The sequence below is a fragment of the Edwardsiella hoshinae NBRC 105699 = ATCC 33379 genome, from assembly GCF_000474215.1.
In the GTDB taxonomy this organism is placed as follows: Bacteria; Pseudomonadota; Gammaproteobacteria; order Enterobacterales; family Enterobacteriaceae; genus Edwardsiella; species Edwardsiella hoshinae.
Genome location: NZ_BAUC01000029.1, coordinates 1 through 56,607, shown reverse-complemented (window position 1 = coordinate 56,607; position 56,607 = coordinate 1). Strand labels below are relative to the sequence as shown.

48 protein-coding genes and 1 tRNA gene are annotated in these 56,607 nt (G+C 54.7%); 31 read left to right on the top strand and 18 right to left on the bottom strand.

The genetic code is table 11. The features are described from left to right. The 5 genes from flgJ to EHO01S_RS12865 all read left to right on the top strand — a co-directional run. The coding region (gene flgJ / locus EHO01S_RS12890) for a flagellar assembly peptidoglycan hydrolase FlgJ (protein ID WP_024524343.1) at positions 1-652 on the top strand (652 nt) is incomplete at its 5' end. Positions 653-834: 182 nt separating this feature from the next. Next, positions 835-2,493, top strand: coding sequence for a flagellar hook-associated protein FlgK (gene flgK, locus EHO01S_RS12885; RefSeq protein ID WP_024524342.1), 1,659 nt, complete (start codon positions 835-837; stop codon positions 2,491-2,493). A 14-nt stretch (positions 2,494-2,507) separates the two neighbouring features. Next, a complete protein-coding gene (gene flgL, locus EHO01S_RS12880) occupies positions 2,508-3,473 on the top strand; it encodes a flagellar hook-associated protein FlgL (RefSeq protein WP_024524341.1) in 966 nt (321 codons plus the stop codon). Positions 3,474-3,820: 347 nt separating this feature from the next. Continuing rightward, complete coding sequence (rclC, locus tag EHO01S_RS12870) at positions 3,821-4,408, top strand: reactive chlorine resistance membrane protein RclC (protein WP_024524340.1); 588 nt, start codon at positions 3,821-3,823, stop codon at positions 4,406-4,408. Between the two features lie 64 nt (positions 4,409-4,472). Further along, positions 4,473-5,327: a cysteine hydrolase family protein gene (locus tag EHO01S_RS12865; RefSeq protein WP_024524339.1), complete on the top strand. Its 855-nt coding sequence runs from the start codon at positions 4,473-4,475 to the stop codon at positions 5,325-5,327. Between the two features lie 77 nt (positions 5,328-5,404). Here EHO01S_RS12865 and EHO01S_RS12860 read toward each other — a convergent pair whose 3' ends face one another. The 4 genes from EHO01S_RS12860 to pncB form a co-directional block, all read right to left on the bottom strand. Beyond that, positions 5,405-6,598, bottom strand: a complete 1,194-nt coding sequence (locus EHO01S_RS12860; protein WP_024524338.1) for an amino acid aminotransferase — start codon at positions 6,596-6,598, stop codon at positions 5,405-5,407. Between the two features lie 236 nt (positions 6,599-6,834). Continuing rightward, entirely contained in the window at positions 6,835-7,938 is a 1,104-nt protein-coding gene (gene ompC / locus EHO01S_RS12855; RefSeq protein ID WP_024524337.1) for a porin OmpC, read from the bottom strand. Between the two features lie 323 nt (positions 7,939-8,261). Next, positions 8,262-9,662: an asparagine--tRNA ligase gene (gene asnS, locus EHO01S_RS12850; RefSeq protein WP_024524336.1), complete on the bottom strand. Its 1,401-nt coding sequence runs from the start codon at positions 9,660-9,662 to the stop codon at positions 8,262-8,264. Between the two features lie 208 nt (positions 9,663-9,870). Beyond that, entirely contained in the window at positions 9,871-11,076 is a 1,206-nt protein-coding gene (gene pncB, locus EHO01S_RS12845) for a nicotinate phosphoribosyltransferase (protein ID WP_024524335.1), read from the bottom strand. 402 nt (positions 11,077-11,478) lie between these two features. On the opposite strand from pncB, the gene pepN reads away from it, so the two are divergent. The 14 genes from pepN (at position 11,479) to EHO01S_RS12775 (ending at position 27,367) form a co-directional block, all read left to right on the top strand. Continuing rightward, positions 11,479-14,097 carry an aminopeptidase N gene (gene pepN, locus EHO01S_RS12840; RefSeq protein WP_024524334.1) on the top strand — a complete coding sequence of 873 codons (2,619 nt, stop codon included), beginning with the start codon at positions 11,479-11,481 and terminating at the stop codon, positions 14,095-14,097. 164 nt (positions 14,098-14,261) lie between these two features. Further along, positions 14,262-14,660, top strand: coding sequence for a VOC family protein (locus EHO01S_RS12835; RefSeq protein ID WP_024524333.1), 399 nt, complete (start codon positions 14,262-14,264; stop codon positions 14,658-14,660). A 352-nt stretch (positions 14,661-15,012) separates the two neighbouring features. Then, complete coding sequence (gene dcuC, locus EHO01S_RS12830; protein ID WP_024524332.1) at positions 15,013-16,380, top strand: C4-dicarboxylate transporter DcuC; 1,368 nt, start codon at positions 15,013-15,015, stop codon at positions 16,378-16,380. A gap of 924 nt (positions 16,381-17,304) precedes the next feature. Next, positions 17,305-18,264, top strand: coding sequence for a nucleoside hydrolase (locus EHO01S_RS12825; RefSeq protein WP_024524331.1), 960 nt, complete (start codon positions 17,305-17,307; stop codon positions 18,262-18,264). Between the two features lie 24 nt (positions 18,265-18,288). Beyond that, positions 18,289-18,903, top strand: a complete 615-nt coding sequence (locus EHO01S_RS12820; protein WP_024524330.1) for an ECF transporter S component — start codon at positions 18,289-18,291, stop codon at positions 18,901-18,903. 64 nt (positions 18,904-18,967) lie between these two features. After that, positions 18,968-19,765: an energy-coupling factor transporter transmembrane component T gene (locus EHO01S_RS12815; RefSeq protein WP_024524329.1), complete on the top strand. Its 798-nt coding sequence runs from the start codon at positions 18,968-18,970 to the stop codon at positions 19,763-19,765. Beyond that, complete coding sequence (locus EHO01S_RS12810) at positions 19,762-20,646, top strand: energy-coupling factor ABC transporter ATP-binding protein (RefSeq protein WP_051355220.1); 885 nt, start codon at positions 19,762-19,764, stop codon at positions 20,644-20,646. Before EHO01S_RS12815 ends, EHO01S_RS12810 begins: the two co-directional genes overlap by 4 nt. A 2-nt stretch (positions 20,647-20,648) precedes the next feature. Then, positions 20,649-21,461 (top strand): energy-coupling factor ABC transporter ATP-binding protein, encoded by an 813-nt coding sequence (locus EHO01S_RS12805; protein WP_024524327.1) that lies wholly within the window; start codon positions 20,649-20,651, stop codon positions 21,459-21,461. A gap of 48 nt (positions 21,462-21,509) precedes the next feature. Next, entirely contained in the window at positions 21,510-22,148 is a 639-nt protein-coding gene (locus tag EHO01S_RS12800) for a YczE/YyaS/YitT family protein (protein WP_024524326.1), read from the top strand. Between the two features lie 136 nt (positions 22,149-22,284). After that, positions 22,285-24,396 carry a sialidase family protein gene (locus tag EHO01S_RS12795; RefSeq protein WP_081702260.1) on the top strand — a complete coding sequence of 704 codons (2,112 nt, stop codon included), beginning with the start codon at positions 22,285-22,287 and terminating at the stop codon, positions 24,394-24,396. Between the two features lie 315 nt (positions 24,397-24,711). Next, entirely contained in the window at positions 24,712-25,722 is a 1,011-nt protein-coding gene (gene pyrD / locus EHO01S_RS12790; protein ID WP_024524324.1) for a quinone-dependent dihydroorotate dehydrogenase, read from the top strand. A 173-nt stretch (positions 25,723-25,895) separates the two neighbouring features. After that, on the top strand, positions 25,896-26,450 hold the full coding sequence (locus tag EHO01S_RS12785; RefSeq protein ID WP_024524323.1) for a cell division protein ZapC: 555 nt from the start codon (positions 25,896-25,898) through the stop codon (positions 26,448-26,450). Positions 26,451-26,642: 192 nt separating this feature from the next. After that, complete coding sequence (locus EHO01S_RS12780) at positions 26,643-27,020, top strand: YMGG-like glycine zipper-containing protein (RefSeq protein ID WP_024524322.1); 378 nt, start codon at positions 26,643-26,645, stop codon at positions 27,018-27,020. A gap of 17 nt (positions 27,021-27,037) precedes the next feature. After that, positions 27,038-27,367, top strand: coding sequence for a YmgD family protein (locus tag EHO01S_RS12775; protein ID WP_024524321.1), 330 nt, complete (start codon positions 27,038-27,040; stop codon positions 27,365-27,367). A 174-nt stretch (positions 27,368-27,541) separates the two neighbouring features. On the opposite strand, the gene EHO01S_RS17615 is transcribed toward EHO01S_RS12775, so the two are convergent. Continuing rightward, positions 27,542-28,300, bottom strand: a complete 759-nt coding sequence (locus EHO01S_RS17615; protein ID WP_232238212.1) for a potassium channel family protein — start codon at positions 28,298-28,300, stop codon at positions 27,542-27,544. 309 nt (positions 28,301-28,609) lie between these two features. Here EHO01S_RS17615 and rlmKL point away from each other — a divergent pair, with 309 nt between their 5' ends. The 6 genes from rlmKL to rmf all read left to right on the top strand — a co-directional run bounded on the left by rlmKL (position 28,610) and on the right by rmf (position 36,631). Then, complete coding sequence (gene rlmKL, locus EHO01S_RS12765; protein ID WP_024524320.1) at positions 28,610-30,727, top strand: bifunctional 23S rRNA (guanine(2069)-N(7))-methyltransferase RlmK/23S rRNA (guanine(2445)-N(2))-methyltransferase RlmL; 2,118 nt, start codon at positions 28,610-28,612, stop codon at positions 30,725-30,727. 3 nt (positions 30,728-30,730) lie between these two features. Further along, positions 30,731-32,641 carry an ABC transporter ATP-binding protein gene (locus EHO01S_RS12760; protein WP_024524319.1) on the top strand — a complete coding sequence of 637 codons (1,911 nt, stop codon included), beginning with the start codon at positions 30,731-30,733 and terminating at the stop codon, positions 32,639-32,641. Positions 32,642-32,727: 86 nt separating this feature from the next. Beyond that, on the top strand, positions 32,728-33,987 hold the full coding sequence (pqiA, locus tag EHO01S_RS12755) for a membrane integrity-associated transporter subunit PqiA (RefSeq protein ID WP_024524318.1): 1,260 nt from the start codon (positions 32,728-32,730) through the stop codon (positions 33,985-33,987). A gap of 3 nt (positions 33,988-33,990) precedes the next feature. Beyond that, positions 33,991-35,628: an intermembrane transport protein PqiB gene (gene pqiB / locus EHO01S_RS12750; RefSeq protein ID WP_024524317.1), complete on the top strand. Its 1,638-nt coding sequence runs from the start codon at positions 33,991-33,993 to the stop codon at positions 35,626-35,628. Continuing rightward, a complete protein-coding gene (gene pqiC / locus EHO01S_RS12745; RefSeq protein WP_024524316.1) occupies positions 35,628-36,194 on the top strand; it encodes a membrane integrity-associated transporter subunit PqiC in 567 nt (188 codons plus the stop codon). The genes pqiB and pqiC overlap by 1 nt, the downstream gene beginning before the upstream one ends. A 263-nt stretch (positions 36,195-36,457) precedes the next feature. Continuing rightward, positions 36,458-36,631 carry a ribosome modulation factor gene (rmf, locus tag EHO01S_RS18400; RefSeq protein ID WP_005292881.1) on the top strand — a complete coding sequence of 58 codons (174 nt, stop codon included), beginning with the start codon at positions 36,458-36,460 and terminating at the stop codon, positions 36,629-36,631. A 132-nt stretch (positions 36,632-36,763) separates the two neighbouring features. Here rmf and fabA read toward each other — a convergent pair whose 3' ends face one another. Both fabA and EHO01S_RS12735 read right to left on the bottom strand, forming a co-directional pair. After that, complete coding sequence (gene fabA, locus EHO01S_RS12740) at positions 36,764-37,282, bottom strand: bifunctional 3-hydroxydecanoyl-ACP dehydratase/trans-2-decenoyl-ACP isomerase (protein WP_024524315.1); 519 nt, start codon at positions 37,280-37,282, stop codon at positions 36,764-36,766. 68 nt (positions 37,283-37,350) lie between these two features. Further along, positions 37,351-39,099 carry an AAA family ATPase gene (locus EHO01S_RS12735; RefSeq protein ID WP_172462881.1) on the bottom strand — a complete coding sequence of 583 codons (1,749 nt, stop codon included), beginning with the start codon at positions 39,097-39,099 and terminating at the stop codon, positions 37,351-37,353. A gap of 203 nt (positions 39,100-39,302) precedes the next feature. Between EHO01S_RS12735 and matP the strand changes: the two genes are divergently transcribed. Beyond that, positions 39,303-39,761, top strand: coding sequence for a macrodomain Ter protein MatP (matP, locus tag EHO01S_RS12730; RefSeq protein ID WP_024524313.1), 459 nt, complete (start codon positions 39,303-39,305; stop codon positions 39,759-39,761). A 456-nt stretch (positions 39,762-40,217) separates the two neighbouring features. Here matP and ompA read toward each other — a convergent pair whose 3' ends face one another. Both ompA and sulA read right to left on the bottom strand, forming a co-directional pair. Further along, positions 40,218-41,273: a porin OmpA gene (gene ompA, locus EHO01S_RS12725; RefSeq protein ID WP_024524312.1), complete on the bottom strand. Its 1,056-nt coding sequence runs from the start codon at positions 41,271-41,273 to the stop codon at positions 40,218-40,220. A 365-nt stretch (positions 41,274-41,638) separates the two neighbouring features. Then, on the bottom strand, positions 41,639-42,142 hold the full coding sequence (gene sulA / locus EHO01S_RS12720) for an SOS-induced cell division inhibitor SulA (protein ID WP_024524311.1): 504 nt from the start codon (positions 42,140-42,142) through the stop codon (positions 41,639-41,641). A gap of 221 nt (positions 42,143-42,363) precedes the next feature. On the opposite strand from sulA, the gene EHO01S_RS12715 reads away from it, so the two are divergent. After that, positions 42,364-42,987: a TfoX/Sxy family protein gene (locus EHO01S_RS12715; RefSeq protein WP_024524310.1), complete on the top strand. Its 624-nt coding sequence runs from the start codon at positions 42,364-42,366 to the stop codon at positions 42,985-42,987. Between the two features lie 22 nt (positions 42,988-43,009). Here EHO01S_RS12715 and yccS read toward each other — a convergent pair whose 3' ends face one another. Together yccS and EHO01S_RS12705 are read right to left on the bottom strand one after the other, a co-directional pair. Further along, a complete protein-coding gene (yccS, locus tag EHO01S_RS12710; RefSeq protein ID WP_024524309.1) occupies positions 43,010-45,148 on the bottom strand; it encodes a YccS family putative transporter in 2,139 nt (712 codons plus the stop codon). 13 nt (positions 45,149-45,161) lie between these two features. After that, the gene (locus tag EHO01S_RS12705; protein WP_024524308.1) at positions 45,162-45,608 is read right to left on the bottom strand and encodes a YccF domain-containing protein; all 447 of its coding nucleotides are present in this window, start codon (positions 45,606-45,608) and stop codon (positions 45,162-45,164) included. A gap of 201 nt (positions 45,609-45,809) precedes the next feature. Here EHO01S_RS12705 and helD point away from each other — a divergent pair, with 201 nt between their 5' ends. After that, the gene (helD, locus tag EHO01S_RS12700) at positions 45,810-47,864 is read left to right on the top strand and encodes a DNA helicase IV (protein WP_024524307.1); all 2,055 of its coding nucleotides are present in this window, start codon (positions 45,810-45,812) and stop codon (positions 47,862-47,864) included. Positions 47,865-47,925: 61 nt separating this feature from the next. Here the strand turns inward: helD and EHO01S_RS12695 are convergent, their stop codons facing one another. Together EHO01S_RS12695 and EHO01S_RS12690 are read right to left on the bottom strand one after the other, a co-directional pair. Then, a complete protein-coding gene (locus EHO01S_RS12695; protein ID WP_024524306.1) occupies positions 47,926-48,384 on the bottom strand; it encodes a methylglyoxal synthase in 459 nt (152 codons plus the stop codon). A gap of 118 nt (positions 48,385-48,502) precedes the next feature. Then, entirely contained in the window at positions 48,503-48,994 is a 492-nt protein-coding gene (locus tag EHO01S_RS12690) for a YccT family protein (protein WP_024524305.1), read from the bottom strand. A gap of 192 nt (positions 48,995-49,186) precedes the next feature. Here EHO01S_RS12690 and EHO01S_RS12685 point away from each other — a divergent pair, with 192 nt between their 5' ends. After that, positions 49,187-49,609: a CoA-binding protein gene (locus EHO01S_RS12685; protein WP_024524304.1), complete on the top strand. Its 423-nt coding sequence runs from the start codon at positions 49,187-49,189 to the stop codon at positions 49,607-49,609. Positions 49,610-49,653: 44 nt separating this feature from the next. On the opposite strand, the gene hspQ is transcribed toward EHO01S_RS12685, so the two are convergent. Next, positions 49,654-49,974, bottom strand: a complete 321-nt coding sequence (gene hspQ / locus EHO01S_RS12680) for a heat shock protein HspQ (RefSeq protein ID WP_024524303.1) — start codon at positions 49,972-49,974, stop codon at positions 49,654-49,656. A 114-nt stretch (positions 49,975-50,088) separates the two neighbouring features. Beyond that, positions 50,089-51,288, bottom strand: coding sequence for a 23S rRNA (cytosine(1962)-C(5))-methyltransferase RlmI (gene rlmI / locus EHO01S_RS12675; RefSeq protein ID WP_024524302.1), 1,200 nt, complete (start codon positions 51,286-51,288; stop codon positions 50,089-50,091). 191 nt (positions 51,289-51,479) lie between these two features. Between rlmI and yccX the strand changes: the two genes are divergently transcribed. Continuing rightward, complete coding sequence (gene yccX / locus EHO01S_RS12670) at positions 51,480-51,758, top strand: acylphosphatase (RefSeq protein ID WP_024524301.1); 279 nt, start codon at positions 51,480-51,482, stop codon at positions 51,756-51,758. A gap of 27 nt (positions 51,759-51,785) precedes the next feature. Here yccX and tusE read toward each other — a convergent pair whose 3' ends face one another. Both tusE and yccA read right to left on the bottom strand, forming a co-directional pair. Continuing rightward, positions 51,786-52,115 (bottom strand): sulfurtransferase TusE, encoded by a 330-nt coding sequence (tusE, locus tag EHO01S_RS12665; protein ID WP_024524300.1) that lies wholly within the window; start codon positions 52,113-52,115, stop codon positions 51,786-51,788. Between the two features lie 126 nt (positions 52,116-52,241). Continuing rightward, positions 52,242-52,904 carry an FtsH protease modulator YccA gene (yccA, locus tag EHO01S_RS12660; RefSeq protein ID WP_024524299.1) on the bottom strand — a complete coding sequence of 221 codons (663 nt, stop codon included), beginning with the start codon at positions 52,902-52,904 and terminating at the stop codon, positions 52,242-52,244. A 315-nt stretch (positions 52,905-53,219) separates the two neighbouring features. Between yccA and EHO01S_RS12655 the strand changes: the two genes are divergently transcribed. After that, a tRNA-Ser gene (locus EHO01S_RS12655) sits at positions 53,220-53,307 on the top strand. A 578-nt stretch (positions 53,308-53,885) separates the two neighbouring features. Here the strand turns inward: EHO01S_RS12655 and EHO01S_RS12650 are convergent. Next, on the bottom strand, positions 53,886-55,175 hold the full coding sequence (locus EHO01S_RS12650; RefSeq protein WP_024524298.1) for an MFS transporter: 1,290 nt from the start codon (positions 55,173-55,175) through the stop codon (positions 53,886-53,888). Positions 55,176-56,607 lie beyond the last annotated feature (1,432 nt).

Below are 56,607 nucleotides of genomic sequence, written 5' to 3'. Positions count from 1 at the left end.
TCAGCCGGCGATCCCCGCCAGTGTCGGGGTGGCACCGCTAGCGTTGGATGGCGAAACCATCAACAGCATGCCGGTAGCGGCGTTGGCGCAGGTGATGCGCCGCGCCATGCCGCGTATTCCGCAGATGGGGTCGCCGCTGCCACAGCCTAACAGTAACGGTGAGTTTATGGCGCAATTGAGCCTGCCAGCGCAACTGGCCAGCCAGCGGAGCGGGATCCCGCATCAACTGATCATGGCGCAAGCGGCGTTGGAGTCGGGGTGGGGGCAACGTGAGATCCCGACAGCACAGGGGGGCCGTAGCTATAACCTGTTCGGCATCAAAGCCGGTAAGAACTGGAATGGCCCGACGACCGACGTCACCACCACCGAGTATGAGAACGGCGTGGCAGTGAAAACGCGTGCCCGCTTCCGGGTGTACGGCTCCTACTTTGAGGCGATCAACGATTATATCGGTTTGCTGACCAGCAATCCGCGCTATGCCGCGGTAGTCAATGCCGATACGCCGGAGCAGGCGGCTCACGCCCTACAACGCGCCGGGTATGCTAGCGACCCACACTACGCCAGCAAGTTGGTGCAGTTAATCGGCCAGATCAAACAGGCCGGGCAGCGGGTGGTACAGGCGTATACCCACGATCTGGCGAACCTGTTCTGATGTGTAGCGCGCCGTCTTGAACGTGTCCCAGCCGCGGGGCGCCTTCAGCGACGAAGCGTGCCGCGCACCAGGGAGCGGCGGGGGAAAAAGATTCAAGTTTTCTCCCGGTCTGCCGATAGAGAAAATAACAGTAAAAGCCTGTCGTTCCTGGCGGCGGGCTTTTTTAGCGTATAGGAAACCGCATGGCCAACTTAATCAATAACGCAATGAGCGGACTGAGCGCCGCGCAGACGGCGCTGGCTGTCACCAGCAATAATATCAATAACGTGTATACCGCCGGTTATAACCGCCAGAGCGTCAGCTTTGTCGAAAACAACGGCACCAGCACCCCGGCCGGTTTCATCGGCAACGGCGTGGTGGTCAGCGGGATTAACCGCGAATATAACCAGTTTGTCGTGAATCAGCTGCGTCAGGGGCAGAGTACACTGGCGACCACCACGACCTACCATCAACAGATTTCACAGATTGATGATCTGCTGGCCGATAGCACCAATAGCCTGTCCGCCAACATGCAGAACTTCTTTAAAAACCTACAAAACCTGGTCAGTTACCCGAGCGATTCTGCGGCTCGTCAGACGGTAATATCCAATGCTAACGGCCTAACTGCCCAGTTTAAGAGCACCGATGCCTATTTGCGTAACCTAGAAAGCAACGCAAATCAAACGGTGAGCAATAACGCCGAGCAGATCAACGACTATGCCAAGCAGATAGCCCATCTGAATAACCGCATCTCCGAGTTGACCGGGGCCAGCGGCGGTACCGCACCGAATGATCTCTTGGATCTGCGCGATCGGATGGCCAGCGAACTGAATCAGATCGTCAATGTCGATATCAGCATGCAGGACGGGGCGATGAACGTCTCGTTTGCCGGTGGTCTCTCGCTGGTACAGGGCGGGGACGCCTACAGCGTGAAGGCGGTACCGTCCAGCAGCGATCCATCACGTACCACGCTGGCTTACGATCGTGGCAATGGGTTGAGCGAGGTGCCTGAAGCGCGTATCAGCGGTGGCAGCCTGGCCGGTGTCTACCGTTTTCGCAGTGAGGCGTTGGATAACACCCGTAACCAACTGGGGCAGATTGCGCTGAGCATGGCGAATGCCTTCAACCAGGTGCAGGCGGAAGGGGTGGATCTCAACGGCGATAAGGGCGGTGATCTGTTCGGTTTCGCACAACCGGAGAGCCTGTCTAACCGGAATAACACCTCTGATGCCTCATTGTCGGCCAGCTACGATAATATCGCCGAGGTGCAGGCCACCGATTACCGCGTCGACTTTAAAGGCGGCAAGTGGAATATCACCCGTCTGGCCGATGGTAGTCAGCAGACCGTTGCGCCGGTGACTGAGGGCGGGCAGCAGGTGCTGAAGTTTGATGGCTTAAAGGTCAACATCAGTAAAACGCCAGCGGATAACGACAGCTTTAAGCTGCGTACCACCTCGACCGTGGTTAGCGGTTTCGAGGTCAAGATTAGCGATCCGGCGAAGATCGCTGCCGCGAGTCTGGCCTCGGGTAGCGGTAAGGATCCTGAGGTTGGTGACAACACCAACGCACAAAAAATGTTGGATTTGCAAAATAAAAAACTGGTCGGCGGTAAGGCGACGCTGAGCGGCGCCTATGCTGGCTTAGTGGGAACGATCGGTAACCAGACCAATAGCGCCAAGGTTGACAGCAAGGCACAAGAGAATGTGGTGAAGCAGTTGACCAAGGTACAGCAGTCGGTCTCCGGGGTGAACCTGGATGAGGAGTACGGCGATTTGGTACGTTTTCAACAGTATTACATGGCGAATGCGCAGGTCATCCAGACTGCCACGTCGATGTTTAATGCGTTGCTGGATATTCGATAAGGGGACATTCCGCCATGCGTCTAAGTACCAGCATGATCTATCAGCAGAATATGAATGGCGTTCTCGATGCCCAGTCCGAATGGCAGCGCATCGGCGCGCAGATGGACAGCGGTAAGCGAGTGATCGTTCCCTCGGACGATCCGCTGGCCGCCTCTCAACTGGTTGGCCTGAACCAGGCTAAGTCGATGAACGAGCAATATGGCATGGCCCGAGGTTATGCCCGCCAGAGTACCTCGATGGAAGAGAGCGTCTTACAGCAGGTAACCAACGTCTTGCAGAATGCGACGCCGGTCTTGGTTGACGGGATGTCCTCCGGTACCAAGAGCGATGATGACCGTGCGGCGATTGCCACTCAGTTGGAAAGTATGCGCGATCAACTACTTAATCTGGCGAACAGCACCGACGGCAATGGGCGTTACATCTTCGCCGGTTATAAGAGCGATGTGGCCCCATTCACCAAAGATGGCACCGGGGCGGTGGCCTATAAGGGGGGCAATAAGGCATTGACCCAGCAGGTGGATGCGGCGCGTACCATGACCGTCAGCCATACCGGTAAACAAGTCTTTCTGACGGCCTCCAGCAACCCGATCAAAGAGCCGGATGGCTCGGTGAATAACGATATTTTCTCCTCCTTGCAGCAGGCGATCACGGCCCTGAAGACCCCGTTAGCGGGAGCCGATGAGGCCACCAAGCAGAAAGTGGTCGATGGTTTGGATTCCGCCAACCGTGGCCTACGCAATTCATTGAATAATGTCTCGCAAGTACGCGCGGAGCTGGGGACGCAGTTGAATGAGCTGGATTCGCTGGATGCCATCGGCGATGAAAATGCCATTACCTATAAGACCCGGATCAGCAATGTACAGGATGTGGACTGGACACAGGCCGCCAGTGAGTACGCGTTGCGTCAGGTCTCGTTGCAGGCTTCTTATAAGGTCTTTTCCGATATGCAGAGTATGTCGCTGTTCCAGATGGCGCGCTAAGCGTTCGCACCACGGATGACAGCGCAGACGCGGCCTTGGGCCGCGTTTTTTTTGCTGCTTACACCCGATGAGGCCCGCGGCGCGCTAACGGCCATCGGCGCAGTGCGTCGTACGCGTATCGGTCAGTGTTGAGGGGGAGCGGCGTAGGGAGACGGTAAGCACAGACGTGAGGGTAACCGGTGTGGCGCTTCGCTGGCACGTCGCATGGCATGAAAAGAGTGGGAGTGATCACAGCCAAGCCGGCCTGAGACGGGGACGCAACAGGCTGAGACGTAATCACATGTTGTTACTTCCGCGCCTTGGGTATAACGGATGAGGTTTATTTATCCCCTTAAGGAGCTCCTCTTATGTCGACACTTTACCAGCGCTTAGCACATCAACAGGCGCTTGCGGCCACGCTCTGTCGCCTGGCTATCGCCTTGGTCTTTCTTTGGATTGGTCTGTTGAAGTTTATTCCTTATGAGGCCGATAGCATCGTGCCTTTTGTCGCCAATAGCCCGTTCATGTCCTTCTTCTATAACGATCCGGCTAATTATGCTCAGTTTATGAATCACGAAGGCGAGCTGATCGAGGCGAATCGGGCTTGGCATCAGGCCAATAACACCTACGGCTATTCCACGGGGCTGGGAGTGATCGAGGTGCTGTTCAGTCTGTTGATCCTGGCACACTACATTTCGCCGCGTATTGGCTTCTGGGGCGCGACACTCGCCTTTCTGACCCCCTTCGTCACCCTGACGTTCTTGATTTTTACGCCGGAAACCTGGGTGAGCGGCGCGGACGCCCATACCGGATTCCCCTATCTCTCCGGTGCCGGGCGGCTGGTGTTGAAAGATGTGATCATGCTGGCAGCCGCCTTTGTGGCGATGGTGCATTCGGCCCACTGTATCGCCAGCGCATCCCGTCCAAGCCAGGTGCCGCTACGCGCCCCGGCATGAGGGCCTCCTCGCCAATGCCGGGGAAACGTTCGCACACCATGACCTATCACCATAAGGAAAGCGTATGAAACAGAATCCAGCGTTACAGTCGCAGCCGGAACAGCCAATGGCGCGTCGCGCCGCGATCGGTAAGGGGGTCAGGCTAGCGGTCGCCGGGGTAGGCTTGGCGGCCGTGGGGCCGACGTTGGTGCAAGCCGCCAGCGGCGAAACGGGTAAGGCCGATCCCTATGCGGAGCCGAAGGAGTATGGTTTGCCACGCCGCGGAGTCAACTTGCAGAAGTCACAGGTGGCGTTGGTGGTGGTTGATCCCCAGGTCGACTTTCTCAGCCCTAACGGAGTCGGCTGGGCGGTGCTGAAAGAGAGCGTGACGCAGAATAATACCGTCGCGCATCTGGAGGCGTTGTTGCGCCAAGCTAAACGTCAGGGGATGCTGGTGGCGGTTTCCCCTCATTATTACTATCCCTACGATCATCAATGGCAATTCGGCGGGCCGGGCGAGCACTTTATGCACAACAGCCATATGTTTGATCGCCAGGGGCCATTGACGCTGGAGGGATTCAGCGACTCGGGGGCGGATTTTATGCCGCAGTTTAAACCCTATATCTTGGATGGCGAAACCATCATCGCCTCACCGCATAAGATCTTCGGCCCAGAAAGTAATGATTTGGTGCTCCAGCTGCGTAAGCGTGGGATCTCGCAGATCCTGCTGGCCGGGATGGCCGCTAACCTGTGTATCGAATCGCATTTACGCGAGTTGGTGGAGCAGGGCTTCGAGGTGGTGGTGGTGAAAGATGCTACCGCGGGACCGCGTGCCCCAGAGGGCGATGGCTACCAGGCGGCATTGATCAACTACCGTTTCATCGCTAATGATCTGTGGACGACGGCGGAAACACTCAAGCGCATGGCGGCCTTGGGCTAATGGCCGGAAGGCCAAACATGGGGTAGAAAAACGGCGGGGCGCCCTGTGACGGCCCGCCGTATGCGTGCTTGTCGCGCTTATTTCAGCACGGCGACGATGGCTTCACACAGCGGCGCCATGTTGTCCGGCGTCATGCCGGCGACGTTGACGCGCCCGGAGTTGACGGCGTAAACCGCGAATTCTTCGCGTAGGCGGCCGACTTGCTCCTTGCTCAACCCGCTGAAGGAGAACATGCCATTCTGGCGAGTGATAAAGCTAAAGTCCTGTTCGGCCCCTTTCTCTTGCAGGGTGTTAACGAATAGGTGGCGCATGCGCTGGATCCGTTGGCGCATGTCGGTCAGCTCTTGTTCCCACATGGTGCGCAGCGCGTCATCGCCCAGGATGGTGGCGACGATGGCACCACCGTGCGCCGGCGGATTAGAGTAGTTGGCTCGGATCACCGCCTTGATTTGGCTGAAGGCGTTGGCGGCGCTACCGCTGTCGGCGGCGATCAGGGTACAGGCACCGACACGCTCGTTGTACAGGCCGAAGTTCTTCGAATAGGAGCTGCAAACGATCAGTTCGTCGTGGCGCGCGGCAAAGATGCGCAGTCCTAGCGCGTCCTCCTCCAGACCGTTGGCGAAGCCTTGGTAGGCGAAGTCGAACAGCGGCAACCACCCGTTGCAGCGCGACATCTCGGCCAGCATCTCCCACTGCTCAGCTGTCGGGTCGATACCGGTGGGGTTATGGCAGCAGCCGTGGAACAACACCACATCGCCAGGCTGGGCCTGAGCCAGGCTCTCTTGCAGTGCGGCAAAGTCTAGGCAATGGTGTTCGGCATCGTAATAGGCATACTCACGCACCTCGAGGCCGGCGGCGGCGAAGACGCTCTTATGGTTCGGCCAACTGGGATTGCTGACCCAGACACGTTTGGCGCAGGTTTTGTTTGCCAGGAAGTCGGCGGCGACGCGCAGCGCACCGGTACCGCCCGGCGTCTGGGCGGCGTGCGCCCGGTTAGCTAAGAGAATCGGGCTCTCCTGACCCAGCAGCAGCTCCAGCGTCCGCTGGCCGAAGGCGGCGATGCCATCGATACTCAGGTAGTTTTTGCTGGTTTCATGCTCCAGCAGATACTGCTCAGCTTTTTTTACGCTGGTTAGTACCGGGGTATTACCACTTTCGTCTTTGTAGACGCCGATGCCTAGGTTGATTTTATGCGGGCGCGCATCGGCGCGAAACAGGTCGGCCAGCCCCAAGATTGGATCGGCGGGTGCAGCAGGGATGTTTTCAAACATGCGAGAGCTTCCATGTGTCCAGTTTAAGCCAGTGAAACGACAGATTACCGCTATGGGCAACCCTTGCCAACCGTTTGGCTGAAAAAGACGATAAAGTGGCGCTCAAGGGGAAGATGGCGGAATTAATGCTGTAAAAACAATTAGCAACGGCACATATTCAGACGGAGGGTGCCATAAAAAAGCAGGGCCGTAGCCCTGCTCTTGATACGCTTACACAGCCTGAGGCCGCGTCGAGATTAGAACTGGTAGATCATACCAACGCCAACGATATTGTCGGTGCTGATACCGTTGGTTTTGTAGAACTGGTCGTTGCTATCCAGCAGGTTGATCTTGTAGTCAACATAGGCGGACATGTTTTTGTTGAAATAGTAGTAGGAGCCCAGATCCAGGTATTTAACCAGATCTTTGTCTACGTTAGCCTTATCACCCAGTTGCTTGCCTTTAGACTGCAAGTAGGCGATGGACGGACGCAGACCGAAGTCGAACTGGTACTGAGCCACGGCTTCGAAGTTCTGGGTCTTGTTAGCGATACCATTGTCACCGTACGGGGTCATGTTCAGGGTTTCGGCGTACATGGCGGCTACGTAGACGTTGTTGGCGTCATACTTCAGACCGGCGGTCCAAGCCTGAGCCTTGTCACCGCTAGCGATGAGACCGCCAGCGCGTTTCTGATCCAGGGTACGGTTAGAAGAAGAGAACGCCGCTGCGGCGCTTACGCCCCAGCCGATGTCATAGGAGGCAGACATACCGAAGCCGTCGCCGTTCTGTTTGGATTTACCACGGTTATCGTTGTCGTTTTTACCCTGATACTGCAGGGCAACGTTCAAACCGTCAACCAGACCGAAGAAACCGTTGTTACGGTAGGTAGCCACGCCATTGGTACGGCCGGTCATGAAGTTGTCGGAGTTGGCGTAGGTATCGCCACCGAAGACCGGCAGCACGTCGGTCCAGGCTTCGACGTCGTAGACCACGCCATAGTTACGGCCGTAATCCAGGGAGCCGTAGTCGGCGTATTTCAGACCGGCAAAGCCCAGGCGGGTCTTGTTGCCTTCCTGACCGATAGTTGGGTCGCTGCTTTCAGAGTTGTTGGCCTGGAAGTTGTATTCCCACTGGCCGTAACCGGTCAGTTCGCTGTTGATCTGGGTTTCGCCTTTGAAACCAAAGCGGGCATAGGTAGCATCGCCGTTGTCACCCGCATTGGAGCTGAATGTGTGACGGGCGTCGACTTTACCGTACAGGCTAACTTTGTTGCCGTCTTTGTTGTACATCTCAGCCGCGTTGGCCGCGCCAGCAACCAGCAGAGCCGGGATTACCACTGCAAGAATATTGCGTTTCATCATTGTTACCCTCATTGGTTTTATTTTTTTGACACCTGCCACTGCCTAATTTGATCCCGTTGGGACTTTTTTTAACCCCCTGCGGAACTAAGCTAGAGAGTATGGTGTCTTCCTGTGTCTGGATGGCAGTGTTCCATCCACACCGATGATAATCCACCAGCAAAATGATACAAATATATTATAGCGGTAACATAATGAAATAATGTGTATCAAAATGTAAAAATCAGGGAACTTTGTGACAGAAGTCTAAGTTTAAAAAAGAGGGGGTCAGCGTAGCCGACCCCCTCTTTTGTTAGCGAATTGTAATGCGTTGATGCTGCGTTAGATCAGAATGTTGCGTTACGCGGGGTGCGTGGGAACGGGATAACGTCGCGTACGTTCTGTACTCCGGTGACATAGGCCACCAGACGCTCGAAGCCTAGCCCGAAACCGGAGTGTGGCACGGTGCCATAGCGACGCAGATCGCGGTACCACCAGTAATCTTCTTTCTTCAGCCCCATCTCATCCAGACGCTTGTCCAGCATATCCAGACGCTCTTCACGCTGTGAACCGCCGATGATTTCGCCGATCCCCGGTGCCAACACGTCCATCGCGGCGACGGTCTTACCATCTTCGTTCAGGCGCATGTAGAACGCTTTGATATCTTTCGGGTAGTTCTTCACCACCACCGGTGCTTTAAAGTGCTGCTCGGCCAGGTAGCGCTCATGCTCGGAGGAGAGATCGACGCCCCAGAACACCGGGTTTTCGAACTGCTTGCCACAGGTTTCCAGGATGGTAATGGCATCGGTGTAGTCCACCTGGGCAAAATCAGAGGAGACAAAGCGCTGTAGGCGATCAATGGCGTCTTTATCCACCCGCTGGGCGAAGAAGGCCATATCGTCGGCGCGCTCTTCCAGCACCGCGTTGAAGACATACTTCAGCATGCCCTCGGCGACGCCGGCGATGGCGTTCAGATCGGCGAAGGCGACTTCCGGCTCAACCATCCAGAACTCGGCCAGGTGACGGCTGGTGTTGGAGTTTTCGGCGCGGAAAGTCGGGCCGAAGGTATAGACCTTGGAGAGCGCACAGGCGTAAGTCTCGCCGTTCAACTGACCGGAAACGGTCAGGAAGGCTTCGCGGCCGAAGAAGTCTTCGTTGTAGTCCACCTTGCCGGCGGCATCACGCGGCAGGTTTTCCATATCCAGGGTAGAGACACGGAACATCTCGCCGGCACCTTCGGTATCGGAGGCGGTGATCAGCGGGGTGGAGACCCAGAAGTAACCGTTCTCATGAAAGTAGCGGTGGATAGCCTGCGCCAGGGTGTGACGTACGCGAGCGACGGCTCCGATCAGGTTGGTGCGCGGACGCAGGTGGGCCACTTCACGCAGGTATTCGATGCTGTGGCGCTTGGCCGCCATCGGATAGGTGTCCGGATCTTCAACCCAGCCGACCACGCGGATGGTTGACGCTTGCAGCTCGAAACTCTGCCCCTCGCCCGGCGAGGCTACGACGCGACCGCAGACTTCCACGGAGCAGCCGGTGGTCAGGCGCAACACTTCATCTTCATAATTCGGTAGAGAATTATTCACGACGGCCTGTAACGGATCAAAGCAGGAGCCGTCATAGACGGCGAGGAAGGAGATACCAGCTTTAGAATCTCTCCGGGTACGTACCCAGCCACGAACGGTGACCTCAGTGTCTACCGCCACGCGGCCTTGCAGTACGTCGACTACAGGCACTACGCTCATAGATTTCTCTCTTTATAGTGATCTTGATTGACAAATAACCTTGTCCCCTCATAGATGAAGGGCATGATGCTATGTTACTTGTCATGCAAACAGACACAAGCGGAATTAAGCCCCACCGAGGTAACTTTTTCGTGTCATTGCCCCCAAGTAGGGGATTGGCGGAGGGAACCCGGTGCCGCGCCGAGCGGCGGCGCACCGGGGAGGGGGATCAGCTGGCGCGTTTGACCAACGGGAGATCGAAGGCCTTACGCAGCGCCTTAACGAAGGCTGCATCCTGGCAGATGGTCTTACCTGGGCTATCGGAGAGCTTGGCGACCGGCTTGCCGTTGCACTCCACCAGCTTGATGACGATATTCAGCGGCCGTACGCCAGGCAGGTCACAGGTCAGGTGGGTGCCGATGCCGAAGCTGAGGCGGATACGGCCGTGAAAGTGGCGGTAGAGCGCCAAAGCCTTCGGCAGATCCAGACTATCGGAGAAGACCAGCACCTTGTCGCGCGGATCGATGCCCAACGTCTCATAATGGGCGATGGCCTTCTCGCCCCAGGCGATCGGATCTCCCGAATCGTGGCGTAGCCCCTGGTAGTGGCCGGCGAACTGGCTACCAAAGTCGCGCAGGAAGGCATCCATGGTGATGCAGTCGGTCAGGGCGATCCCCAGTTGATCGGGGTACTCATCCAGCCAAGATTGCAGCGCCGCGCGCTGGCTGTTGGCCAGTACCGGGCAGATCTGTTGGTGAGCCTGGAACCATTCATGCGCCTGGGTGCCTAACGGCGCCAACCCCATTTGTTTGGCAAATAGGTAGTTGCTGGTGCCGCTCAGGTAGGGGAACTCCTGCTGTAGGGTCGTCAGGATGGCCTGATGCACCGCCCGCGAGAAGCGCCGCCGGGTGCCGAAGTCCATCAGACGGAACCCGCTCAGATCGATATCGCGGCTCAACTGGTGAAATGCCGCCAGACGGCGCTGCAACTGTTCAATGGCGATCTGCGGAGTGATCTGCGGCGAGCGATGACGATGCACCACTTCACTGATCACCGCCAGCAGCGGGACTTCCCACAGGATCACCTCACGCCAGGGGCCGCTGATGCGGATGTTCAGCCGCCCGCCATCGTTACGGATGACGACCTGCGCCGGGTCGAGGCGCAGGGTTCGCAGCCAATCAAGGTAGTCACGCTGGAAGAAGGGCAGCGTTGCCAGATAGTCATATTCATCTTGGCTTAGGCGCAACTGCCCCATCAGTGCGACCTGGCGGGCTATCTCGTCGGCGTATTCCCCCAGCAGCTCGTCGCCACGGCAGCGAAACTCCGCCGCTACGCTGACATTGCGGTAACGGTGGAACACCGCCTGTTGCATATGCAGTTTATAGGCGTCGGTGTCCAGCAGCGAAGTGATAATCGGGGAGACATCTTGAGTCATGGCGCGTTACTGCATCCTCGTCAGGGATTAGTGACAAAAGTCGAAGGAGTATACCTAGTTTAGACGCAGAATGAACCGATAATCTACGCAAACGGCGGCTGATAGGTTGCGGATTGGGCGCTGGTTCGGTTGTGCGCGGGGCGAAAATCGGTGTGTTATAAGGGGCATGCGCTCTGCGGCGCGTAGGCAGCATAGCATTCTGAGCGCGTTATAGCGCCGCATGTGGCTATATAGTATGGAACAATCCTATCGCACAAGATATGCTGCGACGATGAGGGGTGTGGCGTCGCGCTGCTCGGCGCCCGCACAGATCGCGTAGGTGGCGGGGAGGCATCCCGTCTCGATGGGGCGCGGAGCATCCGCCCACTGCCGCCCAGCCAAAGACAGTCAACAAGGGTAGCTATGACTCAACAACCACAGGCGAAGTATCGCCGCGATTATACAGCGCCGGATTACACCATCACCGATCTGGACTTGGATTTTGCCCTCGATGCCGAACTCACCACGGTGACGGCCATCAGCCAGGTCAAACGGCTGGGGAGCCCGGGAGCGCCGTTGGTGCTGGATGGTGAGGCGCTGACCCTGCGCTCGCTGGCCGTGGATGGCTTGGCGTGGAGCGACTACCGGATTGACGGTAATCAACTGATTATTCAAGGACTGCCGTCCCAATTTACGCTGACGATCGTCAACGAGATCCATCCGGCACAAAACAGCGCCCTGGAGGGGCTGTATCAGTCCGGTGAGGCGCTGTGTACTCAGTGCGAGGCCGAAGGGTTCCGCCATATCACCTATTATTTGGATCGTCCCGATGTGCTGGCCCGTTTCCGGACGCGCATCGTGGCGGATAAGGCGCGTTATCCTTATTTGTTGTCGAACGGTAACCGTGTCGATCAGGGGGAGTTGGCGGATGGCCGCCACTGGGTACAGTGGGACGATCCGTTCCCCAAGCCCTGTTATCTGTTCGCGCTGGTGGCCGGTGACTTCGATCGGCTGAGCGATACCTTTATTACCCGTAGTGGGCGTAGTGTCGCGCTGGAGCTGTATGTCGATCGCGGTAATCTCGATCGCGCCGACTGGGCGATGACCTCATTGAAGAACGCCATGCGTTGGGACGAACAGCGTTTCGGGTTGGAGTACGACCTGGATATCTACATGGTCGTGGCGGTGGACTTCTTTAATATGGGGGCGATGGAGAACAAGGGGTTGAACATTTTCAACGCCAAGTTCGTGCTGGCCAAGGCGCAGACCGCGACCGACAAAGATTACCTGAATATTGAATCGGTGATCGGCCATGAATATTTCCATAACTGGACTGGGAACCGCGTGACTTGCCGCGACTGGTTCCAACTGAGTCTCAAAGAGGGGTTGACGGTATTCCGCGATCAGGAGTTCAGTTCTGACTTAGGCTCGCGCGCGGTCAATCGTATCGATAATGTACGCGTGTTGCGCGGAGCTCAGTTCGCCGAGGACGCTGGCCCGATGGCACACCCGATCCGCCCGGAGCAGGTCATCGAGATGAACAACTTCTATACCCTGACGGTGTATGAGAAGGGGGCCGAGGTGATCCGCATGCTGCATACCCTGTTGGGCGAAGAGAAGTTCCAGGCCGGGATGCGTCTCTATTTTGCGCGTCACGACGGCAGCGCCGCGACGTGCGATGATTTCGTGCAGGCGATGGAGGATGCCTCGGGCATCGATCTGACGCTGTTCCGCCGCTGGTATAGTCAGTCCGGTACACCGTTGTTGACGGTGCGCGACGAATACGATGCCGCACAACGCCAGTATCGTCTGTATGTCACCCAGAGCACGCCAGCGACGGCGGATCAGCACGATAAGCAGCCATTGCACATTCCGTTAGATATTGAGCTGTACGATGCCGATGGTCAGGTGATCCCGTTGGTGATGGATGGGCAACCGGTCGGCAACGTCTTGAGCGTCACCGAGGCGGAACAGAGCTTTGCCTTTGATAACGTGCCGCAAGCACCGACGCCGTCGTTGCTGCGTGAGTTTTCCGCTCCAGTGCGGCTGGAGTATCCCTATAGCGATCAGCAACTGACCTTCTTGATGCAGCATGCCCGTAATGATTTTGCCCGCTGGGATGCGGCGCAGATGCTGTTAGCTAAATATGTCCGTCTGAATGTCGCGCGTAGCCAGCAGGGGCAGCCTCTGTCGCTGCCCGAGCATGTGGTGACGGCCTTCGGCTGCGTACTCGCTGACGAGCAACGGGATGCGGCGTTACGCGCTCAGATCCTGACGCTGCCCACCGAAGTGGAAATGGCCGAGTTGTTCAGCCAGATCGATCCCGAAGCCATCGCCCAGGTTCATCAGGCGATGACCCGGCTGCTGGCGCAACAACTGGCCGGGGCGTGGTTGGCGGCCTATCGGCAGAACGCGACGCCGCGCTATCGCATCGAGCATGGCGATATCGCCAAGCGCGCGCTGCGCAATGTTTGCTTGCATTACCTGGCCTTTGCGCCCGATGTGGCGCAGGCGGATGCTTTAGTCAGTGAGCAGTATCGTCAGGCCGATAACATGACCGATGCACTCGGCGCCTTGTCGGCGGCGATGGCGGCGCAGTTGCCATGTCGTGAGGCGTTGATGGCCGAGTTCGATCAGCGCTGGCATCAGGATGGGTTGGTGATGGATAAGTGGTTCACCCTGCAAGCGACCGCGCCGGATGATGATGTTTTGACGCGGGTGCGCCAATTGCTGCATCACCGCGCCTTTACCTTAAGCAACCCGAACCGGACCCGCGCGTTGGTCGGCGCTTTCGCCCAGTTGAACCCGCGCGCCTTCCATGCTCCCGACGGCTCCGGCTACGCCTTCCTGGCGGAGATCTTGCGCGACTTGAACCGCCGCAATCCGCAGGTCGCTGCTCGCATGGTCGATCCGTTGATCCGCCTGAAGCGTTACGATGCGGAGCGCCAGGCGTTGATGCGTCAGCAGTTGGACGCGTTGCTGGCGCTGGATAATCTTTCCGGCGATCTGTATGAGAAGATCTCCCGGGCGCTGGCATCCTGATTGTGGGATGAGGACTGCCTCTTGACCTACCGGCTCTCGGAGCCGGTATTTTTTTGCTGCCAGCGAGGTGTGCGCCGCCAAGACTGGGGGCGACGCCTTCGGGGTATGTCGGGTGAGACGGCGACAGCGATGAATATCGGGCGCGTTGTATCATGAGGTGAGTGATGCTAATTACAGGAATCGATCACGTGGTGATCACCGTGGAAGATGTCGAGCAGACGCTGGCTTTCTATGTCGATGGACTCGGAATGACGCTGGATGAGCGTAACGATCGCTTGGCGTTGATCTTCGGTAACCAGAAGATCAATATCCATCGTCGTAAGGCGGAATTTACCCCGGCCGCACGTCAGGTGACTTACGGTAGTCTGGATATTTGCCTGTTAGCGCAGGGCGATATCCAGCAGATTAAGCAAGAGTTGGCGGGGCGAGGGCTGACGATTGAAGTGGGCGTGGTGCCGCGGACTGGTGCGCGAGGGCCGATCGACAGCCTGTATCTGCGCGATCCGGACGGCAATCTGATTGAGATTAGCGTATATCAATCATCGCTACCGTCAGAGGCGTAGCGCTCTGCTTAGCCCGGCGAATAGGCGTAATGGTGATGGCTTGCCTGGCGTTTACTAGTCGGCGCATAAGCTGACGCGACCGCTGATGCTGACGGTGCTCTCCCCGTCAGGCATTAGTGCAGGCAGAATGCGGGGGCCGCCTATCCTATGAACAGTCTGGGCCTGTTATCGCTGTAGGCTGTTTCTTGCGCATTGATTAAGCCTATTTTTGCTTAGATTAATACTATTAACACGATTTACATTGACGACTTTCGTCTACAGCCAGAATAGTCTGTTTATCCTTTTCCTTTTTCCTCCTGTCATCGTCGCGCCTGTTGCTACCGACCCTATTGGTCATAAGGAGACATGCGCCATGCTGACACTGTTTATTGCTGTCACTACCGTCATTCTGGTGGTGTACGGCCTGCTAAAGGGGGGATATCCCCAGGCTATTTTGTTACTGGGGGGCGTTGTCCTGCTATTTTTTACCGTACTGCTGCGGGATACCCCGCTGATGGCCGCCGAGCAAAGTAGCCACTGGCGCTATTTTGATATCTTCTATCTTATTAATAGCGTAATGAGTAACCGGTTGGCCGGGATAGGGCTGACCATTATGACGATCTCCGGTTTTGCCCGTTATATGGATCATGTGGGAGCCAGCCACGCCCTGTTTGCCATTTTTGAACATCCACTGAAACGCATCCGCTCGCCCTATCTGTTACTGGTGCTGGGTTTTTTGCTCTCCCAGATATTGGTGCTGTTTATTCCCAGCCACTCCGGCCTGGCACTGCTGTTGATGGTGACGCTGTATCCCATCTTTATCCGCTGTGGGGTCACTAAGCTGTCGGCGTTGGGGGTTATCGGTTGTGCCCAGTTTATCGATCATGGTCCCAGCGGGCCGGTCATTTTGGCAGCTCAACTATCGGGAATGGATCCGGTTATCTATTTTGTTCAGCATCAGTTACCTGTTACCTTGCCGGTTATCGCTGCCGTGGCACTGAGTCATTATGTGGTGCAGCGTTGGTGGGATAGGCGCGAAGCCGCGGCACGATTAACGCTACCCGTTGCGGACGAGGAGGGGGAGAGGCCCGTACCGCCACGGCCTCCGCGCTGTTATGCCCTGCTGCCGGTATTGCCTTTGGCGCTGATCATCACTTTTAGTCCGTTGTTTGCCTCTCCGGTGCGTATTTCCATCGTAGCGGCGATGCTGATCAGTACGCTGACCGCCATGTTATTTGAACTGCTCCGTCTGCGACAACCGCACCAGGTCTTGGGCAGCCTGATGATCTTTATTGAAGGAATGGGGAAAGCCTTTGTATTGGTTGTTTCACTGATCATTTGTGGTGAGGTTTTTGCCAATGGATTGATTAAAATCGGCGCCATCGAAGCCCTGACGCAGGGGATGCATCAGGCAGGGTTTGGCGTCGGCACCATGATCGTGGTGATGAGTTTCCTGCTTGCGCTGGCGGCATTTCTCATGGGATCCGGTAATGCGGCATTTTTCCCGTTAGCGGGTATTGTTCCTGATATTGCCAGTGCGTTGCAGGTGGAGGTGATCACCCTGATGTTGCCCATGCAGATAATGACCAGCTTTGGCCGTACCGTCTCGCCGATTACCGCCGCTATCGTGGCTATCGCCGCCATCGCTGAGGTATCCCCCTTGCAGGTGGTGAAGCGTACTGCGATCCCCATGGCGGTCGCTGCCGCCGTTAATCTGGGATTGAATTTGCTGTGGTTGTAGCGGGTGGTTCAGAGGGAGGCACAGATGGGTAATGTTTAGCCGTGTCTGTGCCATAACCCGATCCAGCGCGGCCTTCCGGTAAAGCGCTCAACTGCGTATGACGATTACTGTCGTTATGGCGTGCATGCATACCATGGCGAGTAAGCTGGCAATAATCGAAATAGCGCTAAAATAAGTTATCGTTAACTCCCTTGATAGTGCATCAATATATGCTGAAATAAAATGAGATAACGCTAAGACAATAACTATACTGCTACCCTTGGGTTAGTCTGCTCAGCAATCTCGTCGTTGCTTACGGATTGTAGACTAATACCATGACCTCAGCATGCTTATTATCTTATGGTTTTATTGTTATGTAAATTGATAGTATTCAGGTTTAAATATTTTAATGATTGATAACATAATCTAGCGACATTAAATAAACCACTCTCACAATAACATTGCAAAAATTGAGGAAATTTAGCAGTTGCAGTCACTATTTTCATCAAATATAAGCCTAATCATAGCCGTAGATAGCGGATCTCCCGTTATGCTATAACCTGTTAAATCAGGTTTATTCAGCATGACTTAAAAGCATATATTCAAAATATAAAATCATTCGACACACTAGCGTGCCATAGATAGAAAAAAGACAAATTTACTCATTGCTGGTGATGTTTTTCGCTTTACACACTGAGTAATTTATCATATGTTGAGCGAGTTGGCTTAAATTAATTTAAATATCTTACCCATATAAATAATAGATATAATTAATTTTATATTCAACACACTAATCTGGGTATCATCCCTTAATGATATACATGATTTTATACTATAAGCTTAAAATCACGACAGTTGATATAAATCCATCCCGTCATTAGATATAGCGATGATGCCAACATCCCACATAATAAATAGTATCTTGAATAAGAGACGAGGTAATATATGGAAAGACAACCGATCATCATTGACTGCGATCCCGGCCATGATGATGCTATGGCCATCTTGTGGGCGCTGGCCTTTCCTCAGCTTGAGTTAAAGGCGGTCACTACCGTTGCAGGAAACACATCTATTGATAAAGTCACTAATAATGCTATTAAAGTATTAACTAAGGCGCGACGAGAAAATATTCCCGTCGTAATGGGTGCGGCAGAGCCTTTGGTTAGAAGTTTGTTAGAGGGGAAGACGGGGTTGCTCTTCCACGGTGCCAGTGGCTTGGATGGACCACTTCTACCTGAAAATGGGTTTGCTCCCTATCCCGGCCATGCCGTTAATTTTTTAATTGAACTTATTGAAAAAAGTGAAGAAAAAATAACGATTATCGCTACGGGGCCCTTGACCAATATTGCCCTATTGCTCAAGATGCGCCCCGATCTCAAATGTAAAATAGCCCTAATTTCCCTGATGGGGGGAGGGGCTCGACGGGGTAACTGGACGCCAGCCGCGGAATACAATATATATGCTGATGTTGAAGCAGCTTACATAGTTTTCCACTCGGGTATTAAAATTCTGATGGCCGGCCTGGATGTAACTCAAAAAGCCTACATCACTCGGCAAGAAAATGAACTGCTACGCGCGAAGGGAACGGAGCTTGCCTGTTTCGTAGCCGAACTGATTGATTTTTTCAGTAAAAGCCACTACGAAATAGAAAATTTCCCCGGCTGTACTCTGCACGATCCCACGGCCGTTGCCGCAGTAGTACATCCTGAATGGTTTACCATCCAGACATGTTATGTTGATATTGAAATGGATGGTGCGTTAACCAAAGGAATGACTGTTGTGGACGATATGAATTACCTGGAGAAACTCCAAGGAAAGGTGATGGAGAAAAATGTCAGTGTCATATTCGATCTTGACCGCGAAATGTATATACACAACTTTATTGAATCGATCAGTAAATTATAACATAACTACTAATAGGTATCTATCATGGACAAGATGGCATGGCACTTTGATAAGTTGACACTCTTTCTTATTCCTATCGCTGTAGGTATTAATTTTATTGGTTATCAGTTATTCTTTGTCATATTAAAAACGCCTTTTACCTGTGATGCTATCGGTACTATCTTGATCGGTGCGCTGTGTGGCCCGCTTGCTGGCGCAACGGCGGGGTTAGTCACCAATGCCATCAATGCCATCACAAATCCAACCTCACTGTTTTATGCCATCCTTAATGTACTTTTTGGTATCGCCGCTGGCCTTATCGCCAGGCGTGGTGGCTTTACTAGTATCTGGCGAGGTGTACTCGCCTCGTTAGTTTTTTCATTTATTGGCGGTGTCGGCAGTATCTTAATCGGTTGGCCACTATTTGGTTTCGATTTTTATGGTTCAACACCACAAATACTGATCGCAATTCCCCTTTATGAGGCGACACATCTTGCCAAGTTTCTCTGCGCCATGATCGCCAGTCTATTAATGGATATCCCAGATAAGATCATCGCCTGTGTTGCTGTCGTCGCCATTATCATGGCGCTCCCCATACGTTATTTAGTGAAATTGCCAAATGGGAATATTTTTATTAATAAAGAATATATTGCTGACTAGTTGTTCAGCCACCAGGGGAATAGCTATCTCATCTAACGACCCGCTCTATACATAAGGGGATATAATGACTAACCAAGAATTTATTAACCGCTTTCGCCATACTTATGTCACGGGTAACTGGCTCATAGACTTGAACCCGCTGACCAAACTCCATATTGCTTTAGCATTAGGCTTAACCTCGATGGTGCTGCGTAACTGGCAGTTTGGCCTCGCTATCTGTTTAATCTATTACTTAATAGCTATTTACATAAAAAAATTTAGGATATTCAATAAACTATTAGTCTCGATCTTCGTCTTACTCGGTTTATTTACGGTATTTGCCCGGTTGATCACCAATCGCCATCAAGGTGAGGTAGTTTTATCTCTCTTCGGCTGGCATTGGACCGACCATGCCCTACAGAGTGGTTTTAACATGGCCTTCTTCATTGTCGGATTCTCCGGGGCTATCATCCTATTTTTTCTCTCTACACCAATGCAGCACTTAGCGATTGCCTGTGAGGAAAAGGGCATGTCGGCCGCAATCTCTTATGTGGTGTTGGTCTCCAGTAAGACAATCAGTGAGTTAGGCTCTCGAGCGACGACCATCCTCGACAGCCAGAGAGCGCGAGGGATCGAAACTGAGGATAATCTATGGCGCCGCATCAGTGCATTTTTTCCCATTATCAGTCCATTAGCCTTGAGCGCCATTGCCTATACGGAAGAGAAGACGATCGCGATGGATGCTCGCGCCTTCTCGAATAAAGCACCGCATACCCATTTGGTTACCTTAAAACCAATCTCACGCTACGAAAAATGGTTAGTACTGTTCTTCTATCTGCTGCTCGTCACAGCCATCGTTCTTAAAGTAAAGGGTGATCTATGAAAGAGAATACTCCATCTAAGATCATCACATTGAAAAATGTTTCATACCGTTATCCACTCACGAATAAGAAAGCATTATCCCATGTCAGCTATCAGTTTGAACAGGGAAAAGTCTATGGCATCATCGGTGAGAATAGTGGAGGGAAAACGACACTCTGCAATCTGTTGCGTGGCTTAATCCCGTTTTTTTATCATGGAGAACTGGAGGGAGAAGTACTGATCGATGGTCTCGACGTACGCCATTGGAATGAAACTGCTTTATCTATTCGTATTGGTTATGTCTTTCAAAATCCTTTCTCACAAATTAGTGGCATCAAAGAAACGGTATTCGAAGAGGTCGGTATTGGCCTGGAGAATCTAGGTATCGACAAGGCACTGATGATTGATAAAATCATCACAGTTTGTCAGCTGCTAAAAATTGACAGCTTGATTCAAAAGAATCCATTGACCCTGTCAGGCGGCCAATGTCAGCGCGTTGCCTTTGCTTCAATTATTGCTATGGACCCCGATATCATCATCATTGATGAACCCACATCGCAACTCGATCCGCAGGGAACCAAAGATATTTTTGAAATTATTAAATTGCTTAAAGCAAGAAAAAAAACCATCATTCTGGTTGAACATAAGGTTGATATGCTCGCCGAATACTGTGACAAAATACTGGTTATGCAGCAAGGTGAACTTTTATTACACGGTTCAACTCAGCAAGTATTAGCTGATCCGATATTGTTGCAATATGACGTACCGCTTCCTCAAGCTACACTCTTTAGCCACCGGATGCATACAGTCGGCCATCCTCTGCCATCTATAGCAATTACTAATCAACAGGCAGCGACATTACTTAGCTTATCCTACCCACACCTTCAACTATACCAGGAGTAACAATGTCGATCGTCTTTGACCATGTTTATTTTCAGTACCCCAATGGGTATATTTCTAACGAAGATCTCGATTTCACTATCGCACAGGATGAGTGTGTCGCGATTATTGGACAAAATGGCGCGGGGAAGAGTACCGCAGCAAAATTGATGAATCGTCTCTTACTACCGACGCAAGGAGATGTACTGATCGATGGTATCAATACACGAGAAAAAACAACTGCGCAGATCGCTAAATATGTAGGCTATGTCTTCCAAAATCCCGATGACCAAATCTTTAACAAAACGGTAAATGATGAAGTACAGTATATCCTCAAGAAACGGCAACTTCCCGCCGAGGAGATCCAACGACGAACTGAAATAGCATTGCAACTCACGGGGTTGAGCTCACTCAAAAGGAAAAATCCCTTCGATCTTCCATTGCCAGTTCGTAAATTTTTAACTATTGCCAGCGTGATCGCCAGCTCACCTCATTATATGATACTAGATGAGCCCACCGCTGGCTTGGATAGCCGTGGTATCGCATTGTTAGAAAGCATGATCGCCCAACTGCATCACAACGGCATGGGTATTATCACTATTACCCATAACATGGAGTTTGTCGCACATAACTTCCAACGAGTCGTGGTGATGGCCAATAAACGTATATGTTTTGATGGGTTACCACAAATACTCTTTAGTAACAATCAACTGATCGCGCAATCTGGCATTAAAAAACCAGATATCACCTTGATCGCTGAAATGGCTGGGATAAAACATAAAATATTATCTATTGACGATCTGGTCAATTATCTCACCTCTTCACCCAGCGAATTATAGTCCAGGAATGATTGTTTTGTTATTGCTTCTCGTGCCAGGGAGGACGACATGTTTACAGAATCCTCACGTTCACTCAGCAGGCGCATTGGCGTATCACTGCTAGGTCTTATGTTATGTGGCGTAGGGATAGCTTTATTTTTACATACTGGTATGGGGGTTGACCCAGCCAGCGTGTTAGAACTGGGAATTAGTCATACTGTGAATGTCTCCTACGGAACCGCCGCCGCCTTACTCAATATCTTTATCCTTAGCCTAGTGTTTATTATCGATCGCCGCTATATCCATCTATCTTCGTTTATCGCTATCTTTGCCATTGGTTATACTGCCGATGGGGTGAATTTTCTCATATCCATCTTGTCTCAGGGTGAATCAACTCTGTGGGAAAAACTCCTGATGCTACTGCTTGGTCTACTTATTATGTCAGTAGGCATTGCCACCTATATTATAGCCGATCTCGGCGTGGGTGCGATCGATCTGGTTGCAGAAATCATAAGCGATAAGATGCACCTGAGTTACCGACTTGTACGCATCACCAGCGACGCCAGTTTCGTAATCATTGGCTACCTACTGGGAGGAACGGTTGGTATCGGCACACTCATCGCCGTCTCTCTCACCGGTCCTACAGTACATGGGGTCCGCCCTTACCTCAAACGTCTGATCGAACCAATGCTATACAACAGCAGATGAGAGCCTATCGGCCAGCGAGATAACCGATCTACGGTTTTTCCCTCACCTCCTGCGGACATACTATTAAACATTCTGCTAGCGAGAAATCTATTTTTAATGTGAGGCTCACAGTTAAATAGATAAGAGGCATCATAGTATGGATACTCGACACGCCATATTGGCGGCGGGGTGCGTCTTGACGCTCTCGCCACTGGCGCAGGCCTTGACCATCAGGGAAGCCGGTGAGGCGGATGGCTGGCACGCGCCGCAGTTGATCTTCGCTCAGCACGATTATACGGCAGACAATGCCTGGCGTATTCCGGCGATCACTGTCACTCAGGGCGGCGCGATTATTGCCGTCAGCGATGCGCGCGCCAATGGCACGGGCGATATAGGACGCAATACGGATGTGCACTTTGGCTACCGTATCTCCTATGACCAGGGCGATACCTGGAGCGCTATTGGTGAGGTGGTACCAAATATTTCCGGAAAAAATCAGATTTCCGATCCGGCGATTGTTTATAACCCCGATAGTGGGCGAACGTTCTTGGTTGGATTTTACAACGATCGCTTTATTACGCAAAAGCCGTTGAGTGAGCAGTCTGATTTTTTTCTGTTCACTTCCGATGATGGTGGCAAGCATTGGGACGATGGTGTCAGCCTGTATAATCTGGTCCCGCCGGGGTATAAATATATCTTACAAGGACCGGGTAGTGGTATGTACTACAATGGGACGATTTATATTGGCGTCCAGGCTTGGCATAATAGCCAAGACGCTAAACTTGGCGGGGCAACATCGACCTCCGGCTATATTTATTCTGCGGACAACGGCAATACGTGGCGGGCGGCGTGGTTGCGTCCGAGTGATAAAATTACTGGAGCGCCCGGTAGCGATGGTTTACCTGATATCAGTTCGGAGAGCAGTGTTTTCTATCATGATGGTGATATCCATTTAGCCGTGAAGGCAGAAACGAGCCGAGCCCCAACCGGACGGATGGTGTATCGTACCCAAGATCATGGCCAAAGCTGGCAACCCGTCCAGGAAGATTTTCTCCCCGCGAATATTGCACGTACCGAATCGAGCTCGCTGGCGCTCGATGATCAGGTGTATTTGGTCGGCTATACCGTGCAGACGCCCCGCGCGGGGCGTGATGGTATCTATATTACCAGTAATCGTGGGCGAACCATTCAGGTCTATGATGCGCCGACCAATGGTTATACTTCGATGACACAGGATGAGGATAATCTGTATATCCTGTTTGAGGGGCAGGGAGACATCTTGTTGCAACGTTATGATCTTGCCGCACGCGATTATGCCAATTTAAACGCGACAATTTTAAACCGTAGCGATGATCTGCGCTATGTTCAGGAGAAGTTACGGAGTCCAAGATCCTATTTCAAGGGGGGCTATGGCTCGGACGATAGTGCCGGGGCGGAGTTGCTCTATGCCGGTGAGAGGATGAAGTTGGGGGTATTTTACGCGCGTCAGCGTGAAAACGGTAAGCATGTCGCTGGCACCGTGCAATATACCTCGGAGGATGTCACTCTGGCCTTGGCGAAAGACGCGCTCTTCTTGCCTAGCGATGCTATCTTTATCGGTTATCAGTCCAGCGATATACGCTATATCAATCGGGCTACGAATGATGTCGACTCGGCGTTACTGGGTTATTCCTATCAGCATGAGCTTGGGCCTTTCAGCTATAACCTGAGTGTAAATGGGATCTATAGTTATAATCGATTCACCCGCAATCAGCGGCAGGGCTTGGGGCGCACGGCGAAATTTAAGTCATACAGCGCGGCGTTGCAAAATGCATTATCGATGGAGCTGGCGTTGCCTTATGCGATTTCCGCTAATGTCGAATCTGGGCTGAATACCACCTTTTTCAAGCATGCGAGTTTCAGCGAGCAAGGGGGAAATGGGTGGAATAACGCGACATTGAGTGCAACGGAGAATTGGTCGCATCAGCTATTTATCACGGGCAAACTGAGCAAGCCGCTGACTTTGCTTCAGGAACAAGATCTAACTTTAAGCGCGAGAGCCTCCTATCAGTATGAATTAATGAATACGGATTCGTGGGCGGAGACGTCGACGGTGCTCGATGTGCAACGTCGCATGGCAGCGCCGTTACGCAAATACCAAGCCGGATTGACGACGGGATATCTGGAGGCGGCCTTACAGATTAATCCACAGGCCAGTGTCGTCGCGAGCGGAGCGCTCGATAGCGCAGGCGATAAGGCGATCAGCGGCGTGCTTAGCTATTATTTCTAAGCATATCGCCTGTGTCACGCTGAGGCGGGTGGGTGCAGCGCAAAGAGGCATTCGCCCAGCTCTCGGTCCGCGCCTGGGCGGTGTTTCCCCGGCGCGGATGCCTCGCTGCCGCGCCGCGTAATATCATGGGGAATTATTTGTGAAAACATGACGATCTGGCTAATGGCTGAGGCGCTGATGCGCCGCTGGCTAAGCGTATCCGGCGGGAGGTGAAACGTTTGCTTTTGTCGGCCTATTTTGTCTTTAATCAATTCCAATTCGTCGCGACTTACCTGATAATAGCGCCCCGTTTGGCAACGGGAATCAGGAGATCTCATGTTCTACCCTTTTATCAGGAAGGCACTTTTTCAACTCGATCCGGAACGCGCGCACGAGTTTACCTTTAAGCAACTGCATCGGATCAGCGGTACGCCGCTCCTCGGTCTGGTACGTCAGTCTGTGCCGAGTAAACCGGTCAGTTGCATGGGATTGTCCTTCAAGAATCCGCTCGGGCTGGCAGCAGGGTTGGACAAGGATGGCGAATGCATCGATGCCTTGGGCGCCATGGGATTTGGCTCGATCGAAGTGGGTACCGTCACGCCGCGTCCGCAACCGGGTAATGATAAGCCGCGTCTGTTCCGCATCGTCGAGGCGGAGGGTTTGATTAACCGCATGGGCTTTAACAACCTCGGCGTCGATAATTTGATCGAGAACGTTAAAAAGTCTCATTTCGGCGGCGTGCTGGGCATCAATATCGGCAAGAATAAAGATACGCCGGTAGAGCAAGGTAAGGATGATTATCTGACCTGCATGGATAAGGTCTATTCCTATGCCGGTTATATCGCCGTTAATATCTCTTCTCCGAATACGCCGGGGCTGCGTACCTTACAATATGGCGAAGCCTTGGATGATTTGCTTGGCGCGATTAAAAATAAGCAGGCGGAATTACAGCAGAAGCATGCTAAGTATGTTCCGCTGGCGGTAAAAATCGCGCCTGATCTCACGCATGAGGAGCTGGTACAGGTCGCCGATAGCCTGGTGCGTCATGGCATCGATGGGGTGATCGCCACCAATACCACGCTGGATCGTTCGCTGGTCGCCGGGCTGAATCATTGCGCCCAGAGTGGCGGTTTGAGCGGACGGCCCTTGCAGTTAAAGAGCACCGAAATTATTCGTCTGCTCTCTGCCGAATTACAGGGGCGTTTGCCGATTATCGGTGTCGGTGGTATCGATTCGGTGATCGCCGCGCGAGAAAAAATGCAGGCTGGCGCTTCGTTGGTGCAGATTTATTCCGGGTTTATCTTTAAAGGTCCGGGTCTCGTGAAAGAGATTGTTAACTACATCTAACTCTTGCTCCCTCTCTATTTAGCCCGGGACTTTATTTCTGTCGCGGGCTAGTCTATATTCCAAACAATCTGCTGTTTATTTATGCGGGTGGTGAGTCGACGGTTGCCGGTAACGTGACATCGTTTGTGAGGATGGTTATGTTGCCAGGGAGTTTATGGCGAGGGGAGTATGAGATGAAGATAAAGCCCGGAGATCGCTGGCGTTGGTTCTTTGATCCACAGCACGATCGTCTGATGCTGGATTTGGCGAACGGTATGGTTTTTCGCTCTCGCTTTCCTGCCAAGATGCTAACGCCGGATGCATTCGATGCCAGTACCTTTTGCATCGATGATGCGGCCAGTTATTATCATTTTTCCGAGCGTTGTCAGGGGTGTGACCTCGATGCGTCACAGCATGCCGAACTGGTGCTAAATGCCCTGGTGGCGCAACGCTTTCTCAAACCGCTGATGCCGAAGAGTTGGCACTTCGCTTGCCAGGCCGGACGTTATGTGCCGTCACTGGGCGAACTGGTTGCCGTCCAATTGCACGATGAGGCGGGCTGGGGACGACTGCTGGTGGTCGAACCGGGCGAGCACGCTAGTTTGTGCCTGGTGGCGCAACCACAACTGGTGCTGGCTGGTAAGGCATGTCTATTAGGCGAGGCGATCAAGGTGATGCATGATCGACTATTGCCGTTGTCTACGGTCCCCCTGGCGGCCTCACACGATGCATTGGCTTACGCCGGTTAAACCGCGCTCCTCTTCGCGCGCTTCACCTTTCTGCATGGGCGATTTCCTTTAGGTAATAATCCTAAATTCCCGTGATTAGATGCAAAATTGTACTTTATTTAGACGAATATCTGGTATCCAACCCCAAGGCTAGGATTGTTCATGCTATCATGCGCTCCATAGTAAACGTCACGATCATCAAGGGAGGTTGATATGTTTGACGCGTCAGGGAAATTCCCGTCAGCGTTAAGGAAAACGCTGATTGCAGTGACTACGGTGTCATTGCTGACTTTTTCAACGGCTTCATTAGCAGGCCCGAGCCGCACTACCAAAGGTGCGCTGCTGGGGGCGACCGCCGGTTTGTTGTCCGGTAACGGTGTTAGCGGTGTGCTTAAGGGGGCCGCGCTGGGTGCCGGCGTCGGCGCCATCAGCGAAAAAGGTCATAAAGGTAAGAAGGCCCGTAAAGGGGCAACCGTTGGGGCGACCGTCGGTGCCGTAGCGGGCGTATTGTCCGGTAACGGAATTGAGGGTGCCATCAAAGGAGCCGTCGTCGGCGGTGCCGGTGGCGCGATCATCGGTCGGATCCAATAAAACAGAAGGAATTGCATGTGAAAAAGGTATTGTTGTTAGTTTCTGCTCTGGCTGCGGCTCCGACCGTATGGGCGCAATCTTACGATATTAAATCCGGTCTGCCGGCTGAAGTGTACATGACCTGCGCCGACGCCGGTGAATTGGCGAAGACCGACAGCGCCGGGGTTGCTGAGGTCGTTGCAATCATGGGTAACGCCAGTGTCGAGAGTCGCGGGCTGAAGATCGCTAAGACGGCCGGTACCGATAAGGCCGTTATCGACAAGCTGAATCAGGTGTGTGCCGCCGATCCCCAGATGCTGCTGATCACGGCGATCGATGACACCATGCGCGCTATTGCGCAGAAATAAGTTTAACTGAGCCGCGATGGTGCGGTGGTTATTCTATTCTGGCGTCAGTTGATCGACATGACGGCCAAAGCAAAAAGCCAGCGTGCATACGCTGGCTTTTTGCTGTCATGCGTAATCCTTCCCGCCGAGGGTGGCGGGCGCGCAGTTCACGCGCACGCCGGAGCGCTGGGGGAGTTACTTGTGCCCTGTTCCGGGGCTTTTGGGCTGCGAGGGATCGCTTGCGTCGGTGCGTTCTTCCGCTTCCTCTTTTGCCGTTTGACCACATAACGGCGCCAGTTTGGGAAAGTCGCTCACGATACGGGCGATGAAGACCAGTGAGTAAATATATCCCAATAGCACCACCAGAATGGTTGCGTTACGTGCCGGCCAGGTAACGGCCACAATATCGCCATAGCCGACGGTCAGAATGCTGATGAAGGAGTAATAGAACAGGTCATTAAACATCTGCTGCTGATCCCCGCCGATGCCCTTAAACGAACCGGGATGTAAAACCTCAATGCTCGAAAAGATAAATAGGCCGATATAGCCGATTAACAGAAAACCACTGAGGGCGGCCAGCAAGACTTCGAGATCGACACGGGTGGCGAGAATGACCTTACGTACCACGGCGATGGTGACCAGGGTGAAGAAATACAGGTATAACAATTTTCCCAGTACGACGAAGGGAACCGAGTGGGAGAAGAAGATAAAAATAACAATGTTGACGATAATCGGCAGTGTGACGAACTTACGATAACGGCGTAATACGACGTTAAAGCCGGCGATCCCCTGTAGCGTCAGGCAGATTAACGACTTGATTTGTAGATCGCCGATGTTGGGGATCAGATTGATGAAAAATACCCCGATCAACGAGGCAAACAACCAGCCGAATTGATGCTGCTCGGCTTTGACTCTTAAGGAAATATGGTGACGTTGAGGACGCGTCCCGTGCATGATAATCCACCTTGCCAGGAGTCTGAAGAGGAGGCGTAACGCCCCAGTGCGACCGACTATTTAAGCATAACCCCGGCCGGGGCGGTTAACAAAAATTGCCGACGGCGCCGCCTTCCATGCTGATTTAAGGGGAAAATATGTAAAAAAATGATCTGGGGATGGCATGGCGGCGGGGAAAAGTGGACAATGTCGGGTTTATTCTCACCGTTATCATTTCGGCGCTCAGCCTCCTTGGTAGGACCTAGCTAGGCGGGCGGCGATAGCGGTGAGGAATATCATCCATAATTGACTGATAGCGATAGTGAAAACATGAAATCTCTTTTTGCCAGCACCGCGCGCGGTCTCGAAGAACTACTGAAAAATGAATTGGAAGGGCTCGGTGCGCATGACTGCCAGATTGTCCAGGGTGGTGTGCATTTCAGGGGAGATGGGCGTTTGCTCTATCAAAGTCTGATGTGGAGCCGCCTCGCCTCACGCATCATGCTACCGCTGGGTGAGTTCAACGTTTACAGCGACTTGGATCTTTACCTGGGCGTGCAGGCGATCGATTGGACGACGCTATTCGGTGTCGATAAGACCTTTGCGGTGCATTTTAGCGGCACCAATGACACGATCCGCAATAGCCAGTATGGCGCCCTGAAAGTGAAAGATGCCATTGTCGATCGTTTCACCCGTAGCCTCGACGCGCGTCCCAGCGTGGCTAAGCAAGACCCCGATATTCGTATCAATGTTAATTTGCAGCGTGAGCGCGCTGTGGTGTCGCTGGATCTCAGCGGCGATGGGTTGCACCAACGCGGCTACCGTGATGGGACTGGCCTAGCGCCGCTGAAGGAGACGTTGGCGGCGGCCGTGGTGCTGCGCTCCGGCTGGCAGCCGGGCACGCCGCTGCTCGATCCGATGTGCGGCTCCGGTACCCTGGTTATCGAGGCGGCGATGATGGCCGCTGATCGAGCACCGGGACTGCAACGCATCCGTTGGGGCTTTAGCGCCTGGCTCGGCCACGATGCCGAATTATGGCAAGCGGTATGTGTTGAAGCACAGCGGCGCGCACGCCTGGGGGTGGCGCAAACCAGCTCGCGCTTTTTCGCTTACGATCTCGATCGTCGGGTATTGGAGATGGCGCGCGCTAACGCCCGCCGCGCCGGTGTCGCGGCACTGATTACCTTCAACGTGGGTGATGTGGCGCAGCTGCATAATCCATTGCCGCAGGGGCCGCTGGGCACGGTATTGAGCAACCCGCCTTACGGTGAGCGCCTGGAAAGTGAGCCGGCACTGATCGCCTTGCATAATACTCTGGGGCGCATCATGAAGCGCGAGTTTGCCGGTTGGCAACTGTCGCTATTCAGCGCTTCGCCAGCACTGTTGAGTTGCTTGCAGCTACGTGCCGAACGCCAGTTCAAGGCCAAGAACGGCCCACTGGAGTGTGTGCAGAAGAACTACCGTCTCAGCGCGACGCCGCAAGGCGAGGTGGGCGAGATCGCCCAAGATTACGCTAACCGTCTGCGTAAGAATTTGAAAAAATTCGATAAATGGGCTCACCAGCAAGGGCTGGAGTGCTACCGGGTCTACGACGCCGATCTGCCGGAGTATAATGTGGCCGTCGATCGCTACGCCGACAAAGTCGTGATCCAAGAGTATGCGCCGCCGAAGAGCGTGGATGCGCAGAAAGCGCGTCAGCGCCTGTTCGATGTGGTCAATGTGACCCAGTCCGTGATGGGGATCAGTGGAAATAACCTGATCCTGAAGACCCGTGAACGGCAAAAAGGGAAGAGCCAGTACGAGAAGTTGGCGCAGAAAGGGGAGTTCATGGAGGTGCGCGAGTATGGCGCTCACTTCTGGGTTAACCTGACCGATTACCTGGATAGCGGGCTGTTTATCGACCACCGGATCGCTCGTCGTATGTTGGGCGAGATGAGCCGCGGTAAAGACTTCCTGAACCTGTTTGCCTATACCGGCAGTGCCAGCGTCTATGCCGGTCTGGGAGGCGCGCGCTCGACCACCACCGTGGATATGTCCCGCACCTATCTGGAGTGGGCGGAGCGCAACCTGCGCCTCAATGGCTTGACCGGGCGCCAGCACCGCCTGGTCCAGGCGGATTGTCTGGCGTACCTGCGCCACTGCGAAGATCGTTTCGATCTGATCTTCATCGATCCGCCGACCTTCTCCAACTCGAAGCGTATGGAGAGGACCTTCGATGTGCAGCGCGATCATCTGGATCTGATGGCGGATCTGGCGCGCATCCTGCGCCCGGGTGGCACCATCATGTTCTCGAACAACAAACGTGGCTTTAAAATGGATCAAGCGGGGATGGCTCGCCTGGGGTTACAGGCGCAGGAGATTACCGAACGTACCTTGTCTGCCGACTTTGCCCGTAACCGTCAGATCCACAATTGCTGGCTCATCACCCATGTCAGCGAGGAAAAATAAGCGATGTCTTTGATCAGTCTTTCTGGCGCTTGGCTCGCCTTTAGCGATGCGCCGCTGTTGGATAATGCCGAGTTACATATTGAGCCGAACGAGCGCGTCTGCTTGGTTGGGCGTAATGGGGCAGGGAAATCGACCCTGTTGAAGATCCTCGGGCGCGAACTGGCGTTGGACGATGGCCGGGTGGTGTATGCCCAAGATCTGGTGGTCTCACGTCTGCAACAGGATCCGCCTCGGGATGTCGCCGGTTCGGTCTTCGATTTTGTCGCGGATGGCGTGGCCGAGCAGGCCCAACAGTTACGCGATTACCATGAATTGCTGCGTAAGGTTGAGGGGGATCCCAGTGAACAGCACCTACGCCAACTGGCCGACTTGCAAGAGCGTCTGGAGCACCAAGGGATCTGGCGCATGGACACCCGTATTCGAGATGTCCTAACCAAACTTGGGTTAGCAGCCGATGCCGCGCTGTCGTCGCTCTCCGGCGGTTGGCTGCGTAAGGCGGCGCTGGCGCGCGCCCTGGTGTGTGAGCCGGATGTGTTGCTGCTGGATGAGCCGACTAACCATCTGGATATCGATACCATCAGCTGGTTGGAGGGATTCCTTAAGGAGTTCAGCGGCAGCATTATCTTCATTTCCCATGACCGTGCCTTTATCCGTGCCATGGCGACGCGTATCGTCGATCTCGATCGGGGTAAATTGGTCTCTTGGCCGGGCGATTATGACGCTTATCTGGTCGGTAAAGAGGAGGCGCTGCGAGTCGAAGAGCTCCAGAATGCCGAGTTCGATCGCCGTCTGGCGCAGGAAGAGGCATGGATCCGCCAAGGGATTAAGGCACGTCGTACCCGCAATGAGGGCCGTGTACGCGCCTTGAAATCGATGCGTCAGGAACATGCCCAACGTCGTGCGCAACAGGGGAATGCCCGGATGCAGGCCGAAGAGGCGCTGCGCTCCGGTAAGATCGTCTTTGAACTGGAGGCGGTTAGCTATCGTTGCGGCGAGCGGACCCTGGTGCGCGACTTCTCGGCCCAGGTGCAGCGCGGCGATAAAATCGCCCTGGTGGGGGCCAATGGTTGCGGTAAGACTACCTTGCTGAAGCTGATGCTCGGCCAACTCACGCCCGATAGCGGCCGGGTGCGCTGCGGCACCAAGCTGGAAATCGCCTACTTTGACCAGCATCGCGCCGAACTGGATCCCGATAAGACGGTGATGGATAACTTGGCCGAAGGCAAACAAGAGGTGATGGTGAATGGGCGTTCTCGCCATGTGCTTGGCTATCTGCAAGACTTCTTGTTCCATCCAAAGCGGGCGATGACCCCGGTGCGGGCGCTTTCGGGAGGGGAGCGTAACCGCCTATTGTTGGCGAGATTGTTCCTAAAACCGAGTAATTTATTGGTGCTCGATGAACCCACCAACGATTTGGACATCGAAACCTTAGAGCTGCTGGAGGAGCTGGTCGCCAACTATCAGGGAACGGTGCTGCTGGTTAGCCATGATCGTCAGTTCGTCGATAACTGTGTGACCGACTGTTGGATCTTCGAAGGCGATGGGGTGATCGGTCACTACGCCGGAGGATATGCCGACGCGCATCAACAGCAGGCCGCCTCGCAGGCGTTGCGTCAGCCCGTTACCGCGCTGAGTACACCGCCGCAGAAGGACGAGAGCAAAGTGGAGCGGCGCCGTAGCAACACTAAGCTGAGCTACAATCAGTTGAGGGAGCTGGAACAGTTGCCACAGCGTATCGAGGCTTTGGAAGCGCAGTTGGACGCATTGCAGCAACAAGTCGCCGATCCGGCCTTCTTTAGCTTGCCACATGGCGAGACACAGCCGGTCTTGCAGGCGTTAGCCGAGAGCGAGCACGCGTTGGAAGAGGCTTATGCTCGTTGGGAATCCCTTGAAACGCAAAAAAATGCCAACTGATTGAGGCTATAGTCACAGGGATTATCATCAGCCTGATGGCCGCGCGGCGCGCGGTATGTCAGGCTTTTTTATCACTGGATAACGATATGTGCAATACACAGGATCCGGCCGACGCTCACATGCTTTGCCCACAGTGCGACATGTTGGTTGCGCTGCCGCGTCTGGCGTGGGGAATGAAAAGCGTCTGTCCGCGTTGTGGCACCACGCTGGCGATGCGTTGGCGTCATCCGCATCTTCAGCCGACGTTGTATGCGCTTAGCGCCTTGTTTCTATTACTGGTGGCGAATCTGTTTTCGTTCGTCACCATGTCGGTCGCCGGACTCAGCAATGCCATCACACTGCTCCAGATCCCTGGCATGCTGATGGACGAAGATTATGCCAGCATTGCGACGCTGTTTATGATCTTTGTCCAACTGATCCCGGCCTTCTGTATGGTGGTGATCATTCTGCTGTGTCTACGCGTACCTCTGCCGCATGCCCTACGGGTGGGGTTGGCACGTATCCTGTTGCAGTGTCGCGCCTGGTGTATGGTCGAGATCTTCCTCGCCGGAGTGCTGGTCAGTTTCGTGAAGCTGATGGCCTACGGCGATGTGGGGGTGGGGAGTAGCTTCTGGGCTTATTGCCTGTTTTGTCTGTTGCAGGTACGTGCCTTTCAGATGATCGATCGCCGCCTGTTGTGGGACGATATTGCGGCGCAGCCTGCCTGTGCCGTGCCCTATCACAGCGGTGAGAGCGGGCTACGCCAGGGAGTCCGCTCCTGCGCTTGCTGCACCGCCATTCTGCCGCAGAGCCAACAACAGTGTCCGCGTTGTCTGACGACGGGCTATGCTCGGCGTCGCAACAGCTTGCAATGGACGTTGGCCTTGTTGGCGACGGCGCTGATGCTGTATATCCCCGCGAACGTATTGCCGATCATGGTCACGCAGGCGTTGGGCAGTAAGCTGACGTCGACCATCATGGCCGGGGTGATCCTGCTGTGGGGGGAAGGCTCTTATCCGGTGGCGATGGTGATCTTCATCGCCAGTATTATGGTACCGTCGTTGAAGATCTTGGCCATCGCCTGGTTGTGCTGGTCGACCCGCCGCGGTGTGCGCCGGGACAGTGAACGCATGCATACTATCTATGAGATTGTCGAGTTCGTCGGTCGGTGGTCGATGATCGACGTATTTGTCATCGCCGTGCTCTCTTCATTGGTGAGTATGGGGCAATTGATGAGTATTTACCCCGATGTCGGGGCGATTCTGTTTGCCGCTGTGGTCATTCTCACGATGATCGCGGCCATGGTGTTTGATCCCCGCCTGCTTTGGGATCGAGAGAGCGAATTGACTACAGGGGAGCAGGAATAAGCGATGGTAGCGAAAAATACAACGGCGCAAATTGAGCGTATCAAGCGCTGGTCGCCGGTCTGGATCATCCCGATACTGACGGCACTGATCGGTGCCTGGATCATTTTTTACCATTTTAGCCACCAGGGGCCAGAGGTGACGCTGATCACCCAGAATGCCGAGGGGATCGTCGCGGGAAAGACGGCGATTAAGAGCCGTAGTGTGGATGTCGGTACGGTGCAAAGCGTCACCCTCAGCGATAACCTGGATCAGGTGGTGGTCAAGGCCCGCCTACAGAGTGGTATGGAGAAGCTGCTGCGCAAGGACAGCACTTTCTGGGTGGTGAAGCCGCAGATCGGTCGCGAGGGGATCTCGGGATTGGGGACGCTGCTGTCTGGGGCCTATATTGAGCTTCAGCCGGGATCGTCGGATAGCGAGCAGCGCGATTTCAAGCTGCTCGATCAGCCGCCGTTGGCGCCGCCGGATGCCAAAGGCATCCGTATTATGTTGGTCAGCGACAAGGCCGGGCAGCTCAATCCAGGCGATCCGGTGCTGTTCCGTGGCTTACGCGTCGGTTCGGTAGAGACCAGTGGTTTCGATACCAAGGCGCGCAAGATCACCTATCAGCTGTTTATCGCGGCGCCTTACGACACCCTGGTGACGGAGAATGTGCGTTTCTGGGTAGACAGCGGTATCTCTTTCGATGTGTCGGCGCAGGGGATGCGTGTCCAAATGGGCTCCCTGACGACGCTGCTGAGCGGTGGTGTGAGCTTCGATGTGCCGCAGGGATTGGCGCCGGGAAAAGAAGTGGCCAACCTGAGCGACTACGTGTTGTATGATAACCAGAACAGCATTCAGGATTCGCTCTATACCGAACACTTCGACATGTTGATGTTCTTCGCTGATTCGATCCGTGGCTTGCAGGTCGGGGCGCCGGTCGAGTTCCGTGGTATCCGCTTGGGGACGGTCGCCCAGGTGCCGTTCTTCGTCAAGGGGCTGAATCAACGTCTCGATGCCGATTACCGTATTCCGGTACTGGTACACATTGAGCCTGAGCGTATCGATACTAATATGGGGCCGGATTTCGACCTGCGTCAACACCTGCTAGCCATCCGCCATGGGGGGCTGCGCGCGGCGTTGAAGTCGAGCAATCTGTTGACCGGGGCGCTCTATATCGATCTGGACTTCTACCCCAACGCCAAACGTTGGAAGGGGCCGGAGGCGATCGATGGCATCCCATTGATGCCCACCATCAGTGGTGGATTGGCACAGTTGCAACAGAAAGTGACGGCGGTGCTGGATAAGCTGAATGCCTTGCCGTTGGCGCCGATGGTTAAGACTGCCACGGCGACGTTGAAGACCAGCCAAGAAACCATGCGTAAGACGCAAGAGACGCTGGATGCGTTGAATGGGATCCTGTCCAACAAGGCGACGCAGTCGCTGCCGGCGGATCTGCGCCAGTCGCTGATCGAGCTCAATCGTACCATCAAGGGCATCCAGCCGGGGTCGCCGGCCTATAACCAGATGGTCGGTGATCTCCAGCATCTGGATCAGGTATTGCGCGAGTTGCAACCCGTGCTGCGCACCCTGAATGAGAAAAGCAACGCGCTGGTGTTTGAGGCACCGGCGGGGAAAGATCCACATCCCAAGGGAGCCAAATGATGAAGAGAGGGATGATCCTGCTGGTGGCACTGGTGCTGAGCGCCTGTAGCGCTACCGGCTCGAAGCAATACTATCAACTGCCGGCAGAGCCGGCGGTAAGCCCTAGCGTGACACAAACGGCGGCACAGACGCAGCAACTGTGGGTGCAACCGGTGAATGTGGCCGATTTGCTCGGGGGCATGGGGATCGTCTACCAACAGAGCGATGTGCAGTTCGTCACCGCCAGCAACAACCTGTGGGCTAGCCCACTAAGCCAGCAGTTGACGCAATCGCTGGTTGCGGGGTTAGGCGCCGCCATGCCGGGTTGGCTGGTTTCCAGCCAACCGTTGGGGATGAGCCAAGATAGCCTGACGGTGAATATTAGCGCTTTCTATGGTCGTTACGATGGTAAGGTCGTCGTCGCCGGGGAATGGCTCTTGACCCATCAGGGCGTACTGACACAGCGTGCCTTCCACATCGTGTTGCCGCAACAGGGGGACGGCTACGATGCGTTGGTGCGCACCCTGGGACAAGCTTGGCAACAGCAGATCGCCACCCTGGCGGGGCAGATAGCCCGCGCGGGGTAAAGCGTTACAGCGTGTAAATCGTCCCTTATAAGCCGCTCGTCACCGTGATACGGTGCCGAGCGTTTTTTTTATGTCCCTCAGCCGATTAGCGCGTAGTCGTGAGGGAGTACGCGTACGGCTGCCCCGTCGGGTGTGGCGAAGTGTGACGGCTGGGTAACTTTTCATCATTGACCGAACGGCTAAAAGTAGCTATTGGTTAAGGGTGGCGGCGGCTGCCGACCACTGTTTTCTTTCCACCAGTGTAATCATGAGGGAAAAAAGGCATGAAGAGACAGAAACGCGATCGTCTGGAAAGGGCACAGGCTCGAGGTTATCAAGCGGGCATTGCAGGACGTTCCAAGGAGATTTGTCCCTATCACTCTCTGGACGCTCGTTCCTACTGGCTGGGAGGCTGGCGGCAGGCCATGGAAGACAGGTCTCTGATAGCGGTAGCCTAGCGCGACCGCGATGATGCGATGAGAAGAACCCCCATTCGCTGGGGGTTTTTGTGTGGTAACGCGGTGCAGCAGTAATAAAAAACGCAGCGTCGCTGCGTTTTTCGCTGAGCTTGAGCTTATCGCGTGATGCGCTTAGAAGGCGCTGGTGTCTTTGAACAGACCAACTTTGAGGTCGCTGGCGGTATAGATCAGCTTACCGTCGACGAACACCTCGCCATCCGCCAGACCCATGATCAGTTTGCGGTTGATAACGCGCTTGAAGTGGATACGGTAGGTGACCTTTTTCGCCGTCGGCAGTACTTGGCCGGTGAACTTGACTTCACCAACGCCCAACGCGCGACCTTTACCTTCGCCACCCAGCCAACCGAGATAGAAGCCGACCAATTGCCACATGGCATCCAGACCGAGGCAGCCCGGCATAACCGGATCGCCGACGAAATGACAGGCAAAGAACCACAGATCCGGCGTGATATCCAGTTCTGCTTCCACGTAACCCTTGTTGTGGTTACCGCCATCTTCCGTCATCTTGATGACGCGATCCATCATCAGCATATTGCCTGATGGCAGCGGCGGTCCGCCTGCGCCGAACAGCTCACCACGACCCGATGCTTCCAGATCCGCCTTTGTGTAGGACTCGCGTTTATCTACCATAATTCTCGTCAGCCTTTATTCAATGAAGCGTCCATCTTAGCTAACAGGTGTACGCTGAACAAGTCCGATCAGCCACGACCGAACCAGTTTAACCAGCGCAGCGGCCAAGGCAACTGGCGTCGATCTAACAAGGGGTTGGCGGCGGCGATACGCGCCTGGATGGCACCCAGCAGACTGGGGCCATTCTCGCTGAGATAGGCAACGCCAGTCAGTAACGGCAGCGCATCTTCGGCGTTTTCGACCGCCCAGAGATGGAATGTCCCCGCCTTAACGGCCTCGATCACCTCATCGTTAAGGCAGAGGTGACGGACATTGGTTGCGGGGATGATCACCCCTTGCTTCCCGGTGAGACCACGGCGTTGGCAGGCCTCGAAGAAGCCTTCAATCTTTTCGTTGACGCCGCCGATGGGTTGGACATGGCCGAATTGATCGACAGAGCCTGTCACGGCGATCTGTTGGTCGATCGGCACCATGGCCAGGGCGCTGATCAGGGCGCACAACTCGGCCAGGGAGGCGCTGTCACCATCGACCTCGCCGTAGGATTGTTCGAAGACCAGCGAGGCGGAGAAGGGCAGTTGTTGATCCAGTTCCAACTCGGCGATCAGGAAGGCCTGCATGATCATCATCCCTTTGGCATGCAGGTTGCCGCCCAGCTCGGCCTTGCGCTCCACATCCGTGAACTCGCCATCCCCCTGGTAGACCACGCAGCTGATACGTGACGGTTCACCGAATAATTGCGGATGGCCGGGGTATTCTAAGACGGACAGGCCATTAATCTGGCCGATGGCGGCGCCTTCGGTCTCGATCAGTAACTGCCCGACCTCGATCTCATCATGCATGCGCTCGGCCAGATAGCTCTCCCGCCAGCGCCGTGTGGTCTGCGCCTGGCGTAGTGCCTCGGCATCGATATGCGGATCGGCATACAACGCGGCCTCGCGCAGTAGGCGTCCCAGCATGACGGGGTTGAGGGGCAACAGGTTCTGATCGCCGCTTGCGCGTACGGCGCTGCGCACCAACAGCGGCCAGGCATCCGGCTCGATGGGCGGGAGTTGGTGTTCGGCGGCCAGGGTCGTGACCAGCGCACACCACCGCCGCATGTCCTCTTCATCCGTCAAGGGCATGTCGACTTCGAACTCGCCATATAAGGCGCTGGCGCACAGCTCCGGCTCCAGCTCTTGCAAGTCGGCCAGTCCCTCACGGTCGCTGACCAGCAGAACCTTTAACTGTAACGGCATCGCGGGGATGGTTTGCGGCAAGGGGCGACTTTCGTCGGGTGCGAGCCATTGGAAACGTCCGCTGGTGACGAACTGTTTGAGGCGCATCCACAGTAGCGGTTGTGTCAATAGAGTGCGTAGCGACAGGATCAGCACGCCGCCATTGACCTGATGCACCAGACCCGGCTGCAACTGGATTCCGCTCTTACTCTGGCGTACGGTGCCAAACAGCTGTTCGCCCTCGCACCACTCGGTGCTGAGCACCCGCTGGCTGGCGGCCAGGTTGTCGCTCGGTCGCTCTGCCGGGGCGACGCTAATTTGGTCGGGCGTGATATCATAACGGCTGCCATAGAGTCCGCCACGTGGCAGTAACGCCTCGACGGCGTGTTGCAGGCGTGTGAGGTGCTCGCTATCACAGTCGGCCTTGACCAGCATGAAGGGACTGGGGGCATGGGCATGGCAGAAGTGCGCCAGGCTATTCTCCAGACGGGGCTGATACTCGGCAAAGCTAATGGCCGACAGCGCGGCAGCACTGCTGAACACAGAAGTATAAGGAGTTGTATCGGGCAGCAGCGATTGCCACTCTAGTCGGTAGTTGCTCAACGTCGTCAAATCATCGTCAGTCAGAAAAGGACAATTATACAAGAATCCGCCTGACTGCCTAGGAAACTCCGTCTACTGAGCGGAGGGATTGTGGCCTTTGTCGCCGATAGGTTAAATTTTGTCCCTTTTGCTGATTTTCACACGGCAAGCGCGAGAAAAATTGTTATCCTTAGTCATAAGTTACCGTGTCACGAGCAAACGATATGAAATATCAACAGCTTGAAAATCTAGAGTGCGGCTGGAAGTGGAAATACCTGGTGAAGAAGCACCGTGAGGGTGAGTCGATCACCCGCTATCAGGAGTTGAGTCAGGCCCAGCAGGCGGTGGAGCAGTTGTTACGTCTGGAGCATGAGCCGGTAAAAGTGCTGGCATGGATCCGCGAGCATATGGCACCGACCTTGGCCAATCGGATGAAACAGACCATCCGGGCCCGCCGCAAGCGTCACTTTAACGCGGAGAATCAGTACACACGCAAGAAATCCATCGATCTGGAGTTTCTGGTTTGGCAACGCTTGGCCGCGTTGGCGCAGCGGCGTGGGAGTACGCTTTCCGATACTATCGTACAGCTGATCGAGGATGCGGAGCGTAAGGAGCAGTACGCCAATCAGATGAGCTCATTGAAGCAGGACTTACAGGCATTCTTACGCGGCGTACAGGAGTAATGGTGTGAGGCGTGTATGGCTGATTACCCGCCAGTCGTGAAATAGTGGCGTAAGCCAACGTGATGGCATTATTTTACTCCCAGCAGGCATTATTTTATCGGTAATGAATTGTTTTATTATCTTACCGATATCCCTGGCGGATCGTGGAACGTGTTATTTTGTACATATATTCCCAAAAAGAAGAAATAACGTTTATCTCCATACAAAAAAAGAATAACCGGCGATAGTTCCCTCGCCTTGATTATTGTCCAAGCCTGGCATTATCACCTGTGCTAAATAAGCGGAGCCTGGTGGAAGGCGCTTGGAGTAAGAAAATGTGCGGTGGGGCGTGTAAATATCGCATGTGTCAGCTGGGCCCTGTTCGATCTCTGTCATTGCGCGTGCTGCCTGCTGGCCGTGGCTATAGCGGCATAAAAAAACCCCGCAGAGCGGGGTTTTTTGCCAAGGTCAGCGCGATTAAGCCTGCGGCTGAGTCACTTCGTCTTTGACGCCTTTCACTTCGATAACAACACGACGATCCGGGGCCAGGCAGTTGATCAGCGCGGCACGCGGTTTCACGTTGTCGCAGGTAGCACCGGTAACCGGATCGGCTTTACCCATACCACGGGCAGTGATCTTGTCGGCCGGAATGCCTTTGGAAACCAGGTAATCAACCACGGTCTGAGCACGCTGCTTAGACAGTTTCAGGTTGTACTGGTCGGAACCGATGCGGTCGGTGTAACCCAGAACGACGACAGAGCCGTCTTTCGGATCCATGCTGCTCAGCTGGGTGTACAGCTGATCCAGCGCCTGACGGCCTTCGGCTTTCAGGGTGTATTTGTTGAAGTTGAACAGAACGTCAGACTTCAGGGTGAAACGCTTGGTTTCAACGATCGGAGCCGGAGCCGGAGCCGGGATCGGAGCCGGAGCGACGACGTCATCCTGACCGAAGCGGTATACTACGCCCAGGCTCAGCATGGTGTTGTCCGGACGTGCGCCGGTTTCGCTGCGGGTGCCAACCTTGTTGACGTATTGATAGTCCAGACGGGTCGCCCAGTCTTTGTTCAGCGCGTACTCAACGCCGATAGCGGCCAACGGAGAAACGCCGGTGTCGTGGCTTGAAGTATAGTCGCCGCCATCTGCTGCGCCGTGGATATCAGAACGCCATACCATGCCGCCCAGACGGGTGTATACATCCAGGTTATCCATCAGCGGGTAGCTCAGTTTAGCGGCCAACTGTACGCCCTGTGACTTGAATTTGGCGTTCACGTCACCGGTATAGCCCATGCGGCCCAGCCAGTCGTAGCCCATTTCGAAGCCCAGGTACGGATTAGCCTGGTAGCCGAAGAAGGCACCGGCACCCAGCTGATTCGGATGAGACTTCGTTGAGTCCATACCGTCAAAGCTGTTACCGATATAGTGAGACCAGCCCAACTTACCACCGACGTACCAGGTATCGTCTTTCGGAGCTGCCTGAGCTACGGTCGCGAAACCTGCCAGTGCCACTGCTAATGCGATCGCTGTTTTTTTCATTTTGCGCCTCGTTATCATCCAAAATAGGCAATGAGCCATGTATAACATTAGCTCTTAGTTTAAACCCCTTTATCCGGCTGCCACTCAGTTTTATTACGCTGTTAGCCAGGTAATAATTATAGATATTTCACACAGCCGTCGTGATAACAAGTCTACAACGAGATTAAAAACTTACAAGTACGATGTGATTAGGGTCACCAAAAAAGTTTTGCTAATGGCTCTTTTGGTCAACGGTTGCTGTTTTTTTGCTCGCCACAAAAGGGCGATACCTTGTGTACTTTTCCCGCTTGGCGCGGTTTTTCTAATTACGCAAAAAAGGATTTCCCTATTTGCACGGCCTAGGCTGGGAATTATCCTAAAGACGCTTAATGGAATTGCTCGGCACGCCGCGTTAAGGCGAGCGGTGTATGCCCCTTGGCGCTCGTTTTTCCCCCCCAAGGCTGCATCAGCAGACCGATGCTGTTGCCTACCTTCGCCGCTTGATTGAGACGCAAGCGTTCGGCGGCGGTCAATGGTGGCAGCCAGCCGAGCACTACACTGTAGTTGCCGCTACGCAGAGCCTGTTCCATGGCGTGGATCGCTTCCCCGGCCTCGGCGCGCTGCAATTGCATCACCTTGTTCACCGGCACGCCGCAAGCAGCGAGCCACTGCTTATTGGGCTTGTGTTGCGCGGTGATCCACAGTTGCCAGCGCGATTGCTCTCCCAACTGACGCAGCAATGGCGGCAACAGCAGTGATAACAGGGGGTGCTGATCGCCATATCCCAATTCACTCACAAAGCCGCTTTGCGGCACCAGCGCGGTGGGCGCATAGGCGGGACGGCTGAACAGGACGCGGTCAGAGGCAGGAGGCAACGAGGAGGTACGCATAATCGTGTTCTCTATCTGTATACTGTATGCCTATACAGTAATTCTAGCCTGGACGAAGATCAACCTCTTTTTTTGAATGTGCCTCGCATTTATCGGATGTAAAGCCAAGTGTGTCCCGTTTGTGTATTGGGCGTGAATGCGGAATTAGTTATGTTGCTAACGTTTTCCCGTGGCGACCTGATTATAGGTCATTAATTATGATGATTATTAAGGAGCTACGCATGAATGGATTGCCTGATGAAAAGCGTAGAGTCGCAGCGTCGCTGTTTGCGGCATTAGGGCAGGTTTCGCAACGCTCTCAGTTCGGTGGGCTCGGTGTTTGGTGCGATGGGGTGATGTTTGCTTTGATCGCCGAGAATGAGCTCTATCTGCGCGGTCGGGAGGCATTGGGGCGTGACTATGCGGCGTGCGGCATGCGCGCCTTCATCTACACCAAGCGCGGTTTTCCTGTACATCTGCATTATTATCGGGTGGAGGCGGCGATGTGGCAGCAGCCCAGCCAGCTTGCCGATCTACTCCAGCGCTCATTGCAGCAGGCGCGCAGCGATCAGGCTGCGCGTCTGGCGGCGATGATGCGTCTGCATACGCGCCCCAATATCTCTATCAATATGGAAAGGCGCTTGTACCGTATCGGTATTTACTCCCTGGAGGATCTGGCACGCGTTGGCGCGATCCAGGCCTTTAGCCAACTGAAAGAGGCTAATCATCAGGTCGACGATCGTGTGCTATTCGACTTGGCGGCAGCGGTGCAGGGGTGCCATAGCGCCGTGTTGCCGCGACCAGTCAGCGAGGCGTTACGCCAGTGGTTACTGGGTAACGCGCATCGTTGGCGTTATAAGAAGTAATGTCGTGCTGGTTTGCATTGTCTCATGCCAGTGACTTTTTCAGTCGGGTCAGTTCCGGTAGCAGCGCCAGCATTAAGCTGATCTGTTGGCGTACCAACTGCCCGCTACTATCGCCGGGGGCATCGGCCGCCTGTAAGCGCTGGCGTAGCTGGTCGAGCGCCTGGTGCACACGGGCGGCGAATGCCTCATCTGGACAGTTCAAGGCGTCGTCCATATAGCAAACCGCATCATCGAGTAGCGCCAGCGTGACCGGATCATCCAGGCGCTGGCGGTGGGCACCGAGAGCGGAAATGTAGCTCAACAGGGTATGGTTGAGCCCCAGCAAGTGGAAGGCAGCCTCTTGTGACTGGGCGGTGTGGCGCGGCTCCAGTGACATATTGGAGACCACGGCCGCCAGTTCGGCATCGCAATTGTGGGCATCGCGCCGCGCGATACGGTAATCCAGAGCATTGGACTTGCCTTGGTGATATTGCACCAGGATCGCGTCCAGATAACGGCAGTCGGCATTGAGCGTACGGCTGATCACCGCCGGGAGTTGGCGGAAGTGCCAATCCGGCCAGATGAAGGTCACCGCCGCCCAGGCGATGGCGCAGCCCAGCAGCGTGTCGAACACCCGTGGCCAAGCGACTTCGAATCCCTCGCCCAGCAGATTGAAACAGAGCAATACGAGCAGCGTAATAAACATGGTGGCGTGGGCATACTGCACATTGCGAAAGGCGAAAAACAGCACACCGCTGATCACGATCAGCAGCAGTTGTCCTTCCAATGAGGGCACCAGGTAAAGCACAGGCAACCCCAGCAGAATACCGGCCAAGGTTCCGACGATACGCAGCCAGAGTCGGCGTTTAGTGGCATGGTAGTTCGGCTGGCAGACAAATAGGCTGGTCAGCATGATCCAGTAGCCATGCTGCATGCCGGAGAATTGGATGAAAGCATAGCCCGCGACCAATACTGTGGCCATGCGAACTGCGTGGCGGAATAGCGGCGATTGTGGCGTCAGGTGGCGGCGGATACGCAACACCATATCATGCCAGCCGGTGATGCGATCTTCGGCAAGGGTACTCTCTTCCGCCTGTGTCTCCGCCAGCGTCTGCTCCGACTCGATATTTGCCAATTGAGCATCGATGGCACGCAGGTTAATCAGCAGATTAAACAGTGACTTGACCAAGATATGCTGGCGACCATGTTGGGCGGCGAGGCGTTCCAGGGTTGACTCGAGATGGCTGAATACGCGTTCGAAGCGCGCATCGTGCTGGTAATGTTGTACCAGGATGATGCTTTGGGCGAGTTGTGCGCAAGCGTGAGCCTGGAGCATCAACAGGCGTTGGAAACGGAACAGCACGTCGCTGTAACGGAACATTTCACACAACTGCTGGTATTGGAAGTGCGAGGAGCTAGCGCGCTCGTGGATATCTTGCGCCACGAAGTAATAGTGCATCATACGCCGCGTGCTGCGTTGGCCACGATCGCCACGTAGACGGGTGAGCAACGTGAGTTTAGTCTGGTTGAGCGTGCTGACCAGGGCACTATTGGCCATGGCGACATCGATCAGCGGTTGATCCATCTGTTCTTGATCCGGATCGAACAGATTGGATTTGGCATCCAGGTAGGCGGCCAACTGATTATAACTGCGGGCGATCCCCTCTTGTACTGGTCGAATGGGAAACAACAGATGGGCGATCAGCGTCAACACGTTGTACCACACGGCGCCCAACAGCAGCAGCAGCGGTTGCTGATACCAGAGGTGGTACATCGAGGTGCCCAACATGGTATAGATGGCGATCAGCAAGGCGCCGAAGGCAATGGTGGCGTAGCGTTGCCCCAGCGCGCCGAGCAGGATAAAACCGACTGTCGACAGCATTAACCCGGCGGCGAACAGCCAAGGATAGGGGAACAGCAGCTCGATGGAGGCCGAGGCGATGAAAAAGCAGACCAGGGTGATCACCAGATTTCGCAGGCGACCGACCAGACGATCGTCGATATCTGTCAGCGCAGCCGCGACCACGCCCAGCGTCAGGGGAATGGTTAGGCGCGGTTGATGCAGCAGCCAGGGGCCCCCGGCTGCGCCGGCCAGAGCGATGAAGATACGCAGGTTATACAGCAGCGTGCTGTTATAGGCATAGCGGCGTAGGCGGGGGGCGAAAGTGACAAACACAGACATGGCTTAGCGCGATTTACTGAAAACGGCGGCGAGCATTAGCGTGGCGCATTTCCTGTGCGACCTCGACCGAGACGACGCGACGCCCGACGGGCCACAGCGCGATAGCGGCGATCTTGAAATTGGCAATCCCGACGGGAATCCCGATCAGGGTCACGCATTGTACGATGCCCGCCGCGATATGGCTCAGGCAGAGCCACCAACCGAAGAGCACCAGCCACAGGATGTTGAGCAGGGTACCGCCGGCACTGAGCAGACCATTTTTTCGCTCGGGATAGAGATCGTCGACATGCACCGCCTCGTTGCCATAGGGTAGCAAGGAGAGTTTGGTTATCTCCCAGCACGAGCGAGTCAGCGGCAGGGTGATGATCAATAAGGCGCTCACGACCGTCGCCAGTAGCCAGCCCAGGGTGGTGATAAAACCACCAAGCACAAAATTCAGAATATTCAGTACGGTTCTCATTGGCATCAACTCATTAGGATTCGGGCGGTTACGACGCGTTAGTTTACCCTGTTTTCTCGGCGGCCGGAATGTGATGCGTTGCGTTTTAGTCGCTTTCGTCTGCATTGTGAGCGGGCGTGCGGTCAGTGAAGGCGCCTAGAGCCGATGGCGATTCCTGAGTAAACTGTCAGCATGATGGCGTCAATACGGGTAAAAGAGAACATGGAACTCAGGGCCACCAAGTTGGGGCAGCGTTTAGCGCAACATCCCTATAACTGTGCGCGGATGTTGAATGCCGGCGTCGAGGTGAGTGGAGAGCGGCATCAGTATCTGATCCCGTTCAATCAACTGATGGCGTTGCGTTGTAAGCGTGGATTGGTATGGGGAGAATTGGAGTTTGAGTTACCCGACCAGCGGGTCGTGCGCCTGCATGGTACCGATTGGCAGGAGACGCAACGTTTTTATCACCATCTGCGGCAAAGTTGGCAGACGTGGAGTGACGAGATGGCGCAGATCAGCGCCGAGGTGTTGCAGGTGCAGTGCCAGGCGCTACAAGCGTTGAGCGAGCGTGACGGTTGGTTAGGACGCGATGCGTTGGCGCAGGCCATTCAGGCGATCGAGAGCGCGTTTCAGGCGCTGCCATTGCCGTGCCAACGCTTGGACGAGTTCCCCGTCTGTGCGTCGTTGTATCGCGATTGTTTGGCCTGGTGCACCGAAGGGGAGTCATTGCGTCAACAGCATAACCGGCAGTGGAGCCAGCGCATGTTGAGCGAGCAAGCGGATTTCTTCGCCCAGGTCGAGGCGCGGCCACTCAATCCGAGCCAGGCGCTGGCGGTCGTCAACGGTGAAGCCAATGTGTTGGTGTTGGCGGGGGCTGGCAGCGGAAAGACCAGCGTGTTGCTGGCGCGTGTCGCTTGGTTGCTGCACCGTGGGCTGGCCGAGGGGCCACAGATCTTATTATTGGCCTTTGGGCGTCGGGCGGCACAGGAGATGGCACAACGCCTACAACGCTGTTCGGGGTGCGATACGGTAGAGGCGAAAACCTTTCACGCGCTAGCGTTACAGATCGTACAACAGGCGGGGCGCAAGCCGGTGCGCCTCTCGCGTCTGGCAAGCGATCGTCAGGCACGCGATGATTTCTTACTCGCCGAATGGTGCCAGCAATGTGCAACCAAGAAGAGCCAAGCCAAGGGGTGGCGCCAGTGGTTGCAAGACCTGTTTGGTGAAGTAGCGGTGGAGGAGTCCTTCTGGCAGGATAAACACTTACAGGCTCGCCTGGTGCCGCGTCTGGCCTATTGGATCGGCTTATTACGCGAGCACGGCGCGTCGCAAGCGGCGATGACGGCTTTGGCGCCTGAGGCGTTGCGTACGCCGTTTCAACAACAGTTGCGTTTGTTGGCTCCGTTGCTGAAAGCGTGGAAGGCGGAGTTGAAGCGGGAGGCGGCCCTTGATTTTCCGGCGTTGATCCAGCAAGCCCAGGCCTTGCTGGAAAAGGGGCGCTTTATCAGCCCATGGAAGCACATCCTGGTGGATGAGTTTCAGGATATCTCGCCGCAACGCGCTCGCCTACTGGCAGCATTACGTGCACAGAATAGTCACAGTACGCTATTTGCCGTCGGTGATGATTGGCAGGCTATCTATCGTTTTAGCGGCGCAGCGTTGGCGTTGACCACTGCCTTCCATCACCATTTCGGTGTCGGGGAGTGCTGTCAGTTAGACACTTCTTACCGTGTTAATCGCCGCATCGCGGAGATCGCCAACGGTTTTATCCAACAGAATCCGCATCAACTGAAGAAGTCGCTTGCCAGCGCGAGTGCCGGCGAGCGTCAGGCGGTTACCCTGTTGCCGCAAGATCAACTGGAAGCGTTGCTCGATAAGCTGAGCGGCTATGTTCGAGCCGAGGAGTCTATCCTGATTCTGGCGCGCTACCATCATCTACGTCCGGCGTTGTTGGCGCGTGCGGCGACTCGTTGGCCCGGGCTGGATCTGCGCTTCCTGAGTATTCATGCCAGCAAAGGCTGCGAGGCGGACTATGTCATTGTGCTCGGGTTACATGAGGGAGATGACGGCTTTCCAGCCCCCGCACGGGAGAGCGTCATCGAACAGGTACTGTTGCCGGATGGCGAAGATTTCCCCGATGCCGAAGAGCGGCGTCTGTTGTATGTCGCGTTGACGCGTGCGCGTCGTCGGGTATGGCTGATGCAGGACGTACAGCGTCCTTCGCGCTTCGTGGCAGCGTTGCAGCGGCTCGGTGCGGTGGTGCGGCGCAAGCCCTAAGCGGGGCAAGTAGGGTGGGGGCGGCTCAGAGAGGGCTGAAGCTGGCTCTGAGCCGCGACATTTAGATCAGACGCTGATTGAGATAACGCTGGTAGTCGGGGATGGCGATCGCCATCTCACCGGCGAACATCGGTGAGCTGATGAGAAAATCCGCCGTCGCGCGGTTGTTGGCGACCGGGATGTTCCAGACGGTCGCCAGGCGTAGCAACGCTTTGACATCGGGATCATGCGGTACGGCGTTGAGGGGGTCCCAAAAGAAGATCAGCATGTCGATTTTCCCTTCGGCGATCAGCGCCCCGACCTGCTGATCCCCGCCCATTGGGCCGCTCATCATGCAGTTAACCGGGATGCCACTGGCCTTCTGGATCAGATTACCCGTGGTGCCGGTGGCGAAGAGTTGGTGTTGGCTGAGCTGTGCCTTATTGTGCGTAACCCACTCCAGCAACGCTTGCTTGCGGTGATCGTGTGCCACCAAGGCGATGCGTTTATGGTTGGGGAGGGTGCGGGTGGTCATTTCCATGCTGTTGGCCTTCATTTAAAAAAGAGTGTCAAAACAAGGGAGCGCTACACCATAGCAGGGTTGGGTATACGCTGTCGCGATACGGCGCAAGAAACACGAAAAGGGTAACGATCTGGCGTTAGGGGGCCAGTATGGGCAGGGCGGCGTTGGCGTCGCTATGATTGTAGCGACGCAGCAACTGGCGATAGCCCTCGCTGTCCGTCGCGCTCGCGTCGAGGACGTCGGCACGAAACTCGAGCGGGATGCCGCGATGGTTAAGCAGCTCGAATCCCTGCGTCTGCTCCAACTGGTGGATATCCCTTTCATTGCCGAGGCGAGGCAGCTTGATGGTGACCGAGGTGGCATCCCGGGTATCGAACAGGGCGATTAGCGGGGCAGAGTAGTGCGGTTGCCCGTTCTGGATAAAGGGTTTGGCGACGCGGAACAGTACTTGATGGGTGCCGCTATCCAACTCTAGGCTATTGGCGCTCTTAAACAGTGCCGTCGGCAGCGGTTGGCCGTCGAGCGCCAGCAATTCAATATCGCTGCCAAACTTCAGCGTGGTGGCTGACAGGGCGTGGCAAAACAGCAGCGTGCCGCACGTCAATGCCAATAAAACACGTTGTCGCATGGGATCCTCAAGCTTGCTCGGACGAAGCGCGTGCGGCTATCGCGGCGAGACAGAAAGCAGAACGCGCCGGGCGCCTTCTTTGTAACATATTTTTACATTATACGGGGGCTGGCCGCACCGCGTCAAAAAACCTTTGTCATCTGTCGGATGGGCTCTATGCTGAAGTGGTGCATTTTCTCTTAGGAGTCTGAAATGGATGATGAAACGCTAACGCGGATTTTACGCCGTGTGCGGCATATCGCCCTGGTTGGTGCCAGTGATAAACCAGAGCGGGCCAGCTATCGCGTGATGGCCTACTTGTTGGCGCAAGGGTATCGGGTGACGCCGGTCAGCCCCAAGTTAGCCGGGCAGACGCTGCTGGGGCAAACGGTCTATGCGACGCTGGCCGAGGTGGCGCAACCGATCGATATGGTCGATGTCTTTCGTCACGCCGACGCAGCCTATGAGGTTGCGCAACAGGCGATCGCCGTCGGGGCCTCGGTCCTCTGGTTACAGCTGGGAGTGATTAATCCCGAAGCGAGTGCCTTGGCGCAGGCCGCCGGGCTACAGGTGGTGATGGATCGTTGCCCGAAGATCGAAATCCCGCGTCTGGGGCTGGCGCACGAGCAGGGCTGAGGTAATGCCTCCCCCACATTGATGGGGAGAGGCGCATCCATCGATCAGTTTCTCAAGCGCGGTGCCTGAAGCTGGGCGCGGATTGATTCGGCCAGTTCATCCATCGATGGTTGTTCTGGATGGGAGTCATTGCTTTCGCCATCCAACTGTGCCTCCGCCAGATAAGTATGTACTGGACGCCCCTCGTCATCTTCCATTACCACGTGATACCACGGCGCATGGCGTAGCATCTCGTTGGCACCCAGATCATCCGCCTCAGGCGTGTCCGCTAATGCATATTCGGGGTCAATGTCTATCACCACACCCAGCGAGCCTAACAGTTTGTGGCGCACCTGCTGCCCGATGCCGAATTTGCTGGTAATCATATGACCTCCTTAGAAACCGCAACTTCTACCGACAGATATGTGGGTGGAAATCCCTGTTTCAAGTATGACGCCATCGCCGAGCGCATCCGCGTGCGCCCCTTGTCGGGGCGCGTCTTACGATTTCTCCATGACGCGGCAGGCAAACCCTTTCAGGTAGAGGCCCTCCGGGTAGCTGGCGATCACCGGGTGATCGGCGGCCTGACGGTACTGTTCTATAAATTGTATATCACGTCCGGCATCGACGGCGGCATCGGCCAAAATTTTCTGGAATAGATCGGTCGGCATCAGTCCAGAGCAGGAGAAGGTCAGTAATACCCCACCAGGACGCAGCAGTTGCAGGGCCAGCATGTTGATGTCTTTGTAGCCACGGCAGGCCCCTGCCAGCTGACTCTTATTCTCGACGAATTTCGGCGGATCCATCACGATGAGATCGAAGGTTTTTCCCTCATCACGATAACGGCGCAGCAACTGGAACACGTCATCGCGCAAGAATTCGGCGCGGGCGAGATCCAGGCCGTTCAGCTCGACGTTTTGCCGGGCGATGTCCAGCGCCGCCTGTGACGTGTCCACGCTGGTGACCTGGGCACAGCCGCCCATCAGCGCCGAGACGGCGAAGGCACCGGTGTAGGAGAAACAGTTGAGGACGTGGGCGCCGCGCGCGAAGCGCCGCGCCGCGAGGCGGCTATCGCGTTGGTCGAGGTAGAAGCCGGTCTTGTGTCCCGCCTTGATATCGACCAGGATTTGCATACCGTGCTCGCGGATGGGCAACAGGTCGGGGGGCAGTTCGCCGCTGATCGGTCCCTGGGTGAGTGGCAGCCCCTCTTTCTTGCGTACGGCCACATCGGAGCGATCGTAGATGGCGCACTGGGGATAACAGGTATGTAGCGCGGCCAACAGCGTGGCGCGTTGGTATTCGGCACCGGCAGAAAGCAACTGTAACACCAGGGTGTCCTGGAAGCGGTCGATGGTGATCCCTGGCATGCCGTCAGACTCGCCGGCGATCAGGCGGTAGCCTGTCAGATCATCACGTTCGGCCAGCCAGTCACGCCAGCGCTGGGCTTGTTGCAGTCGGCGTTCGAAGAAGGCCTGATCGATATGTTCGTCACGGTTAAAGCTCCAGACTCGGGCCCGGATCTGCGATTGGGGCGAATAGGCGGCGTGGGCCAGCCACTTCCCTTGATGATCGCAGACATCCAGCGTCTCACCGCTGGCGGCATTCCCTTCGATGCGAGCCACCGCGCCGGAGAAAATCCAGGGATGGCGGCGGAGTAAGGACTTTTCGCGTCCTTTAGCGAGGATTAAACGGGCCAAAATTCACCTTCAAGATACAGTTATGGAAGCGGCGGGCGGCTATCATAGCCGAATGTTGCCGCAGCCACTACCCTCGCGACGTAGAGGCGATCGCCGACGGCGTGGTAGTCTATGCTGTTAGCAGCGGCGAGGCACTCGTGCGGCTATTGCGGGCGGTGATGGCATGGTGAACGATGGTCGGGGGAGGGGCAACGATGGCGATACAATGCGTAGCAGCGTATATCAGTGGTTGTGTGCAAGGGGTGGGTTTTCGCTATGCGACCCAGCGCCAAGCACAGGCATTAGGCGTGACGGGATACGCCCTCAATCTGGACGATGGACGGGTGGAGGTGTTGGCCGAGGGCGAGGCGGCGGCGGTAGCGCGTTTGCTACAATGGCTGTCGGCGGGAGGCCCGCGCCATGCGCAGGTCACCCGGGTCGACACAGAGCCGCGCCCGCCGCAACATTTCCCGCTATTCACCATTCGTTATTGAGTGGGAACCAGGCCGCCTAGGCGGCTATCAGATACATTTTACCGGCTTGGGAAGGCCGGCAATCTTGGTCGCCTGTTTGGCGGGGCCCTTGGGGAAGAGGCGATACAAATAGCGACTATTGCCTTTCTCTTCGCCATATTTTTGCGTCATGGCCTTGACCAGCATGCGGATCGCCGGCGACGTGTTAAAGGTTTGGTAAAATTCACGCACAAAGCGCACCACCTCCCAATGGGCCTCGCTTAGGGTAATCCCCTCCTGCTGAGCCAGGATCTCGGCCAGCGCCTCGCTCCACTCCTGGCTATTGCATAGATACCCCTGGGCGTCGGTTTCGATGCTACGACCGTCAAACTCTAACATGGCAAAATAGTCCTAACTGGCAAACAACCGCCTAGTGTACCTCAGTGGTTGGCTCGTACCAAATGGAGAAAATAACAGCCCCGCCAAGGCGGGGCTGGATAACGTAGGTGTATAACGCGGAGGGGATCAGTTGCTGCGTGCGAAGCCCAGCAGGCTGAGCAGACTGATAAACAGGTTATACAGTGATACATACAAGCCGACGGTAGCGCGGATATAGTTGGTTTCGCCACCGTGAATAATGTTGCTGGTTTCCCACAAGATTGCGCCAGTCGAAAACAGAATAAACAGGGCACTGATGGCCAGAGACAGCGCCGGCAGTTGCAGGAATAGGTTAGCGACGACGGCCAACAACAGCACCACGAAGCCCGCCATCATCATCCCGGAAAGGAACGACATGTTTTTCCGTGTAGTCAGCACATAGGCTGAACAACAGAAGAAGACCAGCGCGGTGCCGCCCAGAGCCAGCATGATCAGATCACCAGCACCGTTGGCGATGAAGGTGCTAAGAATCGGCCCTAGGGTATAGCCCATAAAGCCAGTCAGCGCGAAGACGGCCAGGATACCTGCCGGACGATCGGCCAGACGATAGGTGAGAAACATCAGACCATAGAAGCCGACCATCATCAGCAGTAGACCCGGTGCGGGTAGCATCAATACAGTGCTAGCGGTCGCGGTGAGGGCGGAGAAGGCCAGTGTCAACGCCAAGAGGAAATAAGTGTTGCGCAGAACCTTATGGGTGCTCAGTAATGAACTGCGCGCAGAGGTAGAAGAAACGACAATACGATCCATACGGAGACTCTCTTGTTGTGTTATCGATAGGGATAGGGGCTCACCCTGGGGGATTGTCGGAGGCAACCATCCTTGCCCGTTACCCGCGCTGTCACCCCATAACCCAAGATAAAATATAAGGAGAGGGGGAAAAGCGAGAAGGCGCTTTACCCATCTTTACGCATTTTCATGCCGGGGGCACGTCACATCCGGTTGTTTTTTAGCGCAATTGCACAAAAAGGGATCAGGCGATGGCGCCATTGTCGATTTTGCCAGCATTCGCACCATCACAGCCTTTACAAGGCCTCTCACGCTGGCTATAGTCTTCCCCATCGCGGAGGAGTGGCCGAGTGGTTTAAGGCAGCGGTCTTGAAAACCGTCGAGTGTAACAGCTCCTAGAGTTCGAATCTCTACTCCTCCGCCAAATTTCAGCCCCAGGCTATTAATTAGCCTGGGGCTTTTTTCATTTGGTGATGAGGCCAATCGGTGATCGTCCTCCATACGCTAACTCCTCACCTAGCCGCCTGTTGCCGATGCCGCCTCGCACCGTTTAAGCGTGTTTAATCTGTGTCGCATGGTGTGGCTTCATCGCTGCTTATCTGCTCGGAATTTGAGCGTCAGTTCATGGTCATGGCTTTACGCGAAGTAGGGCGCGGTAACGTGAGTCGGCGTGTGCTGGGTAAAATCCTCCAAGTTGTGGGTCAATGTCTCGCCGATGACGTTCTTCGCCCGGTCATTATGTCGGCATGACAGCAGGAAGCCAGATCGGTTTCCCCCATTTCCAAGCGGTTCGCGCCGAGACTGAAGATGGTGAGGACGAGGAGGCAGAGGGTATATAAGGTCGCCATAAACGCGAGCGGGATAAGATGGTCGGGTGGGGTTGATAGCAAAATATTACCGGCATAGGGGCGATATTAAGGCGATAATCGCTGGGCGAGGCACCGCTTGCCGGAGCGGCAAGCGGTGTGCATGAAGCCAGGCGTACACCTGGCGGGAGCAAGATTATTTAGCGTTGCTGCGGTTATAGCGCTTGTCCACACCGATGATCGTGATAATCAGCAGGACTAACAGAATGGCGATGGCACCCATCAGCATGAACACGCCGTTCCAAGAGTAGGCTTTCTCGATCAAGGCGATAGGTGCACCGGCCATCGCGGCACCGATATAGGTCACCCCACCTTTTAGGCCAGTCGCGGCCCCAGCCCCATCGGCGTGCGAGGCCTCGATGATCCCCAGAGCAAATAGCATCTGCGGAGCGTAGATGCCAGCACCGATGATGAAGAAGCAGATGGCGACCAAGTAATAATGTACATGAATGGTCAGGGCGACGCCGATCATGCCGCCGATTAAGACGAAGCTGTAGATCAGGATGGTCTTCCAGCGATCCGCGTTAAAGAGTTTGTCGGAAATAATCCCCGAAGTTAACCCACCGAGAATGCCTCCGACCTCGAACCAAGCGACCAACGAGTTTGATTTGACCAGATCCCAGCCCAATTCCTTAACGAAGTAGACGCTGACCCAATCGTTAGTGACGGTACGGATGATGTAAATGCAGAGATCGCCACCGATAGCCAACCAGATGATCGGGTTATTGACGATATAGCGGGTGAACATCTGCCAGATGCTCAGACCATTTTCAGAGCGTTTGTTGATCGCTAATTGCTTACTGTCTTTCTTCCATTCGCCAACATTTGGTAGCCCATATTTTTCTGGTTTGGCGCGCATAAAGACCGCTGAAATAATCGCCTGCACGGCGGTGATAGCCGCCGGAACATAGAAGGCGTAACGCCAGTTACCAGTATATTCAATAACCCCGGAGGCGATCAGTGGAGCCAAGGCACCACCGACGTTATGTGAGGTGTTCCAGAGTGAATACCAACCGCCGCGTTCAGACTTGGAGTACCATTGACTGATCGCCTTAGCGATCGGTGGAAAGCCACAACCTTGTGCCACGGCGGTCAGGCAGTAGAGTGAAAGCAACACGGTGACGTTATTGGACATACCGATGCCCACGTTAATTACCGCAACGATTAATAACACCGGAGCCAAGAATAACCTAGGATTAATCCGGTCGGCTAATAACCCAGAGCTGAATTTAGAGATACCATACAGAATGTAGTAAATAGAAGAGGCGGTACCAAATTGTACCGCAGTCATCCCGATATCCTGCATTAGTAATGGCGCCGCGGCGGCGAATGCCTTACGGGATATGTACATCACGGTGTAGGTGAGAAAAGTGGTGATGATGATTTGCCAGCGTAATTTCTTATAGATTTTATCTATGTTATTCATTATTTATACACCATGTGAGCGAGGTGGCGTAAACACGTCATAAAAAAGCACGGCCAAAATAGGACTCATGCAGCCTGGTGGTTCGATATATGCCACAGTTCTGTGGCGGTAGGATAAGAACGCGGGGTATCTTGTCATGAACTATAGGGGGCGTCTAGCGTTGAAAGTAACAAATATGGGATAAAACAGCGCCAATTTGTATATAACTTGGCTTATTTGTTTCCATTTATATTTGTGTGAGTTCTATCAATTATCCTCAGGCACTATTGCAGTAAAAGTAATCATCAGTGGTTAAAAAGGTTTTTATTATCCTATTTTTCTTTTTAGTGCAACGCATCGTAGCGAATGATGAATATTGCATGGGTCAGGTCAGTAGCTACCATTACATAGCTAGCGTGATAGTTGCTTTAGGACATTATCAGCCTCGGCGTCGAGGTGAACTGAGGTAACAAATTTGATGGTGTCGCGTGCTGTTTGATATCGTTGGTGTTATAGCGTATCGCTTGAGGATGATATTATCGCCTTGGCTGTCAAATGGCGCTGCCTGCAAATAGGTGAACTAGGCAACTGATGGGGGGAGGCTAACTGATTAGCCATGGGTGATGACGCCAGCGCTCTCGCAGTACGCTAATAAAGCGTAGGAATATGGCGAAAAATATCATCGCATGGAAATCGAGTGTGCAAGTAAGATGGTCGGTGTTATCATCTTCCCTGTAAAAATATATTATTGTCGGCCAATGAATATATCTTTCTCGCCCTATTGGTGAATGAAAAATAGCCTGTTGGATTTGTAATGATGGCACATGCTTATTTTTGCCATCGTCGATAAGAAAGTAATCTTTCTGTGCGTTGTCTGCCGATTATTTTAATGCGTTTGCGCCCGTGTGCCTTTGCATATAGGGAGGAGATAGGTGGGTAAGGTCTGGAGGGGGCGTTATTATATTTTGACCAGGCGGATAAAATATGGTTAAGGCGCAAGCAGTCGGTGCTGTCTATGGCGCGTACCTCTCTATTGAGATTAGTATCGATGAAAAAATACAGGGCTATCGGAGGACGGTGTAGTCGATAGCGTGTAACTGGTATGTATACTCGGTCTGCGAGTTTGAGCGTGAATGATTTATTGCTCGCTAGGCGATCATTGATACTCTTAATCTGTAGCTATGGTAAATAGCGTATTGTGACGTTTGGGCGATGCCGCGCGATAGTACGCTATTGCCGATATCGTCATGACGGTTAAAGCAGGGTAATCGTGGTTCGCTGTATACGCAGGGAGCAGCAACGTTGGCGCGTTGTGCGCCTCGGGGATTTCTTATGGGGGCTTGCGGGGTATTTTGCTGGTGAATAGCGAATAGCGAATAGCGAATAGCGAATAGCGAATAGCGAATAGCGAATAGCGAATAGCGAATAGCGAATAGCGAATAGCGAATAGCGC

Excerpts from the sequence above, each read along its gene's own strand:
- flgK (WP_024524342.1), top strand. The coding sequence starts at position 835 with ATGGCCAACTTAATCAATAACGCAATGAGCGGACTGAGCGCCGCGCAG.
- flgL (WP_024524341.1), top strand. The coding sequence starts at position 2,508 with ATGCGTCTAAGTACCAGCATGATCTATCAGCAGAATATGAATGGCGTT.
- rclC (WP_024524340.1), top strand. The coding sequence starts at position 3,821 with ATGTCGACACTTTACCAGCGCTTAGCACATCAACAGGCGCTTGCGGCC.
- EHO01S_RS12865 (WP_024524339.1), top strand. The coding sequence starts at position 4,473 with ATGAAACAGAATCCAGCGTTACAGTCGCAGCCGGAACAGCCAATGGCG.
- EHO01S_RS12860 (WP_024524338.1), bottom strand. The coding sequence starts at position 6,598 with ATGTTTGAAAACATCCCTGCTGCACCCGCCGATCCAATCTTGGGGCTG.
- ompC (WP_024524337.1), bottom strand. The coding sequence starts at position 7,938 with ATGATGAAACGCAATATTCTTGCAGTGGTAATCCCGGCTCTGCTGGTT.
- asnS (WP_024524336.1), bottom strand. The coding sequence starts at position 9,662 with ATGAGCGTAGTGCCTGTAGTCGACGTACTGCAAGGCCGCGTGGCGGTA.
- pncB (WP_024524335.1), bottom strand. The coding sequence starts at position 11,076 with ATGACTCAAGATGTCTCCCCGATTATCACTTCGCTGCTGGACACCGAC.
- pepN (WP_024524334.1), top strand. The coding sequence starts at position 11,479 with ATGACTCAACAACCACAGGCGAAGTATCGCCGCGATTATACAGCGCCG.
- EHO01S_RS12835 (WP_024524333.1), top strand. The coding sequence starts at position 14,262 with ATGCTAATTACAGGAATCGATCACGTGGTGATCACCGTGGAAGATGTC.
- dcuC (WP_024524332.1), top strand. The coding sequence starts at position 15,013 with ATGCTGACACTGTTTATTGCTGTCACTACCGTCATTCTGGTGGTGTAC.
- EHO01S_RS12825 (WP_024524331.1), top strand. The coding sequence starts at position 17,305 with ATGGAAAGACAACCGATCATCATTGACTGCGATCCCGGCCATGATGAT.
- EHO01S_RS12820 (WP_024524330.1), top strand. The coding sequence starts at position 18,289 with ATGGACAAGATGGCATGGCACTTTGATAAGTTGACACTCTTTCTTATT.
- EHO01S_RS12815 (WP_024524329.1), top strand. The coding sequence starts at position 18,968 with ATGACTAACCAAGAATTTATTAACCGCTTTCGCCATACTTATGTCACG.
- EHO01S_RS12810 (WP_051355220.1), top strand. The coding sequence starts at position 19,762 with ATGAAAGAGAATACTCCATCTAAGATCATCACATTGAAAAATGTTTCA.
- EHO01S_RS12805 (WP_024524327.1), top strand. The coding sequence starts at position 20,649 with ATGTCGATCGTCTTTGACCATGTTTATTTTCAGTACCCCAATGGGTAT.
- EHO01S_RS12800 (WP_024524326.1), top strand. The coding sequence starts at position 21,510 with ATGTTTACAGAATCCTCACGTTCACTCAGCAGGCGCATTGGCGTATCA.
- EHO01S_RS12795 (WP_081702260.1), top strand. The coding sequence starts at position 22,285 with ATGGATACTCGACACGCCATATTGGCGGCGGGGTGCGTCTTGACGCTC.
- pyrD (WP_024524324.1), top strand. The coding sequence starts at position 24,712 with ATGTTCTACCCTTTTATCAGGAAGGCACTTTTTCAACTCGATCCGGAA.
- EHO01S_RS12785 (WP_024524323.1), top strand. The coding sequence starts at position 25,896 with ATGAAGATAAAGCCCGGAGATCGCTGGCGTTGGTTCTTTGATCCACAG.
- EHO01S_RS12780 (WP_024524322.1), top strand. The coding sequence starts at position 26,643 with ATGTTTGACGCGTCAGGGAAATTCCCGTCAGCGTTAAGGAAAACGCTG.
- EHO01S_RS17615 (WP_232238212.1), bottom strand. The coding sequence starts at position 28,300 with ATGCACGGGACGCGTCCTCAACGTCACCATATTTCCTTAAGAGTCAAA.
- rlmKL (WP_024524320.1), top strand. The coding sequence starts at position 28,610 with ATGAAATCTCTTTTTGCCAGCACCGCGCGCGGTCTCGAAGAACTACTG.
- EHO01S_RS12760 (WP_024524319.1), top strand. The coding sequence starts at position 30,731 with ATGTCTTTGATCAGTCTTTCTGGCGCTTGGCTCGCCTTTAGCGATGCG.
- pqiA (WP_024524318.1), top strand. The coding sequence starts at position 32,728 with ATGTGCAATACACAGGATCCGGCCGACGCTCACATGCTTTGCCCACAG.
- pqiB (WP_024524317.1), top strand. The coding sequence starts at position 33,991 with ATGGTAGCGAAAAATACAACGGCGCAAATTGAGCGTATCAAGCGCTGG.
- pqiC (WP_024524316.1), top strand. The coding sequence starts at position 35,628 with ATGAAGAGAGGGATGATCCTGCTGGTGGCACTGGTGCTGAGCGCCTGT.
- rmf (WP_005292881.1), top strand. The coding sequence starts at position 36,458 with ATGAAGAGACAGAAACGCGATCGTCTGGAAAGGGCACAGGCTCGAGGT.
- fabA (WP_024524315.1), bottom strand. The coding sequence starts at position 37,282 with ATGGTAGATAAACGCGAGTCCTACACAAAGGCGGATCTGGAAGCATCG.
- matP (WP_024524313.1), top strand. The coding sequence starts at position 39,303 with ATGAAATATCAACAGCTTGAAAATCTAGAGTGCGGCTGGAAGTGGAAA.
- ompA (WP_024524312.1), bottom strand. The coding sequence starts at position 41,273 with ATGAAAAAAACAGCGATCGCATTAGCAGTGGCACTGGCAGGTTTCGCG.
- sulA (WP_024524311.1), bottom strand. The coding sequence starts at position 42,142 with ATGCGTACCTCCTCGTTGCCTCCTGCCTCTGACCGCGTCCTGTTCAGC.
- EHO01S_RS12715 (WP_024524310.1), top strand. The coding sequence starts at position 42,364 with ATGAATGGATTGCCTGATGAAAAGCGTAGAGTCGCAGCGTCGCTGTTT.
- yccS (WP_024524309.1), bottom strand. The coding sequence starts at position 45,148 with ATGTCTGTGTTTGTCACTTTCGCCCCCCGCCTACGCCGCTATGCCTAT.
- EHO01S_RS12705 (WP_024524308.1), bottom strand. The coding sequence starts at position 45,608 with ATGAGAACCGTACTGAATATTCTGAATTTTGTGCTTGGTGGTTTTATC.
- helD (WP_024524307.1), top strand. The coding sequence starts at position 45,810 with ATGGAACTCAGGGCCACCAAGTTGGGGCAGCGTTTAGCGCAACATCCC.
- EHO01S_RS12695 (WP_024524306.1), bottom strand. The coding sequence starts at position 48,384 with ATGGAAATGACCACCCGCACCCTCCCCAACCATAAACGCATCGCCTTG.
- EHO01S_RS12690 (WP_024524305.1), bottom strand. The coding sequence starts at position 48,994 with ATGCGACAACGTGTTTTATTGGCATTGACGTGCGGCACGCTGCTGTTT.
- EHO01S_RS12685 (WP_024524304.1), top strand. The coding sequence starts at position 49,187 with ATGGATGATGAAACGCTAACGCGGATTTTACGCCGTGTGCGGCATATC.
- hspQ (WP_024524303.1), bottom strand. The coding sequence starts at position 49,974 with ATGATTACCAGCAAATTCGGCATCGGGCAGCAGGTGCGCCACAAACTG.
- yccX (WP_024524301.1), top strand. The coding sequence starts at position 51,480 with ATGGCGATACAATGCGTAGCAGCGTATATCAGTGGTTGTGTGCAAGGG.
- tusE (WP_024524300.1), bottom strand. The coding sequence starts at position 52,115 with ATGTTAGAGTTTGACGGTCGTAGCATCGAAACCGACGCCCAGGGGTAT.
- yccA (WP_024524299.1), bottom strand. The coding sequence starts at position 52,904 with ATGGATCGTATTGTCGTTTCTTCTACCTCTGCGCGCAGTTCATTACTG.
- EHO01S_RS12650 (WP_024524298.1), bottom strand. The coding sequence starts at position 55,175 with ATGAATAACATAGATAAAATCTATAAGAAATTACGCTGGCAAATCATC.